Origin of the sequence: Buttiauxella sp. (assembly GCF_035271705.1) — a bacterium.
In the GTDB taxonomy this organism is placed as follows: domain Bacteria; phylum Pseudomonadota; class Gammaproteobacteria; order Enterobacterales; family Enterobacteriaceae; genus Buttiauxella.
On record NZ_DATERI010000050.1, the window covers coordinates 1 to 46,510 of the forward strand.

36 protein-coding genes are annotated in these 46,510 nt (G+C 49.9%); 12 read left to right on the forward strand and 24 right to left on the reverse strand.

Annotated features, from left to right (window positions below; all coding sequences use genetic code 11):
* The 3 genes from VJY99_RS03755 to VJY99_RS03765 form a co-directional block, all read left to right on the forward strand.
* Positions 1 to 718 (forward strand): SrfA family protein (locus VJY99_RS03755; protein ID WP_324116452.1); only part of this gene is annotated, 718 nt, incomplete at its 5' end.
* A gap of 3 nt (positions 719 to 721) precedes the next feature.
* Entirely contained in the window at positions 722 to 3,694 is a 2,973-nt protein-coding gene (locus tag VJY99_RS03760) for a virulence factor SrfB (RefSeq protein ID WP_324116453.1), read from the forward strand.
* Complete coding sequence (locus tag VJY99_RS03765) at positions 3,691 to 5,841, forward strand: virulence factor SrfC family protein (protein WP_324116454.1); 2,151 nt, start codon at positions 3,691 to 3,693, stop codon at positions 5,839 to 5,841. The genes VJY99_RS03760 and VJY99_RS03765 overlap by 4 nt, the downstream gene beginning before the upstream one ends.
* A gap of 53 nt (positions 5,842 to 5,894) precedes the next feature.
* Here the strand turns inward: VJY99_RS03765 and VJY99_RS03770 are convergent, their stop codons facing one another.
* A complete protein-coding gene (locus tag VJY99_RS03770; protein ID WP_324116455.1) occupies positions 5,895 to 6,860 on the reverse strand; it encodes an NmrA/HSCARG family protein in 966 nt (321 codons plus the stop codon).
* Between the two features lie 97 nt (positions 6,861 to 6,957).
* Here VJY99_RS03770 and VJY99_RS03775 point away from each other — a divergent pair, with 97 nt between their 5' ends.
* Both VJY99_RS03775 and VJY99_RS03780 read left to right on the forward strand, forming a co-directional pair.
* Positions 6,958 to 7,860 carry a LysR family transcriptional regulator gene (locus VJY99_RS03775; protein ID WP_324116456.1) on the forward strand — a complete coding sequence of 301 codons (903 nt, stop codon included), beginning with the start codon at positions 6,958 to 6,960 and terminating at the stop codon, positions 7,858 to 7,860.
* Between the two features lie 404 nt (positions 7,861 to 8,264).
* Positions 8,265 to 9,995: an ABC-F family ATP-binding cassette domain-containing protein gene (locus tag VJY99_RS03780; RefSeq protein WP_324116457.1), complete on the forward strand. Its 1,731-nt coding sequence runs from the start codon at positions 8,265 to 8,267 to the stop codon at positions 9,993 to 9,995.
* A 16-nt stretch (positions 9,996 to 10,011) separates the two neighbouring features.
* Here VJY99_RS03780 and VJY99_RS03785 read toward each other — a convergent pair whose 3' ends face one another.
* Positions 10,012 to 11,703: a methyl-accepting chemotaxis protein gene (locus tag VJY99_RS03785; protein WP_324116458.1), complete on the reverse strand. Its 1,692-nt coding sequence runs from the start codon at positions 11,701 to 11,703 to the stop codon at positions 10,012 to 10,014.
* A 249-nt stretch (positions 11,704 to 11,952) separates the two neighbouring features.
* Here VJY99_RS03785 and VJY99_RS03790 point away from each other — a divergent pair, with 249 nt between their 5' ends.
* The 5 genes from VJY99_RS03790 (at position 11,953) to VJY99_RS03810 (ending at position 18,828) form a co-directional block, all read left to right on the forward strand.
* Positions 11,953 to 14,250 carry an FdhF/YdeP family oxidoreductase gene (locus VJY99_RS03790; RefSeq protein WP_324116459.1) on the forward strand — a complete coding sequence of 766 codons (2,298 nt, stop codon included), beginning with the start codon at positions 11,953 to 11,955 and terminating at the stop codon, positions 14,248 to 14,250.
* Between the two features lie 420 nt (positions 14,251 to 14,670).
* On the forward strand, positions 14,671 to 15,900 hold the full coding sequence (locus VJY99_RS03795) for a sensor histidine kinase (protein WP_324116460.1): 1,230 nt from the start codon (positions 14,671 to 14,673) through the stop codon (positions 15,898 to 15,900).
* Between the two features lie 17 nt (positions 15,901 to 15,917).
* Positions 15,918 to 16,970, forward strand: a complete 1,053-nt coding sequence (locus VJY99_RS03800) for a response regulator transcription factor (RefSeq protein WP_324116461.1) — start codon at positions 15,918 to 15,920, stop codon at positions 16,968 to 16,970.
* Between the two features lie 144 nt (positions 16,971 to 17,114).
* Positions 17,115 to 18,317: a methionine adenosyltransferase gene (metK, locus tag VJY99_RS03805; RefSeq protein ID WP_324116462.1), complete on the forward strand. Its 1,203-nt coding sequence runs from the start codon at positions 17,115 to 17,117 to the stop codon at positions 18,315 to 18,317.
* Positions 18,289 to 18,828 carry a BMC domain-containing protein gene (locus VJY99_RS03810; RefSeq protein WP_324116463.1) on the forward strand — a complete coding sequence of 180 codons (540 nt, stop codon included), beginning with the start codon at positions 18,289 to 18,291 and terminating at the stop codon, positions 18,826 to 18,828. Before metK ends, VJY99_RS03810 begins: the two co-directional genes overlap by 29 nt.
* A gap of 77 nt (positions 18,829 to 18,905) precedes the next feature.
* Here the strand turns inward: VJY99_RS03810 and VJY99_RS03815 are convergent, their stop codons facing one another.
* Both VJY99_RS03815 and VJY99_RS03820 read right to left on the reverse strand, forming a co-directional pair.
* A complete protein-coding gene (locus tag VJY99_RS03815; protein WP_324116464.1) occupies positions 18,906 to 19,376 on the reverse strand; it encodes an SRPBCC family protein in 471 nt (156 codons plus the stop codon).
* Between the two features lie 14 nt (positions 19,377 to 19,390).
* The gene (locus tag VJY99_RS03820; RefSeq protein ID WP_414641569.1) at positions 19,391 to 20,065 is read right to left on the reverse strand and encodes a DUF1571 domain-containing protein; all 675 of its coding nucleotides are present in this window, start codon (positions 20,063 to 20,065) and stop codon (positions 19,391 to 19,393) included.
* A gap of 332 nt (positions 20,066 to 20,397) precedes the next feature.
* On the opposite strand from VJY99_RS03820, the gene VJY99_RS03825 reads away from it, so the two are divergent.
* Positions 20,398 to 20,661, forward strand: coding sequence for a YdgH/BhsA/McbA-like domain containing protein (locus tag VJY99_RS03825; protein ID WP_324116467.1), 264 nt, complete (start codon positions 20,398 to 20,400; stop codon positions 20,659 to 20,661).
* 156 nt (positions 20,662 to 20,817) lie between these two features.
* On the opposite strand, the gene VJY99_RS03830 is transcribed toward VJY99_RS03825, so the two are convergent.
* From VJY99_RS03830 to hrpA, 15 genes are all read right to left on the reverse strand, one after another.
* The gene (locus VJY99_RS03830) at positions 20,818 to 21,627 is read right to left on the reverse strand and encodes an MIP/aquaporin family protein (RefSeq protein ID WP_324116469.1); all 810 of its coding nucleotides are present in this window, start codon (positions 21,625 to 21,627) and stop codon (positions 20,818 to 20,820) included.
* 62 nt (positions 21,628 to 21,689) lie between these two features.
* Positions 21,690 to 22,607, reverse strand: a complete 918-nt coding sequence (locus tag VJY99_RS03835; protein ID WP_324116471.1) for a glycyl-radical enzyme activating protein — start codon at positions 22,605 to 22,607, stop codon at positions 21,690 to 21,692.
* 99 nt (positions 22,608 to 22,706) lie between these two features.
* Complete coding sequence (gene grpM / locus VJY99_RS03840) at positions 22,707 to 25,244, reverse strand: glycyl radical diol dehydratase GrpM (protein ID WP_324116472.1); 2,538 nt, start codon at positions 25,242 to 25,244, stop codon at positions 22,707 to 22,709.
* Positions 25,245 to 25,321: 77 nt separating this feature from the next.
* Positions 25,322 to 25,621: a BMC domain-containing protein gene (locus VJY99_RS03845; RefSeq protein ID WP_324116474.1), complete on the reverse strand. Its 300-nt coding sequence runs from the start codon at positions 25,619 to 25,621 to the stop codon at positions 25,322 to 25,324.
* Positions 25,622 to 25,642: 21 nt separating this feature from the next.
* Entirely contained in the window at positions 25,643 to 27,169 is a 1,527-nt protein-coding gene (locus tag VJY99_RS03850; RefSeq protein WP_324116476.1) for an aldehyde dehydrogenase family protein, read from the reverse strand.
* 50 nt (positions 27,170 to 27,219) lie between these two features.
* On the reverse strand, positions 27,220 to 28,005 hold the full coding sequence (pduB, locus tag VJY99_RS03855; protein ID WP_324116478.1) for a propanediol utilization microcompartment protein PduB: 786 nt from the start codon (positions 28,003 to 28,005) through the stop codon (positions 27,220 to 27,222).
* Between the two features lie 21 nt (positions 28,006 to 28,026).
* Complete coding sequence (grpH, locus tag VJY99_RS03860; RefSeq protein WP_324116481.1) at positions 28,027 to 28,308, reverse strand: propanediol utilization system shell hexameric protein GrpH; 282 nt, start codon at positions 28,306 to 28,308, stop codon at positions 28,027 to 28,029.
* Between the two features lie 308 nt (positions 28,309 to 28,616).
* Entirely contained in the window at positions 28,617 to 29,816 is a 1,200-nt protein-coding gene (tdcD, locus tag VJY99_RS03865) for a propionate kinase (protein ID WP_324116483.1), read from the reverse strand.
* A 56-nt stretch (positions 29,817 to 29,872) separates the two neighbouring features.
* Positions 29,873 to 30,382: a heme-binding protein gene (locus VJY99_RS03870; RefSeq protein WP_324116484.1), complete on the reverse strand. Its 510-nt coding sequence runs from the start codon at positions 30,380 to 30,382 to the stop codon at positions 29,873 to 29,875.
* 12 nt (positions 30,383 to 30,394) lie between these two features.
* Positions 30,395 to 30,664, reverse strand: a complete 270-nt coding sequence (locus VJY99_RS03875) for a EutN/CcmL family microcompartment protein (protein ID WP_324116486.1) — start codon at positions 30,662 to 30,664, stop codon at positions 30,395 to 30,397.
* Positions 30,665 to 30,672: 8 nt separating this feature from the next.
* Positions 30,673 to 31,419, reverse strand: coding sequence for a hypothetical protein (locus VJY99_RS03880; RefSeq protein ID WP_324116488.1), 747 nt, complete (start codon positions 31,417 to 31,419; stop codon positions 30,673 to 30,675).
* 12 nt (positions 31,420 to 31,431) lie between these two features.
* Positions 31,432 to 32,115 (reverse strand): phosphate propanoyltransferase, encoded by a 684-nt coding sequence (gene pduL / locus VJY99_RS03885; RefSeq protein ID WP_324116489.1) that lies wholly within the window; start codon positions 32,113 to 32,115, stop codon positions 31,432 to 31,434.
* Between the two features lie 129 nt (positions 32,116 to 32,244).
* Positions 32,245 to 33,363, reverse strand: coding sequence for a 1-propanol dehydrogenase PduQ (locus tag VJY99_RS03890; RefSeq protein WP_324116491.1), 1,119 nt, complete (start codon positions 33,361 to 33,363; stop codon positions 32,245 to 32,247).
* A gap of 182 nt (positions 33,364 to 33,545) precedes the next feature.
* Positions 33,546 to 34,310 carry an SDR family oxidoreductase gene (locus tag VJY99_RS03895; protein WP_324116493.1) on the reverse strand — a complete coding sequence of 255 codons (765 nt, stop codon included), beginning with the start codon at positions 34,308 to 34,310 and terminating at the stop codon, positions 33,546 to 33,548.
* A 63-nt stretch (positions 34,311 to 34,373) separates the two neighbouring features.
* On the reverse strand, positions 34,374 to 38,273 hold the full coding sequence (gene hrpA / locus VJY99_RS03900; protein WP_324116495.1) for an ATP-dependent RNA helicase HrpA: 3,900 nt from the start codon (positions 38,271 to 38,273) through the stop codon (positions 34,374 to 34,376).
* Positions 38,274 to 38,614: 341 nt separating this feature from the next.
* Between hrpA and azoR the strand changes: the two genes are divergently transcribed.
* Entirely contained in the window at positions 38,615 to 39,220 is a 606-nt protein-coding gene (azoR, locus tag VJY99_RS03905) for an FMN-dependent NADH-azoreductase (protein ID WP_324116497.1), read from the forward strand.
* Positions 39,221 to 39,841: 621 nt separating this feature from the next.
* On the opposite strand, the gene VJY99_RS03910 is transcribed toward azoR, so the two are convergent.
* The 5 genes from VJY99_RS03910 to VJY99_RS03930 all read right to left on the reverse strand — a co-directional run bounded on the left by VJY99_RS03910 (position 39,842) and on the right by VJY99_RS03930 (position 46,369).
* Positions 39,842 to 41,314 (reverse strand): aspartate aminotransferase family protein, encoded by a 1,473-nt coding sequence (locus tag VJY99_RS03910; RefSeq protein WP_324116499.1) that lies wholly within the window; start codon positions 41,312 to 41,314, stop codon positions 39,842 to 39,844.
* An 18-nt stretch (positions 41,315 to 41,332) separates the two neighbouring features.
* The gene (locus VJY99_RS03915; RefSeq protein WP_324116501.1) at positions 41,333 to 42,718 is read right to left on the reverse strand and encodes a diaminobutyrate--2-oxoglutarate transaminase; all 1,386 of its coding nucleotides are present in this window, start codon (positions 42,716 to 42,718) and stop codon (positions 41,333 to 41,335) included.
* 458 nt (positions 42,719 to 43,176) lie between these two features.
* Positions 43,177 to 43,500, reverse strand: a complete 324-nt coding sequence (locus tag VJY99_RS03920) for a YdbL family protein (RefSeq protein ID WP_324116503.1) — start codon at positions 43,498 to 43,500, stop codon at positions 43,177 to 43,179.
* A gap of 5 nt (positions 43,501 to 43,505) precedes the next feature.
* A complete protein-coding gene (locus tag VJY99_RS03925; protein ID WP_324116505.1) occupies positions 43,506 to 43,706 on the reverse strand; it encodes a YnbE family lipoprotein in 201 nt (66 codons plus the stop codon).
* A complete protein-coding gene (locus tag VJY99_RS03930) occupies positions 43,703 to 46,369 on the reverse strand; it encodes a YdbH family protein (protein WP_324116507.1) in 2,667 nt (888 codons plus the stop codon). The genes VJY99_RS03925 and VJY99_RS03930 overlap by 4 nt, the downstream gene beginning before the upstream one ends.
* Between the last annotated feature and the right edge of the window lie 141 nt (positions 46,370 to 46,510).

The following is a 46,510-nucleotide window of genomic DNA, read 5'->3' on the forward strand; positions in this document are numbered from 1 at the left end:
GGTGCTACCGGTGGCGGCCGCCATTGTCGCCTGCATCGCCGCACCACTCACTTATTATTGGGTATCGGCACCCCACGCAGAACCTTTAGAAAAGGTAGCGGAGGTTGTTAAACCGAAGGATATCGCACCTAAGGTGATTCAGGCTGAACCTGTTGCTAAGGTTTCAACACTGCCTGTTTCAACTCAACCTGTTTCAACACTGGCTGTTCCAACACCACCTGTGCCAACACCACCCGATTCAACACTGCCCGTCAGCCAGGCCGCAGTAGTAGAAGTGCCACCTCCAGTGCCAGAACCTGCGGTGGCAGTGACTCCGCCGCCTGCTGTCATCCCTAAAGGTGCACTGCTTTTACCGTCTGATGCATTAAAACGCGGCTCCACCAAATTTTTTAACGGTAACTGGCGTGCGGCAATTAGCGTTAAAGATTCGATTACCGGCAAACCGCCAACGCTGCATTATAAAATTGCCAATAACAAAGGCACTGTGCGCCTGGTACATGGCGACAACATTGTGTGCAAAGCGGAAGTGTTTTCTGGGTTGATGCAGTCCGGCACGTTGATGATCAAAACCCGTGGCTACGCACGTTGTAACGATGATTCGCGTTACCCGCTGCCGGAAGTTTCCTGTACTGCTGGCCCGAATGATGTCGCTGAGTGCACCGGGCGCTACGAGGGCGACACTGTGGTCCCTGTGACGTTTAAAAAAGTGAGTAATTAATCCATGTTTGCCACTCTGTATCCCTATAAACCGAGCGTGACGCTCATTAAAGACAGCGGCATTCAGTTTCTGGATTTCGGCCTTGCCCCGCAGCCAAACGCCCCACACACCGGGCGCTTTGTGCGTAAAACGGCGAATGGCCCGCTGCTGCGCCTTGATTATGATGTTTTGCCTGGCAAATTTACCCTACCCGGCGCTCAGGGAGCGGCTCCCGAAGTCGTCAAACCTGAAAGCACCATTACGCTCGGTCATTCACTGAAACTGCTGGATAAAACCTGGCTACCGCTACCTTTCATGCGCTTTAATCCGCCGCGTACCTTTGTTGGCGGGCCGGATAACTGGGCGCGAGTGCAAATTCGCTGCCTTGAAACGCCAGACTCCGCAGGCAACACAGTGCGTATTACCGTGGCGCTGGATACCAAAATCCTTGCTGACGACAACCCTGCAGCGCATCTGGCTCCGACACAAAACGATGTGCGAAACGGCGCACGCTTTGCACTGGCCTGGCACAACGACGAAATTAACGATTTTATCGACCAGACCTGGGTCGATGGCTGGCTGCGCGAAGTTTTCACGCAGTTTGTTACCAGACATGAATCCCGCAGCGAGAGCGAAATCAGTCATGCTCTGAAAAACTTCGAGTATCAGGCGCATTACCTCAATATTATCGAAATGCTCGGTGCTCAGCTTTCAGTGCCGGAAGTGAAAATTGTCACCGCGACCCTGCAATCCCCTGCGATCCCGGTGGATCTGGTGCTGGACGTCGGTAACACTCACACTTGCGGCGTATTGATTGAAGACCATGGCGAAGCAAACGACGGCCTGCGCCAGACCGCCGAGCTGCAAATCCGCTCGCTTAGCGAACCGCAAATCATCAATGAAGCGATGTTCACCAGTCGCCTCGAGTTTTCTGAAGCCAAATTTGGCAAACAACATTTTTCGGTTGAAAGTGGCCGCGATGATGCGTTTGTCTGGCCGTCGATTGCCCGTGTCGGTGATGAAGCACGCAGTATGGCTTCCGCTCGTTTAGGCACCGATGGCGCCAGCGGTATTTCCAGCCCGCGCCGCTACTTGTGGGATGAAACCCCGGCCAACCAGGACTGGCGCTTCAGTCAAATGGGGGTGAAAACTCAGCGCGAGCCACTGGCAACCGCTTATCCCTTGATGAACCTGATGAATGATGACGGGCAGCCGCTCTATTCGCTGCCGTTAGATGAACGCCTGCCGGTATTTTCCCCGCAATACAGTCGCAGTTCGTTGATGTCCTTAATGCTGTGCGAACTGCTGGCGCAGGCGTTGATGCAAATCAACAGCGTCGGCTCGCGCCAGAGCATGGGCCATCTCAATGCACCACGTCAGTTGCGCCATTTGATCCTCACGCTGCCTTCTGCGATGCCGAAACAAGAGCGTGAAATTTTCCGCCTGCGTATGCAAGAAGCGGTTGGCCTGGTGTGGAAAGCGATGGAATGGCACCCGACTGATGACGGCTTTAGCAATGACCGGGATTTCCAAAAAAGCGTGGTTCCGGTGCCCGACGTGCAGATGGAATGGGATGAAGCCACCTGTGGGCAACTGGTGTGGTTATATAACGAAGCGCTGGTCAACTATGCCGGACAGAGCGGTAACTTCTTCCAAAGCCTGGCCCGCCCTGACCGTAAATTAGCCGCAGATGAACTCCCGGGTAAAACGCTGCGTGTGGCTTCCATTGATATTGGCGGCGGCACCACAGATATGGCCATCACGCAATATCATCTGGATGATGGCGTCGGCAGCAATGTGAAAATCACCCCGCGTTTGCTGTTCCGCGAAGGCTTTAAAGTGGCGGGTGACGACATTCTGCTGGATGTTATTCAGCGTTGCGTGCTGCCCGCGCTACAGGCGCAAATTCATCAGGCGGGTGTGGCGGATACCACAGGATTAATGACCACGCTGTTTGGTGAGTCCGGACGCATGGATACCCGTGGCACGCTGCGCCAGCAAACCGCGCTGCAACTGTTTATTCCACTCGGCCACGCGGTGTTGTCGTGCTGGGAAAATAGCGACCCTGATGACCGCCACGCTATGCTTGAAGCGACCTTTGGCGAGCTGTTAACCCAGCGCCCAACGGATAACGTGATTAACTATGTACAACAGGCGGTGCAGCACGCATTGCCAGCCGACGCCCCGGCGTTTGATTTGTTTAGCGTGCCGCTACACGTTGAGTTGGCTGAATTGCAGGAAGCGATGCTGGCAGGTCACTTTACGCTGACCGCCCCGCTGCAAGCGCTGTGTGAAGTCATCAACCATTACTGTTGCGATGTGCTGCTGGTCACCGGGCGACCGGGTTGCTTGCCTGGTGTTCAGGCATTATTGCGTTACCAACAACCGGTGCCGGTAAACCGTATCGTCTGGCTAGATAACTATCAAACGCATGAATGGTATCCGTTCAGCCAGCAAGGCCGCATCGGCAATCCGAAATCCACCGCCGCCGTCGGTGCGATGTTGTGCAGCCTGGCCATGGATTTACGTCTGCCAGGCTTCAACTTTAAAGCGTCCGATATTCAGGCTTATTCCACAGTGAAATATCTGGGGATGCTGGATGGCAACAATACGCTGGTTGAGAAAAACGTCTGGTATCGCGATATCGATCTCGACGATCCAAAATCCACGCTCGATACGCGCCTGCATTTCCCTCTGCGTGGCAACGCGTGCCTGGGGTTCCGCCAGCTTGATGATGCTCGCTGGCCCGCCACACCGCTGTACACTCTCGCGATCAATTCACCTCAACTGGCGAAGTCTATCGCTGGCGAAGGCGTGCTGAATGTGCGTTTACAGCAAACCCGTGAAGCCGACGCCTTTGTCCTGGCGGAGGCGTGGTTACAAGATGGCAGTAAAGTGCCACTCAACCAATTAAGTTTTAAATTGAATACGTTGGCAGGAAGCTATAGCGGTGCCAGCCATTACTGGATTGACAGCGGGAGCGTGTATCAAAAATGAATTCAACAACCTCAACGCTGCAACAGTTAGTGGATTGGGTACAGCAGACTCGTCTGTCGGTTCCGTTAGTGGATAACGAAGCCGATGGGCTATTGCAAAAAATGGCCGCCCTTCAACAGCGCCAGAACCAACTGGACTTACAGGTGGAGCAGCCACTCACCATCGGCTTATATGGCCACTCGGTCGCGGGTAAACATCATCTGCTGACCACACTGCTGGGCGGTGATCAGCAACACATGCAGCACGAACGCATTGAGATTTCGCTCGGCGGGAAGGTGTTAGATTATCTGACACACATTAACCCCGGCCATGCACCCAGCGTTGCCGTACGTTTTACGCATCGTGAATTAACGGTGACGGAGCATTACCCGTTGCTGCTGACACTGGTTAGCGCCAGCGAACTTGCCCAGCGCATGATTCGCCAGTATCACACCGACTCATCTGCACGTTTTGCGCAGCCTGAGGTTATCGCCGCAAAACTTAAAGAGCTACAGGCCAGGCGGCTGGCACAACCGACAACGGGCATCACACCGCTTCAACTGTCTGATATTGCGCAGACTTATCATCAAGTCGTGCGCCGCCAGTATCATCTGGATAATGCGCTCTGGCAGCAAATGGCCGAGCTGTTGCCGTGGTTGAGTACTGCCGACCAGGTTGCGTTACTGGCACCGCTTTGGGGTGACAACGTCACACAGTCCACTCGTTGGCAGCAACTTGCCGAAATGCTGAATCATTTGGGTAATGCCCGCCAGGTTTTGGCGCCTGCCAATTTGTTAGTGGACACCTTCTTGCTGCCGGTTGAAGGGTTCTTGTTCCCAACCACACCTGAGGAGCAGGAAATCAACGCTGATGTACTGGTGTGCCCGCTGTTCAATCACGAAATCGGCACTCAGGTGAGCCTCGCTCAACTTGATTTGCAGCAACTGTGCGCTGAAATCACCCTGACGCTTAACTATCCACCGAAGCTGGCGCAGGTCGATGTGGTGGATATTCCCCTCCTGCAACTCGACGATTACGCCCAATATCTGCAACCCGATAAATTAGTGGTGTGCAATGCCGCATCCGAGCGTCGTGAAGTGAACGCTGCAGGTAAAATGCTGGCGCGTTGGGTCGATAAAACCCAGCCCCAAAACGCCACGACTCCGGGTTTGATTTGGGCGATTACACCGAGGGATGCACGTTTTAGCGGCGCTAACCTGGATGAAGGTGTGCAACGTGTCATCGGCCTGCCGGGGAAACGTTGGGGCACACTGCAAGCCCTCGACAGCCGCAATATGCACCGTTTGCTAGACTGGCTAACGGACGCGCTGGTTCCCGCTCAACGTACGCTTCGTATTCAAATGTTACAGACCGCGTTAAATAAGCAAATCAACGCCCTGTTCGCGCATATTATCGAAGGTGCAAACCTGACTCCAGAGAGTGCGCGGGCGCAAGCAGAAGGCCTGGTGCGTACGTTGCAATCCCGCGCTGCCATTCATGGCGAACTGCTCGCCAGCCTGCTGCCCGAGCGCCATACATTGCAAAAAAGCTGGTTGAGCCATCAGCAGTTACGTAAACAACAACCCGCCAGTTTTAGCCTTGATATCGACCTGTTCGCCGACGAAGAGAGCAATCCAGCACAAACAAGCGGCCTCGACAGCTTTGCAAGTGTGGTGCACTCGCTGTGGATTAACCATTTGCGTCAGTTGGCGACACGTCGGGAAATCGCTCATCTTTCCGGGCTCGATAATACTCAGCTCCAGGCACTGTGCCAGTTGCTGATTGTCACCAGTTATCGGCTGAAATTATCTGAGCAACTCGACACGGCGTTGCGTCATGGGGATGGCAGCATGGCGCAGGAAATCACCTGCGTCAGCGCAGTGTTGGGCGATTTTGTCAGTTGGTTAGGTTACGCGCCTATTGAACCGGCGTTGCGCCCGGCAAGCCGTGTCAATAAAGGCTCACCGGTATTTACCCCACAAGCCCAGGCAACCGCCAGCACACGTTTAGTGCGCTTAGGCGACCAACCTGCTCGCGGCAATACACTGTATGTCTACGACTGGTTGGTTGCGCTGTATACCCGTGCGCTGGAAAACATCGGTTATCGCCACCCGCTGGATGTGAGTGACGCGCAAAGAGCGAAGCTAATCGCCATCCTTGGGGATTAATCGGGCAGAAGTGATTCTGGGTGAGGGAGTTTAATCTCACCCAGAATCACGATTCAAACACCGAAAGAATGCCCTTGCCCCTGCCATCCAGTGGTTTGCAAGAATTGCTCCCAGGTTAACGCGTTCGGATTGATTTGCCGGCTCCACAGCAGGTCGCGGTCTTTACGGTAGTAACCGTACTCAACGGCGTACTCAGCCATACTAACAACTTCCTCCACCAACCCGCCCATGTCAGCAAATGCAGGGAAATGTTGAAGTATTTCTTTGCGAGTAAATGCCGAGCTGTAGACGGCTTTTTTCCCGGTGACGCGGCTAAAGGTTTCAACTATCTCTTTGGGCGAAAGGAACTCTCCGATTACCGGTAGAGAAAGACCCGCGTATTTATCCTGATTATCAAAAATTTCCAGCACTGCCGGGCCGGTTGCGGTTAGCGGGTCAACAAACGGGGCGCGAAAATCTTCTGGCAAATAGATGGGGAAAACTAAACGGTCGCCTTCTTGTTGCGGCTGGTAATACTCAATCAAGTTGGTATAGAAAAATGCCATGTAGATGAATGAACTGGTGATGGGCAGCGTACGAATGTAGTCCTCAACCCGTCCCTTGTCGGTAAAGTGCGGAACCCATTTCGCGCCGTCGGTAATACGGTCGACGTTTTCCAGACTGGTGAAAACAAGATGCTTCACACCCGCTTCAACGGCGGCATCAGCAATTTCCATTCCTAGCTGAGTTTCGTGTGTTTGCGCGTTAACCGCTTCGGGCGTAATACCTGGCGTCATCATAAATACACCGTGCGCGCCCTTGAATGCCTGAATGAAATCCTGTTTATGTCCAGGCTCCAGCGGCACATTACTAAACTCCGCACCGAGTTTTGCCAGTTCCTGTGCTTCCGGGGAATCCATCCGGCGGGTTAATGCCCGCACCCGATAACGCTGGCTTTCCAGCAAAGTGCGCACCACGCTGCGCCCCTGTTTGCTTAGTGCGCCAACCACGGTGATAAGCGGTTTTTGATTCGATGACATGGCCTTTCTCCTGATGATACTTCAGTGTGTGACTTGAATTATCAGGAGAACTAAGGGATAAGTGAAATCGATTGTTTTTTACTAAGGAATCCACCAAATGGATACCACACGCCTCGATTTAAACCTGCTGCTCACACTTGAAGCCTTACTGGCGGAACAAAATGTCACTAAAGCCGCGGTAAGGCTTCATCTCAGCCAGCCTGCCGTGAGCGCCCAACTCAACCGCCTGCGGGATATGTTTGATGATCCGCTACTGATCCCAGCAAGACGCGGCATGACGCCGACGGCCAAGGCGCTGGAGTTAATTGTTCCGGTACGCGAGTCACTGGAAAAACTGCGGCAAACGCTGCAATCACATAAAGACTTTCACCCTGAACGGGCTATTCTGACGGTCACGATTAGCTGTACCGATTACACTCAGGCGGCGATTGTGATGCCACTGGTGCTTGCACTGCGGCATAAGGCCCCAGGTGTGCGCATCGCCGTTCGTCACTATAATCTTGCCCAGTTTGAACAACAGTTGGCGAGTGGCGAAGTCGATATCACCATTGCCTCGCACGACGCCACTCACGCGCATCTCAGAACATGCCACTTATATGACGAAACGTATGTGCTGATTGGACGGCGCGATCACCCTGCTCTGAAAGAAAATCTGTCTATCGAAGAGTTTGTGCAACTGGAGCATGTGATTGTTTCGCCCAGTGGCGGCAGCTTTACCACTCCGATAGATGACGCGCTGGCGACATTCGGCCACAAACGTAATGTCGTGATGTCGGCAGCGACATTTTTGTTCGTTCCACAAATTGTCTCAATAAGCGACCTTGTCGCGCTGGTTCCACGGCGGTTATTACAGGTAAAGTCAGAGCAACTCGCAGTTGTTGACTTGCCTTGGCTTGCAGAACGTTTTGATTTAAGCCTGATGTGGCATGAACGCAGCCATTCGCATGCCGGACATCGTTGGGTTCGCGAGTTGATTGCTGAAATGATTTCCCCCACTTAAGTCACAGCCCAAAAATCAGTAGCTGGAGTTTATTACCCTTTTCTGCCAGGATTTCCCCATTCATAAACCAACTGAATATATAAGGAGGAACCCATGCTGCTGTTTCGTGAAATTTTATTTATTTCACATACACTTGGTGATTGCCATAGCTCAAGCGTTATCGATATCGCACTGCGATAATCCGGCTTGAGCGAAGACAAATTATTCCCAAAATAATTCGAGTTTTAGGCAGGCGACAAGAGAACGCATCCCTACGAGCTTACTTAAGTAAGTGATTAGGGTGAGTGAGCGCAGCCAACGCACCAACAACTTGAAGTATGAAGGGAATTCCCTCGGGCTTACCGGGTTATCGTCGGCCACATCTGACGAGGCGTCTTTGCGCCTGTAACTCTTGAGTAAGCACAATGAGCACATTATTAACCGCACAATCTCTTCATCTTGATACCGCGTTTGGCCCACTGCTGGCTGATATCAGCTTTACGCTGAAAAAAGGTGATCGCCTGGGTTTAATTGGCCACAACGGCTGCGGCAAAAGTACCCTTCTGAAACTTCTCGATGGCACGATTTTGCCCAATGCTGGCAGAGTAACGCGTGCGTATCACTGCCTGTTGGCGCGTGTCGAACAGCATCTCCCTGACGATTTGCACACACTGACGCTGCTGGATGCGGTGATGGCACGGTTAAGCGAGGCGCAGCAGCATACCGATGTCTGGCGTGCGCAGGCCCTTCTTGCCAGTATGGGTTTTGCTGAAACTGCGTGGCAACTCACTGCTGGAACCTTAAGTGGCGGGCAACATACGCGTTTATTACTGGCACGTGCGTTGATAACGCAGCCAGATCTGTTGCTACTGGATGAACCCAGTAACCACCTCGATTTGCCGACATTGCTGTGGCTGGAGCAGTTTTTACGCGATTGGAATGGCAGCTTTGTGCTGGTTTCCCACGATCAACATCTGTTGGATAGTGTCACCAACGGCACGTGGATCTTGCGCGACCAGCGGCTGAGTTTCTTCCAGTTACCCTGCACTGCTGCACGCGTGGCTCTGGCCGAGCGTGACCGTACCGACGCGCACCGCCATCAAGCGGAGCAAAAGGAAATAGACCGTATTGCCACCAGTGCCAAGCGCCTCGCCATTTGGGGGCGGGTCTACGATAACGAAGACCTGGCTCGCAAAGCCAAGCAAATGGAAAAGCGCGTCGACAAATTAAAAGACAGCCAGACCGAACTGAGTGCAGCGAATCTGTGGCAACTGATACTAAAAGGTGAAGCGTTACCGGCAGACCGTTTGCTGGAAATAGAAAACCTGGCCGTCAGCCCCGCACCTGATTGCCCACCGCTGTTTAACCTGCCCGTACAGCGCCTGAAAAGTGGTGATCGGGTAGCAATAATTGGCCGCAACGGTTGTGGTAAATCGTCGTTGTTGCGCCTGCTGTGGCAGCATTACCAGCAACCGCAGAGTGACGATGTGATTCGCCTGCATCCTCGCGTTGAGATGGGTTATTACGACCAAACACTGCACCAGTTACATGACAATGACACGCTGCTCGAAGCGCTTGAACCTTTTGCGCCTTTAACCGAGAGTTATCGCAAAATGGCGTTAATCAGTGCTGGTTTTGCGTGGCTACGCCACGGGCAAACGGTCAGCACCTTAAGCGGTGGCGAACGCTCCAGGCTGTTATTTGTTGGCCTGACGCTGGCACGTTATTCGTTACTGTTGCTTGATGAGCCGACCAACCATCTGGATATGGAAGGTAAGGAAGCGCTGGCCGAAACACTGCAAAGTTACGAAGGCGGCGTGTTGCTGGTGACGCATGACCGGACGTTAATCACGAAAAGCTGTAACCGCTTCTGGCTGATTGATGATGGCGAACTTAGCGAGTGGCACTCTTTGGATGGGCTGTACGCGCAACTAACGAGTGAATATACAAACGTTACGTTGTCACCATCAAAGCCTATGTTGCAAAGCGTGGTGGCAAGCCATACGCAAGCAGATAGCTGGCTGGAGCGTTTGGTCGAACTTGAAGAGAAGCTGGCGCAGGATTTATCGCGCAAGCCGAGCCATCAGAAACCGGCTTTGCAACAGCAATGGCGCAAGGAGATAGCCGCACTTAATGTGCGGCTGGATATGGAGTAAGCGTGAGTCTAAGCGGTTAAAATGTCGCCCAGTTATCATCATCGTTCACCGGAGTGCGTGAAACGAGTGAAGATTTTTGTGGCATAACTTTCTTAGCTGCCACACTTTTTTGCTGGCTGTTTAAACGGAAAATACCCACCGCTGCGGTTAAACGAGCCGCTTGATCCTCAAGGGAGGATGCCGCCGCAGACGCTTCTTCAACCAACGAAGCGTTCTGCTGCGTCACATTATCCATCTCGTTGATGGCAATACTCACTTGCTCAATACCACGGCTTTGCTCATCCGACGCTGCCGCAATTTCTTGCATAATATCGGTTACGCGACGCACTGCGCTGACGATCCCCGTCATGGTTTCCCCGGCATGGGCAACCTGACTTGAACCGCTATCAACCAGCGATACCGATTCGCTGATAAGCCCTTCAATTTCTTTTGCCGCTTGTGCACTACGTTGTGCCAGCGAGCGCACCTCGGTTGCTACCACCGCAAAGCCGCGCCCTTGTTCACCGGCACGCGCAGCTTCTACCGCCGCATTGAGCGCCAGAATATTGGTCTGGAAGGCGATGCTGTTAATGACTGCCGTTATCTCAGAAATCTTCTTCGAACTGGACGAGATATTGTTCATGGTGCTGACCACACCCGAAACAATGCGCCCGCCATCACTGGCTTTTTGTGACGCTTCTTCAGCCAGTTTGGTCGCATGATGAGCGTTATCTGCGTTCTGTTTCACGGTCGCCGTTAACTGTTCCATGCTGGCTGCCGTTTCTTCAAGTGCGGCCACTTGTTGCTCGGTACGTGCAGACAAATCGGTGTTTCCGGCAGAAATCTCGCTGGTGCCTTGATAAATCGCCTCGGCCCCTGAACGCACCTCACCGACGGTATTGACCAGTGAAGCCTGCATTTCTTGTAGGTTGTGATTAAGTTTACCGATTTCGCTGCGGCCATTGGCTACCAGCGCCAGGGTTAAATCCCCTTGTGCGATATGCTCGATGCGCGTTGCCGCCTGTTGTAGCGGTTGAACGACCACACGACGCAGCACGATAAAGGTGAAAGCGGTCATCAGAATGGCCAGCGCAAATGCGCCTACCATCAGCATCACACTCAAATGCGAGCGCGTCTGAGCCTGTTCCTTAAGCGTATTAGCACGTTCGGTACGGATCTGCGCGGCTTGCACTAAGGCCTTGTTGTAGTCCGCATCAAGCTGACGCGCTACTTCGTTTTCATGGTTGATGATGGCTTCAAACATGCCGTTTTTGGCATATTTCATCATCGGCTGCATGCCTTTTGTCAGATAGTCATTGAAGTGTGTGCGCAATTGGTTATCCAGAGCATCACCTTCTTCAACTTTGTCCGCACGTGCCATGTAAATGTCGATACCGGATTGCGATCGCTTAATCAGCCTGCCAGCTTCAGCAATATACAACTTCATTTCGTCCATGTCGGCCACGCGCCCTGCCGCACCCGCATGAATGATGTTTAAACGCGCACTGCGCAGATCGGTTGAGCTGTCTGAAAGCCCGATGCGCACCTGAATTTCGTTAGTGACGTCTTGCAACGCTTTGTCACTTTGCACCAAAAAGTAGCTCGCCAGCCCAACGCACAATGCGAACAGCACTAAAATCCCAATAAGAATTGAACTAAATAGCGGCATCAAACGAATGTGATGCCAGAAACGAACAGTCCCCTGTGGGGTGATTTGGGTCTTTGACATGTCCTTACCTTTGTTTCTCTTTAGTTAAAGGATATTGCTGTAGGAAGGTCATCGGCCTTGAGAAACAAAAGGTTGAATGCAAAGTTGCCGTTTTGTGGTGCAGTTAACAAATTGATGCCAAAAAGATAACCAGATCACACTCCATTGTGAAATTAACCGGACTTACAGAGAGTTTAAAGAGGAGTAAACTATTTGTAATGATTAACGGCGTAGCCACGTGCGGTCGACCCAAGGATACAGACAGGTAATATGAAATTTAAATCTGCGATTAAACCCTATCAGGCAGCGGCCGGTGGTTGGGGTTCACTTGAAGCCACTACTCGCTTTGTTATTGATAGTAAACATGCCTTAAAAAACCTGCGTAACCTGATGCGCATGAACAAAGCCAAAGGGTTTGACTGCCCAGGATGCGCGTGGGGTGATGATAACAAGAGTACCTTTAGCTTCTGCGAGAACGGCGCAAAAGCGGTAACGTGGGAAGCGACTCGCCGCTTTATTGATAATGCGTTTTTTGCCCAGCACAGCGTCAGTAAACTCTACCAACAAAGCGATTATTTCCTTGAGTATCAAGGACGACTCACTGAACCGTTGTGTTACAACCCGCAAACTGATCATTACGAAGCGATAAGCTGGGATGATGCGCTGACGTTAATCGCCCAACATATCAATGCGCTGGAAAATCCTGACCAGATGGAGTTGTATACCTCCGGGCGCGCCAGTAACGAAGCCTCTTATCTGTATCAACTTTTTGGCCGTATGGTCGGGACGAACAACTTCCCTGATTGCTCAAATATGTGTCACGAAGCCAGCGGCAGCGGCCTGAAGCGCAGTATCGGCGTCGGTAAAGGCACCATTCATCTCAATGACTTTGATAAAGCCAATGCGATCTTCGTGTTTGGCCAAAACCCGGGTACCAACCATCCACGCATGCTGCACAGCTTGCGTCACGCCGCAGAAAACGGCGCGCAAACCGTCACCTTTAATACCCTGCGTGAGCGCGGCCTTGAGCGTTTTTCGGATCCACAAAAGCCGTTAGAAGTAGTGACGCCACTGGCAGGAAACATCAGTACGTATTATTACCAGCCGAATTTGGGCGGTGATATGGCGGCGATTCGCGGCATGGCGAAAGCGTTACTGGAAACACATCGTCAGCAACGGGCAGAGGGCAAAGCGGGCATTTTCGACCAACGCTTTATTGATGAAAACACCCATGGCGCCGATGCATGGTTTGCTGAAATCGACAACACCCATTGGGCGCACATTACCCAGCAGTCAGGTTTGAGCGAACAGCAAATACGCGAGGCCGCCGCCGTCTGGCAGCAGGCCGAGCGCGTGATTTGCACCTGGGCGATGGGGATAACACAGCATAAGCATTCGCTCAATACGGTGCGTGAAATCGTTAACCTGCAACTGCTGGGCGGCCATTTGGGTAAAGCGGGAGCCGGACTTTGCCCGGTTCGCGGCCACAGCAATGTACAGGGCAATCGCACCATGGGCATTGATGAAAAACCCTCAGCGGCGATGCTCGATAGCCTGGCGGCACATTTTGCTTTCGAACCCCCACGCACGAAAGGCCACAACACCGTGGAAGCGCTTGCCGCTATGTTGCGTAATGAAGTTAAAGTGCTGATTGCGCTGGGCGGGAATCTTGCGGCAGCAGCACCAGACAGCCCGCGCACCGAGCAAGCCTTGCAGCGCTGCGGCCTGACGGTATATATCAGCACCAAACTTAACCGCAGCCATTTGGTACCCGGTAAAGCGGCACTGATTTTGCCAACCCTTGGGCGCACCGAAGAAGATATGCAGGCCAGCGGGCGGCAGTTCATCACCGTCGAAGATTCATTCAGCATGGTGCACGCCTCCGAAGGGATCGGCAAACCGATTGCTCTCACTCAGCGTTCAGAAACAGCCATTGTTGCCGGCATTGCTGCAGCAGTTTTGGGGCGTGAAAAACTAGACTGGCGGGCCCTGGCCGATGACTACAATTTAATCCGCGACCACATTGCCGCCACCCTTCCCGGTTTTAAAGACTTCAACCAGCAATGCGAAACACCCGGAGGCTTTTACCTGGGTAATGCGGCGGCAGAATTGCGCTTTAATACACCCTCGGGTAAAGCCGAATTCAGCGCAGCACCCCTGCCGGAGTCGCTGTTTGGTGAATTAACCGCGCCGTTCATGCTGCAAACTTTGCGCTCCCATGACCAATACAACACCACCATTTATGGGTTAGACGATCGTTACCGTGGCGTTTATGGGCAACGGGAAGTGTTATTTATTAATGCAGAAGATCTGACCGCGTTGGAGTTACACGACGGCGATTTAGTGGATATTGAAACCGTCTGGAATGATGGAATTACCCGTAAAGTCAGCGGATTCAAAATCGTGCCGTACAATATTCCACGTGGCAATCTGGCGGCGTATTACCCCGAAACGAACCCATTGGTTCCACTGACCAGCGTCGGTGACGGTACAGGGACGCCAACATCAAAATCTGTCCCGGTAAAAATCAACCGTACCGTTGCGGTGGCAGATAATCGCATCGCTTAAAAAGCAAAAACCTTTGGTCGGGTAACACAGCGCTTACCCGACTAACACACCCTTCCTGGTTACGCCGGTAAAAAAAGGCCGGCTTATGGCCTCTCCGCCCTGCTCGCCGTGGGTATGCTGGTGACTACATCATTGCTTATGCGTTGCCAGACGCGAAATAAGTGAAACTAGATGAAACAATAGCGGGATGCATTTTGCACCTGCTTTTATTTGAAAGCGTCTGCCCGTTAATTATTATATTGGCGTTGTGAATTTAGTTCAGTCAGAAATAAATTAATTGATCTTAATTAACATTAGATTAGTGATGTTAACACATAATTTGAAGTATTCTTGCTGTGTGTGACCCGATTCAATCTTTAACTGGAATCTTTAGTGTATCTTTTTGACCGTTATAGATTATGCATGCAGTCGGAAACCAAAATGAATAACAAATATAAATTACAAGAATTTCTTGATGTAGATCGTCTTCAGACATTACAGGATAATTTTAGTAAATCGATGATGATTGCGCTTGTTGTCGTCGATCAGGATGGCATCCCCGTTACCAGCCCAAGTGGGTTCTCCGACTTTTGCGCACATTCACGCCTTAACCCGACCCTCGCCAAGTATTGCCATGAAAGCGATAACGCAGGTGGACGAGCCGCGATGGAGTCCCTTAAACCTGTGGTTTATCGCTGCTATTGCGGGTTTGTGGAATTCGCCGTTCCAATAATGATTAATGACCATTATCTCGGTGCTTTTATTTCCGGCCAGGTGAAAGTTGAGGAAGAAAAAGAACAAACTATTCCTTATATTTTGAATCACAATCAGATTTGGCGTGAAAACCAACAGCTAATTAATTTACACGAAAGCGCAAAAAGAATGCCGTATGATCGTTTTGAATCGACGGCATCGACATTGTTACATGTCTCTTCGTATTTAGTTGAGCAGGCACATGCAAATAACATCCAGCGCGAGTTACGTAAAAAAGATCTTGAGTTAACTGACGAGCTGAGAAAACGTGTTGAAATTGAACGTTCATTACATGAAGCAGAATTCAAAGCACTCTCGTACCAAATTAACCCGCACTTTTTATTTAACGTTTTAAATACCATTGGCCGCCTTGCCTATCTGGAAGATGCGCAACGTACCGAAACCATGGTTCACGATTTTTCTGACATGATGCGTTACTTATTACGCAAAAATAACCATGGTTTGATTACCATGAATCATGAGATTAGTTACGTTAAAAGTTATATGTCGATACAAAAAGTCAGGATGAGTGACCGCTTTGATTATGAGTGTGACATTCCTGAAAAGTATCTTAGTGTCGTTTGCCCGTTTTTGATCCTGCAGCCACTGGTAGAGAATTTCTTTAATTATGTGGTCGAACCGCGCGACACCAGCAGTTTCTTGCAGATTCGAGCGAAGGACGATGGACACGATGTCATTCTTGAAGTGACCGACAATGGTGATGGCATTTCACAACAAAATATCGCTAACATTTTATCGGGCGATCAAAATCGCCAGAAAGGCAGTATCGGTATTAACAATATTCAAAATCGTCTTCGTTTGTTATTTGGTGAAAGTTATGGGTTGGAAATTATCAGTGCGCATCAACCCGCAATGGGCACCACCATCAAACTACGATTCCCTATGCTACCAGCCTGATAACAAGGAGAGTAAGCATGTTTAACATTGTGATTGTAGAAGATGAACTGATTGAGTCGGAGGCGCTACGCCGCATCATTTCACGTTGTGTGGATAATGCCGTGATTCATGAGGCCGCTACCGGAAAAAAAGCGATTCATCTTATTGATACTTTAGAACGTATCGATATGATTTTTGTCGATATAAACATCCCCTTACCCAATGGCAATCAGGTAATTGAATATCTGAAAAGCAAAAATAATGACACCAAAGTTATTGTCACTACCGCGAACGATGATTTTGATATCGTACGCAGTATGATAAACCTGAAAGTCGACGACTATTTGCTCAAACCGGTAAAACAAAGCATCCTGACCGATACCATCAAGAAGATACTTGATGTTAATGAAGCCGATGTTGCGGCGCTGAAAGAATTAAAACAAACCATGATTGGCCTGATTGAAAGCTGCGATTACGCACAGTGGCACAGCTTTTTATTTAAAAGGCTGGATGATGCCTGCACGCGAAAAGCAATCGCTTCCGATCAGCGTAAAGCCGTAACGGACATTCTGGAGTTATTAAACCAGTATATTGCGACTCAGGGTGAAAAGTTGTTGCCTACCGGGAAAAAGGTCACAGCATTAATTAATGATATTACCCAACACGGTTTAACTGACACTGGATATTATCGAACAATGACCAGCTTGATGACCATCAGTGAAGACGTGTTTGACCAGGCATTAAAAAAATATAATGGCAATATGGATTTCACCGATCGGGCTAAGTTCCACATTGAGAAAAATGTGCTTAAAAACCTGACGCTGGATGATATCGCGACCAAATCTTTCGTCAGCGCATGTTATTTAAGCCGTGCGTTTAAGAAAAATATCGGTGCGGGTTTCTCAAATTACATTGCGAATCGCAAAATCAGCATCGCAAAATCACTGCTGCAATTCAGTAATTTAAAGGTCAATACTATCGCGCTGGAGTTATCTTACCAGGATGCGAATTATTTCTGCCGTATCTTTAAAAAAGAGACCGGTGTGGCCCCTTCTGACTACCGCAAAATCGTCTCGCCGGAATTGCATTAATTGCCGCCCTGCTCGCCTTTGCTATCTTGCACAAGGCGCGCCGGGTAAGGCAAGAAAGTCCACTATGCCAACAAGATAGTTTACTGCTGTTAGCGGGTTTGCCTTCTAAGATAGGCAAACCCTTATCTTCACAGTGGTATGCCTTTGGACGATTATCTGTTTACCTCTGAATCGGTGGCTGAAGGGCACCCGGACAAAATGGCCGACCAGATTGCGGATGCGATTCTGGACGCGTATTTGCTCCAGGACCCTTGGTCAAAAGTCGCCTGCGAATGCATGGTGAAAACCGGTATCGCCATTGTTGCCGGTGAAGTTGCTTCTACTGCCGTGGTTGATATTGAGTCCATTGTTCGCAGCACGATTAAAGCCATTGGCTACGATCATTCCGATCTCGGTTATGACGGCAGCACTTGCGGCGTGCTGAATATCCTCGGTAAACAATCGACAGATATTGCCCGCGGTATCGCGGGCGCGACACCGGATTCCCTTGGCGCGGGTGACCAGGGAATTACCTTTGGATTCGCCTGCAACGAAACACCGGAAGCCATGCCAGCCACGCTGGTTTATGCACATCGTTTAATGGCGCGACAAGCGATGCTGCGCAAATCCAAACGTCTTCCTTTCTTGCTTCCTGATGCCAAAAGCCAGGTTACGCTGCGTTATTGCAACAGTCACATACAGTCGGCTGACACTATCGTAGTTTCTACACAACACTGCCCTGATATCTCACTCGAGCAACTACGGGAAGCGGTTATCGAGGAAATTGTGAAGCCCGTGATACCGGCTCATCTGATAACAGCGGATACCCGCTTTCTGATTAACCCCGCCGGACGGTTTGTCATTGGTGGCCCCGTGGGAGATTGCGGCCTGACGGGCAGGAAAATTATTGTCGATACCTACGGCGGTGCCGCTTGCCACGGTGGTGGTGCCTTCTCAGGTAAAGACCCCTCAAAAGTTGACCGTTCAGCGGCATACGCTGCGCGCTATGTAGCAAAAAATATTGTGGCCGCGGGTCTCGCGACACGCTGTGAAGTCCAACTGGCATGGGCAATCGGCCTTCCTCGGCCAGTATCGATTCGAATTAATACTTTTGGCAGCGGCAAACTTGCTGCCAAAACCCTTCAGGAACTGGTGACTCGTCATTTTGATCTCAGTGTTTACGGCATTATTCAGACGCTGGATCTACTGGTTCCCCGCTATCGTCAAACCGCCTGCTACGGCCATTTTGGCCGGGATATTTTCCCATGGGAGAAAACGGATAAAGCAGCGGCTCTGCGCGCCGAAGCGCAACATCATGAACATTTAACAGGAGAAGATTATGTCCGGGCAGAGTTTAGGTTTGATTGAAACCGTTGGGCTTGCAGCGGCGATTGAAGCCGCTGACGCCGCAATGAAATCCGCCAATGTCCAGTTGGTGGGTTATGAACTGACAAAAGGTGGCGGTATGGTTACCGTCAAATTTGAAGGTGAAGTGGGTGCGATAAACGCAGCGGTTGCCGCAGGTGTCGCAGCGGCCAGCAAAGTGAACCAGGTTTTTGCGTATCGGGTCATCGCGCGTACCGCAGACTATATCGACAAGATCATTCATTCCGCTGAAACCGTTGGCCTTGATCCTGTACCTGAGCCCGTGCTGGAACCGGTAAAGGTCGAAGAAGTCGCTCCTGTGGCAAGCCTTGAAATCCCGGTGGTGGTGATTGAGGAGAGTGATTCCGGTTTATCCTGTATGGATAGCCCTGAAGTCCTGGTGGTGACGCCTGCTGAAACTCCGGAGTTTGCTTTTGCTGAAGAGGCCCAGCCTGCAACTGCACAACCCGAAAGTAAAAAAGGCTCACGCCCAGGAAATAATAAAAAACGCTAGCGCCGGTTGACGTTTTGCAGACCCGCAGGGTGATTGATGTTCATACACCCATCACCCTGCGGGTCTGCTTTTCCCCATCAATACACTTCGACACGTGTCCCTAATTTGCGGGCCAAACCTTTTGCTCCATCGCGCATCACCATATGGTGGTTCCAACGGAAAACAGGTGCTGCCAGCGGGGCGAGGTAGTTCATCCAGCGGGTGTTAGTCCGGATATTCCAATCATACCTGACGATAGTCTCCACCCCATTTTGAGTAAAAGACCACACTCCCCGCCCTTCAACCTCACCACTGGCTTCCCCTTCCAAAAGGTAATAAGGCGCAATATTTAATACATGGATATCAAAGGTGATTCGATACGGGAGCACACCTTTCCAGGTATAACGATGCAAGGCACCAATCCCCTGAATATCACCTTTCTTTAACTCAATAATCTGCTCCAGACTTCCCCACCATTCGGGCCACAGATCTGGATGGGACAAAATATCCCATACCTCCTGTAGAGAAGCCTCGACCCGCCAGATGGTAGAAAACGCATAGTCAGCCATAGAGCAAGGCTCCATTAAGGGGCGAAAAAATCAGGGGGAAAATGCTTATTGATAACCATGGCTTCCATGAAGACGGTTTCCAACATTTTGCCATGTAGTGCGTAACTGATCACTTTGGTGGGAAATCCCGTTTGCTTATCTAACCAAATATCAAATTGATGAACGGCATCGACTGTCTTTCCTGCGGGGCCGACCACGGTTAAATGTAATGTCGATTTCCCCATGATTTTCTCTTCACCGAGGGTGGTGGTCCCCTCATGTTGCAGGCTACGGATATTCTTCAGCAGAACACCAAAGTCTGCCTGGTCCACCCGATGACCATTAGCATCTTTTATCAATGAATCTGTGGGTGCCAGGTTCAGAACCGGAAATGTTCCCACGCCGAATGGCCACAACTTAACTTTGCCATTGACCGGATTATAAATTAGGGCGGCACCGGAATGGGGCTGGGTAAAATCCATCCGTACATATCCAGGTTTACGATAGCTGTAACGGATGATTTTAGTTTCATCCTGAGGTGACACGGAACGCACCCTAACCTGGTAAGTTTGGAGCTGTTCAAAATGTTGCAGGGCGAGAAGAAGGGGATCAGTCTTTGTTGAATTCTGCGAAAAAGAGGATGCCCCAGCACTATTGTCCGCGGCGAACACAGTGTCGTTAACGCTAAAGATAAGTAATGCTGCAAGCATTACTGCAAAAGAGACTAAGTGGCTAATGATCGTCTCCTTCATTGTTATGGCCGGTAAACGAGTTATTCCAGTGTCATTATTAGTATGTCCGATAATATCGAAACGTGTAGGGTTCGTTTAAACGGATACTTACAATTGATTCTCGTGGTTATTGGCTTTTCTCAGGGCGACTTACCGCACCGTCATGCCGCATGGACAGTGGCTTTCTAACAGGGTCGTCATATCCGACGCGCATTAATTTTGAATCTAATCTACCCAACTCCCCCTTTCAACACCCATAACACCTACACTTTAGATGGTTAGTCCGTATTTCAGCTTATGAGGATGTGATGATGAAAAAATTGTTGTATTTTTCTGCGGTAGTCACCCTTGCAGCACTCCCTTTAATAACTCAGGCCGCACCAGCCGAGGAGTTACCACACGGGACTTCACTAAAGCAGGAGATAGGCTCAATTTCAGCAAAGGGTAGCACCCTTGATGAGTTGAACGCCAAGCTGAGTGCCGAAGCATCTCAAGAAGGCGCATCAGCCTATACGGTCACTTCTGCTATAGGAAATAACGAGGGCGTGTACGGAACTGCAACCCTCTACAAATAACCTTTGAAAACCATGCTGAACGGTCACGTCATTCTGCTTCAGTTTGTCGTATAAAAAAGCCAGCAGAGGGTCTGCTGGCTTTTTATTGCTGTGAAGCAAAGCTGGAAACTACACAGAAAACTATACAGATAACTACACAGAAGACTGTACAGATAACTACAGTTTAGTCTCTTCGAGCTTACGGATATTGCACGGTAAATTTCTGGCGATACATAAGCGATAGATTGCTGCACCCAGACAAGCACCGATGACAGGCGCGATGATAGGCACGAGGAAGTAAGGAATATCGCGACCGCCGGTCATTGAAATCTCGCCCCAACCTGCAAAGAAGGTGAACAATTTTGGACCGAAATCACGGGCAGGGTTCATGGCAAACCCGGTTAACGGTGCAGTAGCCGCACCGATGACTGCCACCAGAATACCAATCAATAGTGGGCCTAATGGGCCACGTGGTACACCGTTACCATCATCCGTCAGCGCCATAATCAATCCCATCAGCATTGAAGTGATGACTATCTCAACAAATCCTGCTTGCCATACGCTAATTGCTGGTGACGGGAAGGTACTGAAGATACTGGCGAGTTGCAGACTTTCCGCGCTGCCTCGCACCATGTTGTGCGCCGCTTCAAAGTCGGTGAATAAATTGTGATAGAGCATATAGGCAAGCATTGCTCCACCAAACGCTCCAGCAATTTGTGCAATGCTGTAAGGGATAACTTTGTGACGCGGGAAGGCGGCAAACAGCCATAATGCGATGGTAACCGCCGGATTAAGGTGCGCACCGGAAATCCCTGCTGTTAAGTAGACCGCCAATGAAATGGCCAGCCCCCAAACAATACAAATTTCCCACAAACCAAAACTTGCGCCAGCGACTTTTACTGCCGCCAGACAGCTGATACCAAAAAACATAAACAATCCTGTACCGAGAAATTCAGCAGTACATTGCGCTCTGAGTGTGTCGTTCATAGGGTTATCCTGCTTGTGATTATTGTGATACTTGTGATTGATAAGGTGTCTATTTATTAAAATTATCCGCCAATCTGACAATTAAAACCCAATGACTCAATTTCATTTTTTAATAGAGTCATTTTACTTTCAGTCATTCCCTGAGTATCGCCCATCGGGTAAATGCGCCCTACAAGGCTATATTTATTTTCACCATATGTGTGATAAGGCAATAAATGAATCGTGTCGACGTTCAGCATTAATCGGGCAAATTCCCCAATGCTACGAATCTCTTCTGGGTTGTCGTTAACGCCCGGAATAACCGGAATACGAACGATGACCTTGGTAAGGAAAGAAATCCTGATGAGATTCTCCAGAATACGCCGGTTGTCTACACCGGTATTGTCCAGATGCACTGCGGGATTAATCGCTTTGATGTCAGTCAGCGCCAGATCGATATACGGGAATACCTGATCAATCACCTCAGGTGTAGTGAAGCCCGTGGTTTCAATCGCGGTATGCCAGCCCTTTTCTTTGCATGCTTTCAGTAATTCACGAGCAAACTCAGGCTGGGCCAGAGGTTCGCCACCAGATAGCGTAATGCCACCGCCTGACCGCCGATAGAGGTTTTCCTCTTTTTGCAATTCACGCATGACATCCGCAACCGTCATACGTTTACCTTTCATTTCCAGTGCTTGCGTCGGGCAGACTTCAGTACATTTCCCACACTGAATACAGGCGGAGCGATCAATAAAATACGGATTAGTGACTGATAAAGCACGCTGCGGGCAAACATCCACACATTTACCACAGCGAATACAGTCGTTCTTTTTAAAGATTAATTCAGGCTGCGGACGTTGTGATTCTGGATTACTACACCATTTACAAGATAATGGGCACCCTTTAAAAAAAGGAATAGTGCGAATACCAGGGCCGTCATGTAAAGAATAGCGCTGAATATTAAATAGCACGCCTTCCATTTCGTAATCGACTTTATTCATAGCTTCGCTCGCAATCACCGCAGAAAATGACTCATGCGGCGCATAAAATTTGTATATAGGCCATGTGAAACAACATGGCCTATGTAGTGACGCTATTAATTACAACTGCTGTTCAGTACGGCTAATGATGTCATCCTGAACTTCCTTCGCCAGCACGACCCACTGTGCGCTATACCCGGCTACACGCACCACTAGATCCTGATACTGTTGCGGGTTTTTCTGCGCTTCAATCAAGAGGTTGCGGTCAATGACGTTAAACTGAACGTGCATCCCTTTCTTGTCGAAGTAGTTTCTTACCAGGCCGCTGAAATGGCGTAAACCATTTTCCCCTGCGAGTGATGACGGCAGGAACTTCTGGTTGTAAAGCGTACCGTTGGAAGCAATAAAGTGGTCAAGTTTTGCCACAGAGTTTGCCGCAGCAGTTGGGCCAAGCGTATCTTTACCTTGACGAGGAGAAACCCCATCCGCCAGTGGTTCTTTCGCCAGGCGACCATCCGGAAGTGCACTAACATCTTTACCAAACAGAACGTTAGCTGATACCGGATAGATACCTGCCTGGAACTGACCGCCACGCGGGTTGGTGTACTTCTCAACTTCCTGGCAATAAATCAGCGCGCAGCGACGGGCAACATAGTCGACTTCGTCAATGTCATTACCGAAGCAAGGTGTATTTTCCAGAATATGGCGAATCTCTTCAAAGCGTGAGCGATTACCGGCCGCAACAGGAGTCGACGTCCCACTTGAAAGCTGACGGTAAACTTCACTTTTAATCGCCGATGGGTCGAGAGAACCATGGCTATCAATAATGCGTTTCACGATGTCATAAACATCTTGCTCACCCAAAGACGATTTAGCCGGTACGCTACCCACTTGATGCCCAAAGTTGGCATCCAGCGCCCCTTTCAGCTCATTGAGGGTCACTTTGCTGTCTTCAAATACCTGTTTCTGGATGGCGTAAACTGAGTCACCGGTATCCGCGATACCAAATGCCTGAGGACCGGTGAAGTTGTAGATTGCCCCACCTTCCTGCAATGATTTACCCCGTCCGATACAGTCATCTACCAGCGCCGACAAGAAGGGTAATGGGCAACGCTCACCGTGAGCGATATCGACACTGTTACACGCCTCAACCAGTTGGCGAACAAAGTACGCCATCTGTGCTGTGAAGGCGGTATAGAAATCTTCGATGCTGGTGTACTGGGTCATTTCACCCGTGACTGGGCCCAGTTGTTTGTTAGCAGTGCGGCCGTTGTTGAGGGTTATCTCCAACACTTTTGCCACGTTAAAGAACGCTGCATCGTGCCAGCCTTCTGTGCGATGTGGAGCCTGCGGTTCAACGCAACCGATAATGCAGTAATCACGCGCATCACGCAGCGATACGCCACGGTTCTGCAGTGACGGAATAATGACTTCATCGTTGTACATCGCCGGAACACCCAGTCCCAGGCGTACCAGTTCACAAGCACGATAGAGAAACTCATCAGGCGAACCTTGCCAGACTCGAATCGAGAATGAAGGTTGCGGTAAACGAACATGCGCAGTCGCTTCCATACACATGTAGCTCAATGCGTTAGTGGCATCCAGCCCATCTTCTGTCTGGCCGCCGACGCACAAGTTCTGGAACACCGCGTAGCCTGCAAATGCTTGAGCTGACACTTCATCACGGGTTTTGTTGATGTCGTTAAGCTTGATCCAGCAGCAGTCCACCAACTCCTGAGCAAAATCTTGGGAGATAGCCTTGTCTGCCACCAGGTATGGGTACATGTACTGGTCATAACGCCCTGGGGAGATGGAGTGGCCGCTAGACTCAATTTGCAGCATGCTCTGGATGAACCAGAAGGTCTGGCAGGCTTCCCAGAAGGTCGTTGCGCCATATTCAGGCACACGAGTACAGTTTTGTGCGATTTGTTCCAGCTCGCGTTTACGCGTCGGGTTGCTTTCCTGCTGCGCAAGGCGTGTCGCTTCTTGTGCATAACGATGAGCAAAATTAATCGCTGCGTTATAACTGATAATCACTGCGCGATAGAACTGTTCTTTCTTGATGTATCCTGGTTCGCTACGATCAAGCGCTTCCATTGCGCGAGTGACTTCATTAATAATGCCGCGAAAACCGATTTTCAGCACCTTGCCGTAATCTACACTTACGTGGCCCACGCCGCCGTAGAAGTAGTTACCTACGGTGAAAACGCCACCTGCCATGCTTTCTTTGGTACTTTCTGACATATAAGAAGCTGCCAGCGAACTGGTTGTTTTACCTGGCCAGTATTTAAATGCTTCATGCAGATCTTGAGCTGTCTTTTTAGGAATAATAAAAGGATCCGCAACACGGTGTTCCATGGTGTCGAATTCTTTTTCCACCCAGTCATAAGAAAACTCAGGGCAGATTTCAGTTGAGCGTGGATTAATTGTTACCGCACCCACAATAAGTTCATCAGCACGAATCGTTACCGGTAATTCGTTAAATATTTTTTCAACCACTTTTGCGCGGCGCATAATCGCAGGCAATTGTTCACTTTCTTTATAAGCCTCGGTAGCCAGCACTGCACGCTCTGATTCCACATATGGGGTAGCATGCAAAATCATATTTTTTAGTCTGACAACACGATCGGTTGGATTAGAAAAACCTTTCTCTAACATAAAATACTCCCGGAATTAATTATTTAACCTTGCGAGTTATAAACTGCGATCTGTAATAGATTCTTAATTACGAATTATCAGAATGTATTAAAGTCGTCCTCTATTAATCGCATGGCTTCATTGACTGATGACACCTCGCCAAATATAGCGAGCGTTGTAACATGTTGCGGGCAACTGCCATGAATCTCCGATACCACCACGTTCGCACTTTTACTTGCGACGTCTGCAAAGAAGTAGAGATCGGGTACAGGCAACATCACGAGTCCAATTGCATCGATACGAATCAAGTCCAACCGTGAACGAAACTCTCCAGGCATCCGGCGTTTCAGCATGGCTAACGTATCCGGTGTCGGTGCATTTATGATGCGTTTCTTCATTCCCCGATCTCCTCTGGCTAATCAGCGAATATTCAGTGCTTCAACCATCACACAACGGCGGTTTCTTGCGAACGCACGCGCTGATGTCAAACCTTCACCCGTTGGCCCGGCAATAGTGAAAGTTGGGTAACCTTCTCCACCGACGCCCAATCCAGCATAAGAAGGACCATTTTTTACAAAAATGGTGGTCTGGATTTGGCGAGCCATTTTGGTGAGTTTGTCGACATTGGTTGAGTGCATGATTGCGGTATGACGATTACCATGTTCAACCTGAACCGCTAACTCAATCGCTTCATCAACGTTGTCCACGCGCACGACTGGCAGCACAGGCATCATCAATTCATGCACGACAAATGGATGGTTTTTCTCGGTTTCAATTAAAATAACTTTTGTCTCTTCCGGCGCATTTACGCCCAGCTTTTGCAGGATATAGCGAGCATCTTTCCCAACAAAGGCTGTGTTCGGGCCAGTACCTTTTTCGTTTAACACTAATGATTGCAACTGCTGAATTAATTTCTGGTCGCACAACAGATAAGCACCGCTTTTCTTCATGCAATGAATCAGATAATCAGCAACCTGGTTCACCACAATGACTTCTTTCTCGGCAATGCATGGCAAGTTATTATCAAAACTGCATCCATTAACGATATCGCGAGCGGCTTTTTCAATATCTGCCGTTTCGTCTACCACGACTGGCGGATTGCCAGCCCCAGCACCGATAGCCTTCTTACCCGACGACATCACTGTTTTCACAATTGCCGGGCCGCCCGTTGCAACCAGCATGCTGATGCGCGAGTCATTGATTAACGCGTTAGTGTTATCAATTGAAGGTTGTGTCACTGTCACCACCATATTGGCGGGCGCACCAAGACTTGCCAGTTTGTTATTAATTAATTCAACAACGTACAACGAAACATTACGTGAGCGAGGATGTGGGCTAAACACCACGGTATTTCCCGCCGCTAACATACCGATACTATTATTAATGATGGTTTCTGTTGGATTGGTGGTTGGCGTAATCGAACCAATCACTCCAAATGCTGAATATTCCGTCAGCGTCAGACCGTCATCACCGGTTAATGCTCCTGTAGTAAGATCTTCAAGGCCTGGAGTTTTCAGCGCAGCAAGACGGTTTTTGGTAAACTTGTCTTCAACGTTGCCCATCCCCGTCTCTTCCACCGCCATGCGTGAAATGACCTGTAAAACATCATCTTGCAGAAAGACTTCGCGGATCCCCTGAATGAAGTTACCGCGATCTTGCATGGAACAATGGCGATATTGAACCTGTGCAATCACAGCCGCGGCAATGGCTTCATCCATCGTAGCGAATGCCCCGTTGCCGGCAGTTTTCGCGGGGAAAACATCAGCCTCGGTAGGAATCGCCACGTCGGTTTGATGTGCCAATGCCTTGGCGATCAGTGCATCCAACGGGTCGCTTCCCTGCCGTTGGGTAACAGCAGGTATTGCCTGTGGAGCGACGTCCGGCGTTGTTTTGGTATATTTACTCAGCACGTTAGAAACCGCCTGAGCAATGTCATTATCATTCATGCTATTGATTTCCTTGCTGCACATCGCTTCACAAGCATTTTCGCTGGGGCTTAGATATACGGTTTGGTTGCTGACTTGAGCGGCGCAGGATCAAGCGTTGAAAGCAGTTGCAACCCAACTTCGCGAGCAGCAATCACCGCTTGGCGAACCGCACCGGAATCACCTGCAAAGGTGAAGATCACTTCATTACTGAAGCTGGTGCCGTTAGCTGGGCTTGCGTAGCCAATAGGTTCAATAATTGCTGATTTCGCCGCAGCATCTGCAATCAATACACCGATTGCCGCAGGGCAAGCACAGGTCATACCGAATGACTTACCTACCGGTGCGCCAAACGCTTTGTTCAGAGCGTGGCTTGCGCGAGCGGTGTACTGAAATTCAAGGTGACCCGCCGGTGAACCGTAAACATCACCGAACGTGCGATCAATCTCCGACAGCGCCACTTCGATGGCACGGCGAACATCAGATACATCAGTTGCCCCAAAAATAATTAAGCAACCATGTCCACCGCCACCTTCTGTATCACGCGCCAGTTCAATGGATAATATTTCGCTGTTTGTCGCTTTAATCGCTTCATCCGCAGCAAAAATATGTGGTCCAGCTCCAGTACGTGCACCAAGAATACCGATAGAGCGATATTTCTTATCGATATTCATGACTTCATGCAATTGATTATCGACATTGGCAATGACCAAACCAATAGTGTGACCCATTGCGGTTCCAACAAATTCTGTTAAACCACATTTGGCAATACTGGTGACATTATTACCGGTTGTACTGACATCAGTTTGTTTATTCATTACTTCAGATATAATCTGCTCAACAAGATTATCTCTCATGGTCAGTATCCTCTGGCGTTATTAAGCGACGGCTTTCGGTAGAATTTTTTCTACTTCAAGATGTGGACGCGGAATAACGTGTACAGAGACCAGTTCACCCACTTTAATTGCTGCGGCAGAACCCGCATCAGTTGCGGCTTTAACAGCACCCACGTCACCACGAACAATCACAGTAACCAGACCAGAACCAATTTTTTCATAACCGACTAAAGTGACGTTGGCTGATTTAACCATGGTGTCTGCCGCTTCAATTGCAGAAACCAGACCTTTCGTTTCAACCATACCTAGCGCTTCTTGTTGCATAAAGACCTCATGTATTTCATTGGTAATTAAACAAACGCAGGGGAATAACCGATTCGATTCTTCATCTGCGCGTAATATGTTTTCGTAATATGATACTAGGGATATCTGGACAAAATGTTTTGCCCGTTAGCTTGACTATCTTGTTGTCTCGAATATGTCTGGACAATAAAATCCACGCTCATATCCTTCATACTTCAAGTTGCATCTTTGTTGGCTACACTCACTCACCCGCATCACTTACTTGTGTAAGCTCAGCGGGACTCGCTTGCTTGCCGCCGCGATGCATCTTGAATTATTTGGGGTATATATTAGAAAGTGCCAGCAATAGCCGCCGCATCCAGCGCAATCATTTTCTCTTCATTGGTGGGTATGACTGCCACCAGCGGGCTATTGGCTTTTGAGATAACGCAACCCTGCCCACCAAACGTCTGTTGGTTCTTTTCTTCGTCTAGCTGTAAACCGAACACGCCGAGCCGTTTGACGGTTAACTCCCTCACTAACGCCGAGTTCTCACCAATGCCACCCGTGAAAATCAGTGCATCCAGCCGGTGAAGTGACGCGAGATGCGCACCCAGATGACGTGTCAAACGATGAACCATCACATCGATGGCCAATGTCGCACGCTCATTGCCCTGGCTTCGCGCCTCTTGCAAAGTACGGCAATCACTAGATAACCCCGACAGGCCATATAGCCCGGATTGGTTGTTCATCATTTTGTACAGAGAATCGATAGTTTGCCCGGTGCAGGATGCGATATAGGCCGCAGCACCAAAATCCAGATCGCCACATCGTGTGCCCATGACCAACCCTTCAAGCGGCGTCATCCCCATTGAGGTATCCACACTTTTACCGTTTTTCACCGCACAGACTGATGAGCCATTCCCCAGATGAGCAATCAGAATGCCGTGGTCGGTTGGGTCGAGACTGAATTCTTTGACGGCCTCTTGCGCAATGTAACGATGAGAGGTGCCATGGAAACCGTAGCGACGTACCTGATAACGTTCCTGATATTCCAGAGGGATCGCGTAGGTGTAGGCTTCGGGCGCTAAAGTCTGGTGAAACGCGGTATCAAATACCGCAACTTGGGCAACTGAGGGAAGCAATGCCATGGTCGCGTCTATACCGATAAGGTTAGCTGGATTGTGTAATGGTGCGAGCCCAGAGAGCGCTCTAATTTTTTCAATGACCTGCGCGTTAAGTGCCACTGAGTGTTTAAACTCACTCCCACCATGGGCAACCCGATGCCCAATCGCTTTAACCGCTGACAGCAGTTGGCGTTGGTCAAGTTCATCAAAAAGCACTTTCAATGCACTAAGATGGCTCGCCTCAGGCAATATCTGACTAGATTTGTTACCCGCGTGGTCTTTAATCGTCATACAGGCTTCATCAAGCCCGAGTTTTTCAGCCAAACCTGAGAGCACTGGCTCACCCTCAGCAAATGGGATCAGCGCAAATTTCAGTGAGGACGACCCGCAATTAATAACTAAAACCAGTGAAGCAATGGACATTTTAACCTCTGTCAAATGGCGGAGGCGCTGGCGCTTATCCGCTGGAATCTATGTGATTATTTCGTACTCGTTAAAACGAAGCGTTCTGCGCTAAAGCGGCTCAATGTATTGCGGGCAATGGCGAGGTCTTGCTCAACCGTCCCACCACTAATTCCGATAGCGCCCACTAACACACCGTTTGCCCAACACGGCACACCGCCGCCGAAACAACAGATTCCTTTGTCATGCTGAAGCCCATAAAGATCGGCCCCCGGCTGAACAAGCGGCGCTAATTCGTGGGTCGCCATTTTGAGTGCAACGGCAGTCCAGGCTTTCTGATAAGCAAGGCTATGGCTGACCAATAGCGCGTTATCCTGGCTAAAAAAGTAGCGTTGATGGCCACTGGCATCGACAAGACTAAACACAATGGGAATATTGAATGTCTGGGCTTCCATGCAGGCATTGCGCCCTAACGCTGCGGCATCTTCCAGACTCAGAGAAAGCCGCCGTTCAGGTAATTGCTGCGTGAGAGCTGAATTTATCCAGCTATCTAGCTGTGATGGACGGCGTTCGTCTTGCTCAAACATATCCCTTCCTCGCTAAACGTTAGAATCCAGTGCATCAACGATGCCGACAATCGCCGCATCAATAACCGAATGTTCTTTGCTGTTGCTCATACGCGCGGAACTCCCGGTGGTCACGATGACAATTTCACCGTTCCCTGCCCCCACGCAATCAACCGCGACTTGCGCGGTTCCCGTCGGCTGGTAGTTTTCATCAAGCCGGGCAACGACCAGTAATTTGCATCCGTTTAAAGAGGCATGCTTGGTGGTAGAAACCAGCGCACAAGTGACTTTTGCCAGATACATAAATCCTCCTAAGACCCCTGAATAACAGTGATGTTTTGACGGCGGATTTCATCCTGCGCGGCAGGCGTAATCAGCGTGTGGCTATCAATCGTTAAGTTTTTCACCCCTGACAACGTGAGGATATCGCTTAGCGTGACCAGGTTTTTCGGGAAGCTGATAGATTTGCCTGCATTACCAATGTTACAGGTAACGTCATCTGGCATTTTCTTACCCGCGATCACAACCCCGTACTGCTCAATGGTTGTGACGTATTCTGAAAGGCGGTTAAGCAGTGGAAGCGCAAATCCCGTCATCCCGCCGTCCAGGCATTCGGGGTTCAGCGTGGCGATCACCTGTTTATGCCTGTTGAGGGCATGAAACACCCAACTACTGGCGAGGTTGTCTCTGATACACAGGGCAATTTTGCTCAGGCTATTGGTAGAAAGTGCAGGTAGAAAAAGGCAGTTGTAGTCATCGTCACCCTCAGCGGGCTCTTCTTCGATATACAGCGCTCCGGTGCAACTTGAATCAATTGCACTGATACAGGCGGTTTTCAGCTCAGATACTCTGGCACTGTGAGAAAACGACACCAGGAGTTGATACCCCGAGCGGTCCAGCGCCGAAAGACTTAACAGGGTCGCGGGTAATGTGCTGAAATTATTGCCCGTGATTAACACGCGGATTTTTTTACGCCCGGCATTTAATTCCCGGCGTTTTTGTTCCAGCAGTTGAGCAATCAGTGTATCCAGTCGTCGGGATAAAACCTGGTGTTCCATAGCGCCCTCACTTCAATCGGTTTGATTAATTCGGCAAACCAGATCCCCATTGCGAAGCCCAAATCCGTTGGCCTCTTCCACATCAATATGCAGTTCAAGCACCGCGTCAGCGCTAACTCGCACCACAACGTGGCCTAAAATACCGGCCCGCAAACCATCAGCCTGAATATCAATTTCCATTCCATCTCGCAGGCCGTGCAATTCGGCCTCCTGCGGTGAAATATGAATATGCCGCCAGGCGACAATAGTGCCGTGGGGTTTTACGACGCGCCCTTTTGGGCCAACAATCTCAATTCCTGGCGAATCATGCAGATCGCCAGACATGCGTACCGGTGCTTTAACGCCAAGGACAAAACTGTCTGCCACTGAGATTTCAATCTGAGTCGAACGGCGTAATGGCCCTAAAATACGGACGTTGGGGATGTCGCCTTTTTTGGTGCGCAATGTCACGGTTTCTTCTGCGGCATACTGGCCGGGTTGCTTAACCGCTTTCATGCGTGTGAGCGTCGAGCCATAACCGAACAACACATCCATATCTTCACGGCACAAGTGAATATGGCGGTTAGAAACACCGACAGGAATAAGTAGCTGCGAACCCGCATTCACAGGTGTTGACGACAGTATATTTTTACCTGCAGCCAACTCTTGCATAATTTGCTGGGTGATCCTTTCGGCCTGGAGCTGGTTTTCATTCATAACGGAAACGCCTGGTAAATAAGTGAGAATCACGAATGGTTTTCAGAGTAATCATCTCGGTAAATTGCTTTTTGCCTTCAGGCAGGATTTTTTTTACCAACTGGTTATTTCATGACAATCTTATCCAGATCATCCGCCAATAAGTGAAAGCAGACGGTCAATATCTTGAGCGGTTGGTGTGCGCGGATTCGTTGTGGTACAGCCATCTGCCAGGGCTGCATCGATTAAAGGCTGACGTAATTGTTCAAATGCGGCTTTATCCGAACCTAACTCTTTTAATGTGGCGGGAATAGTAAACTGACGATTGAGTTGGCGGATTTTTCTGACCAGTTGGGAAATAGCCAACTGAGGGTTTTGGTTTTCTATTCCCATAATACGCGCGCATTTCATATAACGTTCGGTCGTTTGCGGTGTGGCTTGCGCCGCATTAAATTCAATCAGTAGCGGCAACAGCATGGCGTTAATTTTGCCATGAGGAATATGCAGCATGCCGCCAATAGCATGCGCCATGCCATGAACCAGCCCCAAACCGGAGGAATTAAATGCCATACCTGCCATGCAGGAAGCATTATGCATATGGGTACGAGGCGTGATGTTTTTCTCGTCGTTGTATACTTGCGGCAAATACTGCCAGGTTAGGGCAATCGCCTTTTCCGCCAGTGCATCGCTAAAATCATTCGCCCCTGTCGAGACAAGCGCTTCAATCGCATGCGTCAGCACATCCATACCTGTATCAACCGCGACATGGCGCGGCACACTTAAGACAAGGTTTGGGTCCAGAATGGCAATGTCCGGTACCAGTTCCTGCGCCACCAGCGGATATTTACGACCATTTTGCGGATCAGAAATAATGGCATAAGAGGTCACTTCAGAACCAGACCCACTGGTGGTCGGAATCGCGATTAACTCAATGGAATGGGTACGATAATGTTCTTCAAGCGTGACTTTAATCCCTTTTGCCGCATCCAATGATGAACCGCCACCCAGTGCAATAATGACATCCGGTTTGAAGGTTTTAAATTTTTCAGCACCGGCTTGTAAAACATCGATATTAGGATCGGGTTTGACTTCACCAAATATAGATACGGAGGCTTGCGGCATTTCTTCTATCAGATAGCGCGTTTTACCTGAAGAAACCATAAACTCATCAGTAACAATGGCTACTCTTTTATTATTTAAAATACGTAAAGAGGTTATCGCCTCTTCACCAAAATAGATTTTTGGACAGGAGAAAGAATAACTCGCCATGATGCTAATACCTTTCAAAGGTGGGTTGTTGGCATTGTTAACCAACAACCGAAAAAACAGGTATTTAAGCTATCATGCGAGAATTTAAACGATGCTACCCATGCTTGTGCAATTAAAGGATTATTTTGCACTATTGTTTTTAAACTCCGCAAAATAATGCAAGCGGAGTTTCACGTAAAAGACTAAACCCCGTTGATTGATGCACCGCCGTCCACCAGTGAGGCGGTACCGGTAACAAACGAAGATTCATCTGATGCGAGCCAAAGTACCGCACGTGCCAGTTCTTCTGGTTGTGCCACGCGTTTTAGCGCATGTAAACCCGCGATAAACGCCTGTGATTCGGCAGTGTTATTCATATCACGGTACATATCGGTATCGACCGCACCGGGTAAAATGGAATTAACGCGAATATTTTGCGGGCCAAATTCTGTGGCCAGCGCCTGAGTCAAACCAATCAACCCAGCTTTACTGGCAGCGTAAGAGGCAACTTGCGGGAATGCGAAGCTGTAACCGACAAAGGTGGAGGTGAAGATAACTGAGCCTGCCCCGTGTTTGAGCATTTCGGCAATTTGGTGTTTGGCACCCAGAAACGAACCGGTCAGATTAATCGCCACTGCATTGGCAAAACCTTCGGCAGAGACATCTGTGCTCGGGCCGGGTTCTCCCAAAGTGCCCGCATTATTAAAGGCAATATCAAGCCGCCCCCATGTTTCCACCGCTTTTGCGACTAACGCTTTAGCGTAGGTTTCTTCCCGTACGTCACCTGACAATGCAACAGCCTCGCCACCGGCGGCTTTAATTTCCTCCACCAACTGAGCCAGTTCGGCTTCACGCCTGGCCCCGACCACGACTTTTGCTCCTTCAGCTGCGAACAATTTTGCAGTGGCATAACCGATGCCTGAACTGGCTCCGGTCACAATGGCAACTTTATCGGCTAAACGTTTCATGGCAAACCTCCAGGAAGGCGGTCAGAATTTGACCGCCCATGGAGTATAAATGCCAAGTGGTGATTACGCTGTAATCTGTTCCATCGCCTGCAAGATACGCTTATCCGAAATCGGGTACGGCGTACCTAATTGCTGGGCAAAGAAACTGACGCGCAGCTCTTCAATCATCCAGCGGATCTCCAGCACATCGTCGTCAACGCGGCGAGCAGGAGGCAATTTATTCAGCCACTGCTGCCAGGTTTGCTGCACATGCTCCACTTTCAGCATTTGCACACGATCGCGATGGGGATCGACCGCCATTTTCTCGAGTCGCTTCTCAATGGCTTGCAGGTAACGCAGCGTGTCACTCAGACGTTTGTAACCATTGCCGGTGACAAAACCGCGATACACCAAGCCGCTCATCTGTGCTTTCACATCCGACAGCCCCAGTGCCATGGTCATGTCCACACGCCCTTTTAACCGCTTGTTGATATTGAAAACGGTCGTGAGAATTTGTTCGACCTGCTTTGCAATCTCCACCACGGTTTCATTGAGTTCCGCGCGGACTTTCTCATGCAATGCTGCATAGCCCTCTTCGCTCCAAACCGGGCCACCCGCCTGAGCGATCAGCTTATCCACGCCGCAGGAAATACAGTCGTCAATCAAATCAAGCACTTTGCCGTACGGGTTAAAGTACAGACCGAGCTTGGCTTTATTCGGCAGCTTTTCATGCAAGTATTTAATCGGCGAAGGAATGTTGAGCAGCAATAAGCGACGTAAACCACGCCACATAGCCTGCTGCTGTTCCAGTGGGTTATCAAACAGTTTGATAGCCACGCTGTCTTTTTCATCCACCAGCGCCGGGAACGCCTTCATGCGGTAATTGCCGCGTTTTTGCTCGTAGTTTTCCGGTAATGAACCAAAGCTCCAGATGTGCAGGCCGCTTTGTTCGATACCGTCATCAGCCACCGCCGAGAGCGTTTGCTGAACTTTGTCTTTCAAACCGCCTTTTAGCTCAGTGAGGTCTTTGCCCTCTTTGAGTTTCTTATTGTTTTCATCGACGATACGGAAAGTCATTTTCAGGTGATCGGGCACCTGATCCCAATGCCAGTCTTCGCGGTCGATGGTGATGCCTGACATACGACGGTATTCGCGCTCTAAACTTTCCAGCAGCGGTAATTCCAACGGCGTGGCGCGGCCTAAAAATGCTTCGGCGTAGTTTGGCGCAGGCACAAAGTTACGGCGTACCGGCTTTGGCAACGACTTAATCAGTGCAATCACCAGTTCGCGGCGCACACCCGGAATCTGCCATTCGAAACCGGCCTCTTCGACCTGGTTTAACAACGGCAACGGAATATGCACCGTCACGCCATCGGCATCTGCACCGGGTTCGAACTGATAAGTCAGGCGCAGCTTGAGATTCCCCTGATGCCAGAAGTTCGGATAGTCGAGTTTACTGACCTGTTCCGCCCCCTCTTTTATCAACATGCTCTTTTCGAAGTTGAGCAGGTCTGGCGTCTCTTTACTGACTTGTTTCCACCAGTTATCAAAGTGGCGCGCAGAAATCACATCATGAGCGATGCGTTGATCGTAAAACTCGAACAGCGTGTCGTCGTCCACCAGAATGTCGCGGCGGCGGGACTTGTGTTCCAGCTCTTCAATTTCATTGCGTAACTTGAGGTTGTCCCGGAAGAACGCGTGGCGCGTCTGCCAGTCGCCTTCCACCAAGGCGTGGCGGATAAACAGCTCACGGCACAATGCCGGGTCAATCTGGCTATAGTTCACGCCCCGTGCCGCAACAATCGGCAATCCGTAGAGCGTCACTTTTTCTGTCGCCATCACCGCGCCCTGTGATTTCTCCCAGTGCGGCTCGCTATAAGAGCGTTTTAACAAATGCTGAGCCAGCGGTTCTACCCACTCCGGGTCGATACGCGCAGCAATGCGCCCCCACAGGCGGCTGGTTTCCACCAGTTCGGCAACCATGGTCCATTTTGGCGGCTTCTTAAATAAGCCGGAGCCGGGGAAGATGGAGAACCGCGCGTTACGGGCGCCGGTGTATTCCTGTTTATCAGCATCTTTCTGCCCGATATGCGAAAGCAAACCGGTCAGTAATGCGCAGTGAACCGAGCGGAAATCGGCCGGTTCGCTGTTAATCGGCAAACCTAACTCCTTCACGACCTGGCGCAATTGGGTGTAGATGTCTTGCCACTCGCGGACACGCAGGTAGTTAAGGTAGTCGAGCTTGCATTGGCGGCGGAACTGATTAGACGACAGCTCTTTTTGCTGCTCGCCGAGGAAGTTCCACAAATTCACATAGCTAAGGAAATCAGACTCTTTGTCGTGGAAGCGACGATGTTTTTCATCCGATGCTTGTTGTTTGTCCATCGGCCGCTCACGCGGATCCTGAATCGACAGCGCGGCGGTGATAATCATCACTTCACGCACACAACCAAATTTCGGCGCTTCAAGCACCATACGCGCCAGTCGTGGGTCAACGGGCAGTTGGGCAAGCTGGCGACCCGATGGCGTGAGTTTATAAACGCTGAGGTCGGCCTCACTGGTAATCGCGCCGAGTTCTTCAAGCAGGCGCACACCGTCCTGAATATTGCGTTTGTCCGGTGCTTCGACGAACGGGAATGCGGCGATGTCCCCAAGCCCGAGCGAGGTCATTTGCAGAATGACAGACGCCAGGTTGGTACGCAGAATTTCCGGGTCGGTAAATTCCGGGCGCGACAGGAAATCGTCTTCGGAATACAGACGAATACAAATCCCGTCGGAAACACGGCCACAGCGACCTTTACGCTGGTTGGCTGAAGCTTGTGAAACGGGCTCAATCGGCAAGCGCTGCACTTTGGTGCGATAGCTATAACGGCTAATGCGCGCAGTACCCGGATCGATGACGTATTTAATCCCCGGCACGGTCAGTGAAGTTTCTGCGACGTTAGTCGCAAGCACGATACGACGCCCAACATGCGACTGGAATACGCGGTTTTGCTCGCTATTAGACAAACGCGCATACAGCGGCAGCACTTCAGTGTGCGGCAAGTTCAGCTTATTTAACGCATCAGCGGTGTCGCGGATTTCACGCTCACCACTCATGAAAATCAGAATGTCACCTGCGCTTTCGTGGCCGAGTTCATCGACGGCATCGAAGATGGCTTGTAACTGGTCGCGGTCGGTGTCGTCGACATCTTCAACAATCGGGCGGTAGCGCACTTCCACCGGGTACGTCCGGCCAGAAACTTCGATGATCGGCGCATTATTGAAATGGCGCGAGAAGCGTTCCGGGTCAATGGTCGCAGAAGTGATGATGATTTTAAGATCAGGGCGACGCGGCAGTAGCTCACGCAGATAACCCAGCAGGAAATCAATGTTCAGACTGCGTTCGTGCGCTTCATCAATGATGATGGTGTCGTACTGCATCAGCAGCCTGTCTTGCTGAATTTCAGCCAACAAGATGCCATCGGTCATCAGTTTGACCATGGTGTTTTCACTGACGTGGTCAGTAAAACGCACTTTATAACCGACACACCCGCCAGGTTCAGTTTGCAGTTCTTCGGCAATACGGTTGGCAACGGTACGCGCCGCCAAACGGCGAGGCTGCGTATGGCCAATCAGCCCTTTTACGCCGCGCCCCAGTTCCATGCAGATTTTCGGCAGCTGCGTGGTTTTCCCAGAGCCCGTTTCCCCTGCCACGATAACTACCTGGTTATCACGGATGGCTTCCAGAATGTCCTGCTTTTTCTGACTAACAGGCAGGTTTTCTGGGTAGGTGATTTTTGGGCGCGAGGCTTCACGTAGCAGGACCTTACCGGCCGCCGTGTCGATTTCCAGGGCCAGTGCATCGAGCAGCTTCTGCTGAGATTCAGGATTTTTCACCTTCTTCGAGCCATGCAAACGGCGAGAGAAACGCTGTCTGTCGCGTAGCATTAAGCCATCAAGGCGCGAGAATAATGAGGACAGTGAGGGTTTTATGTTTTCCATTGCGTAGTCGTCATGGCAGCGCACTGCCAGCTAATCCAGATATTTATGCATACCCTAAGTAGTTCGAGTTGCATCGCGGCGGCAAACGAACGCGTCCCGATGAGCTTACATAAGTAAGTGATTTGGGTGAGCGAGTGCAGCCAACAAAGAAGCAACTTGAAGTATGACGGGTATATCGTCAATGGGTGCTAGATTAGCACATCACAACTTTCAACGCTTTGTTCAATAAAATCGAACATAGAGTTCGATATATTGCGCTATCAATGCAATCGGATTGTGAATAAAGTACTTCATAGCGAACGGGCAATTTGTCCCGAATGAACACAACAAAGGAATCACCCATGAGCAAAGTATTAGTCCTGAAGTCCAGCATCCTGGCAGGTTACTCTCAGTCAACTCAGCTGTCTGACTATTTTGTTGAACAATGGCGTGAGCAGCATAGCGCAGATGAGATTACCGTGCGTGATTTGGCTGCAAACCCAATCCCAGTGCTGGATGGTGAACTGGTAGGTGCGCTGCGTCCAAGCGATGCACCACTGTCCCCACGTCAGCAAGAAGCGCTGGCACTGTCTAACGAATTGATTGCTGAGCTACAAGCTCATGACGTGATTATTATTACTGCGCCGATGTACAACTTCAACATTCCAACACAGTTGAAGAACTATTTCGACCTGGTAGCGCGTGCAGGTGTGACCTTCCGTTATACCGAGAAAGGCCCAGAAGGCCTGATTACCGGTAAACGTGTTGTGGTTCTGACCAGCCGTGGCGGTATTCATAAAGATACGCCAACCGACCTGCTGGTTCCGTATCTGAATGTGTTCCTCGGTTTCCTCGGTATGACTGATGTGAACTACGTATTCGCTGAAGGTATTGCTTACGGCCCAGAAGTGGCGGGTAAAGCGCAGATTGATGCAAAAGCGGCAATTGACGAACTCATTACTGCATAATCTCGTTGGTTGAATAAGTTTTATAAAATTAAAAACGGCAAACATCATGTTTGCCGTTTTTTTTGCTTAACAAAACATAGCTACAACAACATAAAGATTATTAAGAACCAAGAGAGTAAAAACGATAATCCAAACCACTCGCTGTGTATTAACGTACATGCCAATAGGCAGTTCATCACCCACCATAAAAACACCCGCTTTCGCAGTCCATTCCAGTCATATTCTGGATAGCACCACTTCAGAATATAAAAAGTTATCGTGGTAAGAATAATCATAACGTTATCATCCGTGAAACGCAGACAGGCATAGGATAAGAGCTGAGAATATCCCCACTCAACTAAGATATAAATTTCAGGCAATATTAACTGTATGGAGATTGTTTTGCAATTAGTGTTATTTTATGAAGCGAAATAAAAATAAGCACATAAAATCAATTATTTATTTAATTTCAGAAATGAATAAATGGTTTTGATGAATATAAGTGAAGAGATACATTCATGCAGATAATTATATTAACGGGGATTTGAGAGGTTTACTGAGTTTATAGCCAAAATAATTCGAGTTGTGGGCAGGCGGTAAGAGACAGGAGTCTAAATGGGCGGCGTTAACCGCCCATTCTATTTAGCCGACCAGCAACGGTTGTGCGGTCTTCTCAACTAACGCCAGCAGGAGTTTAATATCCTCAAGCGTAACAGTTGGGTTCAGCAAGGTCATTTTCAGACAGGTAACACCGTTGTGCTCGGTCACACCGACGTTGGCACGACCTGAATCTAACAATGCATCACCAATCTTCTGGTTTAGCAGCGCGATAGCCGCATCGCTACCGTTAGCCAATTGCTCAGGACGGAAACGGAACAACACACTCGCCAGTTGTGGTTTCATCACCAGTTCCAGAGAAGGCTGTTCAGTCACATACTGCGCAACTTGCTGAGCAAGCGTCACACCATGATCGATGATCGCGGCATATTGCTTCTGACCCAAAGCTTCCAGACCCATCCACAGTTTCAACGCATCGAAACGGCGAGTCGTCTGCAAAGATTTGGACACCAGATTTGGCACGCCCTGCGCTTCATCGAACTCAGAGTTCAGATAAGCCGCCTGGTAGCGCATCAACTCATAGTGACGGGCTTCTTTGAGCAAGAATGCACCGCAGCTGATGGTCTGGAAGAATTGCTTGTGGAAGTCCAAAGTAATGGAATCCACTAATTCAATACCGTCCAGATAGTCACGATATTGCTCGGACATCAGCAATGCACCGCCCCACGCCGCATCAACGTGCACCCAAATCTGGTGCTGTGCCGCAAGTGAAGCAATTTCGCGCAGTGGGTCGATAGCGCCTGCATCGGTCGTCCCGGCAGTCGCCACAATCGCGAGGATCTGTTCGCCGTTAGCCTGAGCTTGAGCCACTTTTTCACGCAGATCGTTAAGATCCATACGCGCGAATTCGTCAGTTTTGACCAACGTTACAGACTGGTACCCGAGACCCATCAAAGCCATGTTCTTCTGCACCGAGAAATGGGCATTTTCAGAACACAGTACTTTAATTTTTCTCAGATCACCGATCAAACCATCCTGTTGGATGGAGTGACCCTGGCGGGCAAAGAACGCATCACGAGCCAACATCAGGCCCATCAGGTTACTTTGGGTGCCGCCACTGGTGAATACGCCAGCGTCGCCTGCCTGATAACCGACCTGAGCACGCAGCCATTCAATCAGCTTCATCTCGATGATGGTCGCTGAAGGACTTTGGTCCCAGGAGTCCATGCTCTGGTTGGTGGCGTTGATCAGCACTTCAGCCGCCTGGCTAATGACCAGACTTGGGCAATGCAAATGCGCGACACACTGTGGGTGATGCACCGACAGGCTGTCTTTTAAGAAGAACTCGATGGCACGTTCAATAGCAGCCTGGTTGCCCAGGCCCTGTGGATTAAAATCCAGTTGAATGCGCTCACGCAGTTCAGCAACGCTTTTGCCCTGATACATCTCAGGTTGCTGTAGCCACTGCACAACAGCCGCGCTGGTCTGTGCAATCGCCTGCTGGTAGGCCTCAGTGCTTTGCGCTGAGCCTGCCAGAATCGGGTTTAAATCAGACATCGTGGTCATACGCTCCACTCAGACAGGTTTGATGCCGGACGCCAACAGCGCCTGCTCAAATTTGTCGAGGAAAATAGCCAGCTCATCGTTAGTGATAAGCAAAGAAGGTAACAGACGCAGCACACAGCCGTTACGGCCGCCACGCTCCAGAATCAGCCCAGCTTTGAAGCAGTTTTTCTGCAGCAATGCGGACAATTCAGCGTCAGCTGGGTAGCAACCCATATGATCTTTGGCTTCGTTTGGCTTAACAATCTCAATACCGATCATCAGGCCCAGACCACGAACCTGGCCAATAACCGGGTAACGTTTCTGCATGTCAGCCAGATGGCCTTTCAGCCACTCGCCTTGTGCTGCAACTTTGTCAGCAATCTTGTTTTCAGTCAGATGCTTCAGCGTTGTCAGGCCAGTTGCCATTGCCAGTTGGTTACCACGGAAAGTACCGGTGTGGTGGCCAGGTGACCATGCATCGAACTCTTTCTTAATACCCAGCACTGCCAGTGGCAAGCCGCCGCCAACTGCTTTAGACATCACGATGATATCCGGCTCAATGCCAGCATGTTCGTAGGCAAACAGTTTGCCGGTACGGCAGAAACCAGCCTGCACTTCATCGATGATCAGCATAATGCCGTGTTCTTGGGTAACTTTGCGAATGCGCTGCAACCACTCTTTCGGTGCCGGGTTAACGCCGCCTTCACCCTGAACCGCTTCCAGAATGACTGCCGCAGGTTTGCGCACGCCACTCTCAACGTCGTTGATCAGGTTTTCGAAGTAATAGGTTAATGCTTTAACGCCAGCTTCACCGCCAATACCCAGTGGGCAGCGGTACTGATGCGGGTAAGGCATAAACTGTACTTCAGGCATCATGCCGTCGACAGCTTCTTTCGGAGACAGGTTGCCTGTAACGGAAAGTGCGCCGTGAGTCATGCCGTGATAGCCGCCGGAGAAGCTAATGATGCCCGCACGACCGGTAACTTTCTTAGCCAGTTTCAGCGCAGCTTCAACCGCATCCGCACCGGATGGGCCGGTGAATTGCAGGCAATACTCTTTACCCTGTCCTGGCAATAAAGAGAGAAGATATTCAGAGAACTGATCTTTCAACGGTGTTGTCAGATCCAGTGTATGTAACGGCAAGCCGCTAGTAATGACATTTTGGATGCTTTGCAGCACGTCAGGGTGGTTATGTCCAAGAGCAAGCGTACCTGCCCCCGCAAGGCAATCAAGATATTGATTATTCTCAACATCAGTGATCCAAACACCGTTGGCCTTCGCAATTGCTAAAGGCAATTTACGTGGATAACTCCTAACATTCGATTCAAATTCAGCTTGTCTCGCCAAATAGGTTTCATTGTTTCCGTTTAATGAATTCGCACCAAAGCTGTCAATACGGACTTTATCCGTCATCATATCTCTCCTACAACTGCTAAATTATTAATTTCGCAGCTGATTAAATGAATTAGAAAAACCGAGCACCATGTAAAAAACGCGGCCAATATAGGTTCTTTTTGCTCTACGCTCAATAAATTATTTTTCGATTTCTGAATGTTTCTGATTTGTGAATCTGATGAAAAACAGTATAAAGATCACAATTTGGCGTGATATGCTAATTTAATGTCATTTTTCAGATATTAAATCTGTTAGTTACGTTTTCTATGGAGGTAAACACTAAGTATTTAACAAATCCCTGGGGGGGTTAATGAGCATTTTTTGATTAAAAAATAATCAAAAACCCACTTTTTAGAGATACATGTGCTTTCTGAGGAGATACCGAACCTGAAGGACTATACCTGAAGGACTATAAGAGAGAGGAGGCAAATAGAATAAAAATTAACTCGCTCCGTTAACGAGCAATGTTGTCGAGCACGTTACTTTTTCATCCACTGCCCGTTAATACCGCGCACATACTCACCCGGGTGGGCCCGCTCCACCAGTTTTTGACCCACCCGTTCAGCGACTTGATTTGCCGATATATTGTTGCTTTCCGCCAGCTTCTGATAATTTTCCGAACGCGCTTCATTAATACGGTTCACCAACTCCAGCGTTTCTTTGTCCTGTTTGATAGGGGCAATAAAACCGCTGAGTGTCTCCCCTACACGCCCTTGCTGGCGGGCTTCGGATAAAGTTAACGCCAATACCTGGCTGCTAAACAACATGCTCGCCAATAAAATGCCTTTAACGAAATTTTCCATGACGCTCACTCCGTACCGAACAAATCGCTGCGGTTCTTAAGCAACGTTTCAACGTCTTTATCGACTTTAATATGAATTTCATGCTCAATTTTTACGTTCATATTAATGGTGATGGGTTCTTTTGGCGCCGCAACTTCGATACGCGGAGTGCATCCTGATAATGTGGCAATCCCTGTTACCAGGAGTGTTGCGATGACAATCTTCATTGTGTTTCCTCACAAGCTTTATCGCGTGTCTGACAACGCACATCCGGCAGTGCGGTAGGTGATACGGTAGGTAGCGCGGCATTTTGCTCAAGCCAGGTTTGCAAATTATCCCCAAATCGCAGGCTGCGCCAAAGCGTAAAGAGGTTTTCCTGATGGCTATAATTCAGCCGTACTGCGTGCCTTTTCCCTTCAACCTGACTCATCCCTTGCACATTTGCCTGAAAAGTTAACACGCCAAGGTTATCTAAATTAATATGGGTCCAGGAATGAGAAATTTCCATATATCGCAACCAGTTAACAGCAACACCTGCGGCAATGTTGTTCTTGACAATAGCATCCGCCATGTCTTTATCCAGGCGTAATGTCAGCGGCCCGGGGTTTGTCAGCCAACCGTCTTTGATTATCCATTGTGGATGATTAAGCCACAGCGGCAGCGCGCCGTTCACCCGCCCGGACATGGCGAACTGTTTGGGATTGACCGCAGAAACCAATTCACTCGATGAAATGTTTTCCAAGCGTAGCAAGGCGACGTCACGTTGTGGCAGGCGCAGTTGTTGCACACGCAATTTCCCACCCAGAATATCGACGTTAACATTACTGAGCATCAGCGGTTGTGCTTCACTCCACGGATACCAGCCTTCAAGATCCGCGGTGATATGGGTCGACGTGACCTGGTTTTTGACTTCGGCAATGCGCAGCGTCACTGGCCCGTCTGTCCCTAACTGCCAGGTGCTATGGCTAAAGCGGAATGGCAGTACAAAATCGACACCGTTAATTTGGTTATCCGGCATCCAGACACTGCCATTTTTCACCACACCATGCCCACCGGCCTCAAATCCCTGACCCACTGCTGCGGAAAAAGCCACTTGCGAATACAAGGTTCCGTCTTTTAAGAGCATTTTCCAGTCAACCGGGAGAAGCGGCTGGAATACTGTCAGCACTTGTTGTGGCCACCAGGCGTTACCACGCAGTCGCACCCCATCCCAACGGCCATTCACCTGCACCGGCCCAATATCACCCGCACGCAGGTTACCTTCATACTGGAACGAAGCAGGATCTTTACCACTAACGCTGAACGTTAACACCGACGGCGGCAACGTGCTTCCACCGCTGAAAGTCGTTTTACCGGCATTTAACGTGAATGCGCCATCAAAGGAAGGGGCAGCTTCATCGCGTTGCCAGTGCAGCGGTTTGTCGAGTTTCAGGCGCGGTTCGGTGACGAGCATTGAACCGTACTCAAGTTTGTCAAAGCCAGTCGAAAGCGACGTTAACTCAATAACACTGTCACGCCACTCACCATAGCCACGCACATCCCAGCTCGCTTGCATCGGTGTGAATTCGCCATTACCCCAATATTTCCAGCGCCACAAACCTGCATCCGGCAAAAAGTTGTCCGCCTGGCCATCCAGATGGAGCACGAAGTTGCCCGTCTGATTCTCATGAGCGCGAACGATAGCCTGCAAGCGCCCATCCACACCTTGTTGCGAAATGCGCACACCCGCAAGTGGCCAGCGAATTTCATCCACATCCAGAGCGTCGATAACACGCCCGCGTGAACGTAGCAGTGCACCTGGCAGGAAATGCAGTTGAGGGTCGGCAATCGCCCCGCTAATTTCCCCCGGTAACACGGCATAAAACACCATGCCATCCTGTTTTGCCTCACCGGTTAACTGCACTGGCAATGCGCTGTTTATCAGACTGAGTTTGCCAGGGCCAATATTGAGCACCGCATTCGCTTTACCTGCACGGCCCTCGGTGATGACATTCATCCGGCCGCTGATGACCGCGTTTTCCAGACCTTTTTTCCAGTCATCCACCCGTAACGCTATCCCGCCGCGCAGTGGTACCGCGGTATACGGCCAGAACCACCGCCCACCATTCACTTCAAAAATAGTGTCGCTAACCGTCCAGGGCAGAGTCACCAACGGTTCAGCCGCCCCCGGTTTTGCCAGGGTAAATGCCCCCTCTTCGGCCTTCCAGGCCAGTGCCACATCAACCAGTTCTGGTTCTTGTGGAATGCGTAATTTTGTTGCGAGATGGCCTTCTTCCGGCAAGCTGGTAGTGAGCGGCGGCAACGTTATCTCGCCCGCCAGTTCAATCGGTTCCATCCCCGCTATCGCCTGAATCTTTAACTTTTTTAACTCTAATAACTGGCCGTTCAGTTGCGCATCTACACTTAAAGAAGGGCCTGAATAATGAAGTGATTGCTGCTGTGGTGTGAGGGTAAGGCGTAAGGCACCGGAGAACTGCTGAAACGGGGTTATGTTGACACGGGCGACAGTGATAAGGCTTTCAGGAAGCATTGATTGCCATTCAGACAGCGTGCGGGGTGCCGCAGGGCCCGACTGGTCAAGCGGCATTTTACTGAGGCAATCAACGTTAAGATTGAGCGTATCAAGATGGATACGCCAGCGTTGGGGATGGCTGAGGGTGGCGTCTTTAATTGTCGCAAGTGCACAATCCTCAGCAAAGTAGCGCAAATCAGGAACAACGATTGCCCCGCGTTTAAACCGGGGGCTTGCTTCCATGGCGATGCGTGTCCCCTGCGGCAGCCAGATACCGGCAAGGGTGGGCAGCCAATAGGCGATAGTCATTGTAAGCGTCAGCAGCAGCAAGATGGCGAGCAACAGCAACGCAATAATGGCTTTATATTTACCCTTCATGGGCGATTAAGATCCTGATTCAGCGACAATTTTGTACCCGGCCAAACAACTTATGCGATGATTCTGGCATTATTCAGGCCGGGCGTGAAGATCAAGCCTGGTTTAAGCGTAGCTAAGCTTGGGTTAGCAGCAGAATTTCAT

Excerpts from the sequence above, each read along its gene's own strand:
- VJY99_RS03850 (WP_324116476.1), bottom strand. The coding sequence starts at position 27,169 with ATGAATGATAATGACATTGCTCAGGCGGTTTCTAACGTGCTGAGTAAA.
- VJY99_RS03815 (WP_324116464.1), bottom strand. The coding sequence starts at position 19,376 with ATGGCTGACTATGCGTTTTCTACCATCTGGCGGGTCGAGGCTTCTCTA.
- pduL (WP_324116489.1), bottom strand. The coding sequence starts at position 32,115 with ATGAATGAAAACCAGCTCCAGGCCGAAAGGATCACCCAGCAAATTATG.
- pduB (WP_324116478.1), bottom strand. The coding sequence starts at position 28,005 with ATGAGAGATAATCTTGTTGAGCAGATTATATCTGAAGTAATGAATAAA.
- VJY99_RS03920 (WP_324116503.1), bottom strand. The coding sequence starts at position 43,500 with ATGGAAAATTTCGTTAAAGGCATTTTATTGGCGAGCATGTTGTTTAGC.
- VJY99_RS03830 (WP_324116469.1), bottom strand. The coding sequence starts at position 21,627 with ATGAACGACACACTCAGAGCGCAATGTACTGCTGAATTTCTCGGTACA.
- hrpA (WP_324116495.1), bottom strand. The coding sequence starts at position 38,273 with ATGGAAAACATAAAACCCTCACTGTCCTCATTATTCTCGCGCCTTGAT.
- VJY99_RS03770 (WP_324116455.1), bottom strand. The coding sequence starts at position 6,860 with ATGTCATCGAATCAAAAACCGCTTATCACCGTGGTTGGCGCACTAAGC.
- VJY99_RS03870 (WP_324116484.1), bottom strand. The coding sequence starts at position 30,382 with ATGTTTGAGCAAGACGAACGCCGTCCATCACAGCTAGATAGCTGGATA.
- VJY99_RS03800 (WP_324116461.1), top strand. The coding sequence starts at position 15,918 with ATGTTTAACATTGTGATTGTAGAAGATGAACTGATTGAGTCGGAGGCG.
- VJY99_RS03825 (WP_324116467.1), top strand. The coding sequence starts at position 20,398 with ATGAAAAAATTGTTGTATTTTTCTGCGGTAGTCACCCTTGCAGCACTC.
- VJY99_RS03760 (WP_324116453.1), top strand. The coding sequence starts at position 722 with ATGTTTGCCACTCTGTATCCCTATAAACCGAGCGTGACGCTCATTAAA.
- VJY99_RS03785 (WP_324116458.1), bottom strand. The coding sequence starts at position 11,703 with ATGTCAAAGACCCAAATCACCCCACAGGGGACTGTTCGTTTCTGGCAT.
- VJY99_RS03820 (WP_414641569.1), bottom strand. The coding sequence starts at position 20,065 with ATGCTTGCAGCATTACTTATCTTTAGCGTTAACGACACTGTGTTCGCC.
- VJY99_RS03845 (WP_324116474.1), bottom strand. The coding sequence starts at position 25,621 with ATGAAGAAACGCATCATAAATGCACCGACACCGGATACGTTAGCCATG.
- VJY99_RS03775 (WP_324116456.1), top strand. The coding sequence starts at position 6,958 with ATGGATACCACACGCCTCGATTTAAACCTGCTGCTCACACTTGAAGCC.
- VJY99_RS03930 (WP_324116507.1), bottom strand. The coding sequence starts at position 46,369 with ATGAAGGGTAAATATAAAGCCATTATTGCGTTGCTGTTGCTCGCCATC.
- grpM (WP_324116472.1), bottom strand. The coding sequence starts at position 25,244 with ATGTTAGAGAAAGGTTTTTCTAATCCAACCGATCGTGTTGTCAGACTA.
- azoR (WP_324116497.1), top strand. The coding sequence starts at position 38,615 with ATGAGCAAAGTATTAGTCCTGAAGTCCAGCATCCTGGCAGGTTACTCT.
- VJY99_RS03895 (WP_324116493.1), bottom strand. The coding sequence starts at position 34,310 with ATGAAACGTTTAGCCGATAAAGTTGCCATTGTGACCGGAGCCAGTTCA.
- VJY99_RS03790 (WP_324116459.1), top strand. The coding sequence starts at position 11,953 with ATGAAATTTAAATCTGCGATTAAACCCTATCAGGCAGCGGCCGGTGGT.
- VJY99_RS03810 (WP_324116463.1), top strand. The coding sequence starts at position 18,289 with ATGTCCGGGCAGAGTTTAGGTTTGATTGAAACCGTTGGGCTTGCAGCG.
- VJY99_RS03910 (WP_324116499.1), bottom strand. The coding sequence starts at position 41,314 with ATGTCTGATTTAAACCCGATTCTGGCAGGCTCAGCGCAAAGCACTGAG.
- tdcD (WP_324116483.1), bottom strand. The coding sequence starts at position 29,816 with ATGTCCATTGCTTCACTGGTTTTAGTTATTAATTGCGGGTCGTCCTCA.
- VJY99_RS03780 (WP_324116457.1), top strand. The coding sequence starts at position 8,265 with ATGAGCACATTATTAACCGCACAATCTCTTCATCTTGATACCGCGTTT.
- VJY99_RS03915 (WP_324116501.1), bottom strand. The coding sequence starts at position 42,718 with ATGATGACGGATAAAGTCCGTATTGACAGCTTTGGTGCGAATTCATTA.
- VJY99_RS03795 (WP_324116460.1), top strand. The coding sequence starts at position 14,671 with ATGAATAACAAATATAAATTACAAGAATTTCTTGATGTAGATCGTCTT.
- VJY99_RS03765 (WP_324116454.1), top strand. The coding sequence starts at position 3,691 with ATGAATTCAACAACCTCAACGCTGCAACAGTTAGTGGATTGGGTACAG.
- VJY99_RS03880 (WP_324116488.1), bottom strand. The coding sequence starts at position 31,419 with ATGGAACACCAGGTTTTATCCCGACGACTGGATACACTGATTGCTCAA.
- VJY99_RS03890 (WP_324116491.1), bottom strand. The coding sequence starts at position 33,363 with ATGGCGAGTTATTCTTTCTCCTGTCCAAAAATCTATTTTGGTGAAGAG.
- VJY99_RS03875 (WP_324116486.1), bottom strand. The coding sequence starts at position 30,664 with ATGTATCTGGCAAAAGTCACTTGTGCGCTGGTTTCTACCACCAAGCAT.
- VJY99_RS03835 (WP_324116471.1), bottom strand. The coding sequence starts at position 22,607 with ATGAATAAAGTCGATTACGAAATGGAAGGCGTGCTATTTAATATTCAG.
- grpH (WP_324116481.1), bottom strand. The coding sequence starts at position 28,308 with ATGCAACAAGAAGCGCTAGGTATGGTTGAAACGAAAGGTCTGGTTTCT.
- VJY99_RS03925 (WP_324116505.1), bottom strand. The coding sequence starts at position 43,706 with ATGAAGATTGTCATCGCAACACTCCTGGTAACAGGGATTGCCACATTA.